We start from the raw sequence: 55,903 nt of genomic DNA, 5'->3' as shown, positions 1-55,903 counted from the left end.
TCTCCCTATATAAATCGGTTAACTTTGCCATTGAGAAAGAAGACAAACCAATAACTCATACCATTATGAAAATACAAATAGTCCTTGCGCTTGCCGCATGGGTAATAAACAGTACAACGATTATGGCACAGGAAACTATCAAACAGACGGCTGGACGCGACCAGCTGGGAGAATTTGCTCCTAAATTCGCGGAATTGAACGACGACGTACTTTTCGGGGAGGTGTGGAGCCGGACCGACAAACTCGGGCTGCGCGACCGCAGCCTGGTAACCATCACCTCACTCATCAGCCAGGGCATCACCGACAGTTCGCTGACTTACCACCTGCAGACGGCGAAGCAGAACGGTATCACCCGTACGGAAATCGCAGAAATCATTACACATATATCCTTCTATGCCGGATGGCCGAAGGCATGGGCCGCTTTCCGTCTGGCCAAGGAAGTGTGGGCGGAAGACACCACTGGAGACGATGCCAAGGCAGCCTTCCAGCGTGAGATGATTTTCCCTATCGGAGAACCCAACACGGCGTATGCGAAGTATTTTATCGGAAACAGTTACCTGGCTCCAGTGTCCAAGGAACAGGTGCCTATGGCCAACGTGACTTTCGAACCGGGATGTCGCAACAACTGGCACATCCACCGGGCTACCAAGGGCGGCGGACAGATGCTGATTGGCGTGGCCGGACGCGGCTCGTATCAGGAAGAGGGCAAGCCGGCCGTACAGATTCTGCCGGGCACGGTGATTCATATTCCGGCAGGAGTCAAGCACTGGCACGGGGCGGCTGCCGACAGTTGGTTCGCACATCTGGCCTTTGAGGTACCGGGCGAAAACACGTCGAACGAATGGCTGGAGCCGGTTTCCGACGAAGAATATGGTAAATTGCAATAATCTATCCAGCATCACCGGTTGCCTGCCGTCGGCGGGAAGCCGGTGGGCTTTCACTCTCCTACCTTTGTTCTTTTTATATACATATAGACTTATGAAAAGAGTGTTGTTATTCCCTTTTTTGTTTTTTGCCTGCATGGTCTTGCCGGCCTGTAATCCTTCAGACGATACACCGTCTGTTCCTGAAGAGAACCTTTCCGGGCAATCGGAAGATTCCTCTGGAGAATCTGAAAATAGTGAAGAGAATGAGAATCTTGGAAACCCTGATAATGACGACGCACTTATGGAAAACAATACATTGACGCTGACGGTCAACGACCGCTCTTTTACCGCTACGCTTGCCGATAATTCGGCTACAGAGGCTCTCAAGGAGAGACTGGTACAAGGGGCCTTGGAGGTTCGCTTGGATGATTACGGAAACATGGAGAAAGTCGGTTCACTGGGCTTCTCACTGCCACGGACAGACCGACAGACCACCACGGTGCCGGGCGATATCATGCTCTACCAAGGAAGTTCCATTGTCATATTTTATGGCTCGAACTCGTGGGCATATACTCCTTTGGCCAAAGTAGACGGAGTCTCTACCCGTGAAGAGATGCTGGACCTGCTGGGCGGAATGGGGAACATCACGCTCACTCTTTCTTTGGCTGAATAACAATCTTATACACTATAGTATTCTGCAGCACCAGCGACTTGTTATGGGCAAAAAAGACAATTCCGTTGGTCGGAGCCTGAATCTCCATCAGGACATGGCCGTAGTAAGGGTCGATGACAGAAGCCATCACTTCTCCTTTCTTCACTACATCGCAAGCGTGTTTCATCTTGTACAGGATACCTGAAACGGGGGTTCTGACCGGTACCAGTTCTTCTTCATTCAGTTGGCGTGAATTGTAGTCCGGGCTGCTGTGGTCGGTATAATTTATCAGTCCCGTGCGATGCATAAAGCGGAAAATCGTATGCACACAGTCGGCCACGTCTTTTCCTTCCACGGTATCGTTTCCTCCACTGTAAAGGGAGAATGCTTTGGTGTTCCAGATTTGCCAATTATAGTTGAGCAAGGTGGTGTCGAAAGGCAGCGGTTTGTAGAGGCAGACAAACGGGAGGCCGAAGAGGGCCGCCGTGGCCGTGTCCTCATAACCAGTCCGGGTAATCCGCACATGCGGTACAAAATCGCCCGGAACGTAAAAACTGGCCAACTGGATGCCGTAGGTATATCCTTGGATGGACTCGAAAAGAGCGGCTGCGATACGCTGGGTAGTTTCTCCATGGTCATAGCCCGGGAACATCCGGTTGATATCGGTGTTGTCCATGGCCCAGAAGCGCTTCTCGATGTTCATGGAGAAAGGATTGGCCGAAGGAACGACCAAAATTTCATGCCCGGGCACCAGCCGGCCTTCTTTCTCCAGTGTGGCCAACCGGTTTATGACCTGTGAGCAGATGTATTGTTGCTGTATCTCGTTGCCACGCATGGCGCCTACCAGCGCAAGGCTCTTCTCTCCTTCTCCGAAACGAAATCCTTGGATGCGGAAGGTGTCGCGGAAAGGAGACTCCATGCGGAAGATTATTTCATTTTTCATATCGGTTGCTTAAAATTGATGAATACGTGCCAGGAGGGAGCCCTGATAGACGATGGGGTACGCGCGGAGGGTAAAAAGCAGTCCCCGAGTAGGCGCTTCCACAGTCTGGAAAACCTCTCCAGTGAGCGGGCTGACAATCTCGCCTATCTTCTCTCCTTCTTCTACAATCATGTTGTTCTTGATTTCGGTAAGGAAAACACCGGAAGCATCCGCATTGAGGAAGCTCACCCGGTTGCCTGTGGAGACGACCGGAGTGGGTACGGATATGGTTTCGGGAGCTTCAGCCCAGACGCCCAAGGTATGCATCAGGTTCAGGATGCCGTTTACCAGCCGGTTGCCATACCCGTGGTTGATGCGCATGCCCACTCCCATTTCTACGACCAAGGTGGGAGTATCCAGGCTGTTCAGCGAATGGGCCAAGGTGGCCTCCAGCACCGTGGCGGCTTCATGCACCCAGATGAAATCCACGTCGAGCAGCTTGGCATAAGGCACCAGTCTTTCCGCCGTGTGTTCATTGATGCGTACCTGCGGGATTTCCCGCAAGAAGATGTTGCTGGAATGGATGTCGATCACCATATCCGCTCCCTGCAAGTCGCGCAGGAGGGTATAGGCCACCTGTTCGGTCATGGTTCCGTCCGGATTGCCGGGGAAGATGCGGTTCATGTCCAGGTCGAAGCCCGGGATGCCCCGGGTGATGGAGTCGATGCCCAACGGATTCAGTGCCGGATAAATCTCCACGGTGCCGTTCAGTTTCTCCAGATTTTGTTGTACGATTTGATTGAGCCGGAAACAGACATACTGGCCTTCCAGTTCGTCGCCGTGCGTACCCGTTACGATGCAGATACGTTTGCTTGAGTTTCCATGGCGGATGACATTTTTCTTTATCAATAGCCGCTCGTCCACAGGAAGGGCGGTAGATACCACTGTTTTTATCATAATTCTTCTACAATTACTCGGATTTCGGTCTGTTCCGTAGGGTGACCGGTGTACACGCCACGGTTGACCCGGCAGTCCAGGGCATCGCGCCCATGCGCCAGTTTAATGTATCCGTATTCTATCAATTGGTTGTTTGTCGGGTCTATTCCTCTCCACTCATTGTTTACGAGCACTTCCACCCAGGCATGGGTCACTCCCGTGCCCTGCATGAAGCCGTTCACATAGCGGGCAGGTATGCCACAGGCGCGGCATAGCGCAATCAGGATATGGGCATAATCCTGACACACGCCTTTCCGTTGCTGGAAGGCCTCCATGGCGGTCGTATTGATTTGCGTAGTGCCCGGAGCATAGCACATGTAGTCGTGAATCTTTTCCGAAAGCCGCAGGGCACAATCCAGCGCATCATCTTTGTTCGGTCCTGCTTCTGCCAGGAAGGCTTTCAGGGAGTCGGATACTCCGGTCAGGGCCGATTCCACCCGGAACACATTCCCCGGCGTGAGTTCTGGAATGCAGTACGGGCTGAGCTTCGCTTCCCCGCTGCTGACAAAGATAAACGCATCGTGCGCCTCAGCCCGGCTACCGTATTGCAGCGGATTTCCCCAGGCATCGGCTCCATAAATCAAGTAGTCAGACGGATGGAGAAACATGTCGCGTTTCACCACCTGCTGACACGCATTGACGCAAGGCATACACCTCAGGCTGAAGAAATGGTTGGTGACCGGCGAGCTGAAGTGGATGATGGTCTGATAATTATATAGATATTTCTTTACAATCATGGTTTCCTTACATTATATTCTTACAACAAGACAAGATGGTTGATATATTTAAGTACGATTGATTTGTATCCCAGGTTGGAACAGTCGTACACATCTTCCCTTAGCAGTTCGTCCAGGTGTTCCAGTATCATCGGGTCGAAGATGCCTTCCTCGGTCTCCGCACAAAGTTTCAAGGACTCGTATGCCTCTTCTATGCGATAGAAAGGATAGTCGAACCGGATGTGCATGTCCATGTTCTCCACGAGCTTGCCAATCCGCAGGAAGTTGCGTACCCGTTCATCGAACACCCGTTCGTCAATCGAGCCCCAGAAGGCAAGCAAGTAGTCGGTAATCGGCTGAAGGTCGGTGATGTTGTCATCCTTTTTTTCGGCCGACTTCCGGATATACGACAACGAAAGTTCAATGTACGAAAGAGTTTCACTCATAATCTCCTCGCGAAGGACAATGGCGTTGTCATTGGCGGCAGTCAGTCCCGAAATCAGGGAACAGGGATTCTTGTCATCGTACATATAGCCTATCCGGAAACTTTCCTTGTCGGGATAAGGGTTGCTGGTATCCAGTTTCTGATAATATTCCTCGTATTCCTTCGGCTTGCCGTCAATCATCTTGTCGTAGTAACGGCGCAGCAGGTGAAGGCTGATGTAGACTCTCTCTGTATATCGTCCAAGCCAGTACAGGCGGTTGGCCTTAATGGCTGAAATTGTATTGCATGTAATCATATTGTAGTTGTATTTGTTTTTTGAATCTGTTTATTCTTCCATTACCCACGTATCCTTGAATCCTCCTCCTTGGGAAGAGTTGACCACAAAGGAGTTCGGGTTGCGTGAAAAACGGGTCAGTCCGCTTTTCCATACCCGGGTCTGTTCGCCGGAAATGACGAAAGCCCGTAAGTCGGCTTTCCGTTCCACCCGCTCGTCGCCTTCCTGAATCTCCAGGTCCTTGAAGTCGATTACTTCCTGTGCAATCCAGCGGCGAGGCTCATCGATAATCAGCTGCTTCAGTTTCGCCAGTTTCTCGGGAGAAAGATCGCGGCCAAATACCACTCCGTATCCCCCGGCTTCGCTCACATCCTTGATGACCAGCTTTGCGATATTGTCCAGAATATACTGATAATCCTCCTTGTAATACGGAAGATAGGTCGGCGCATTCTGCAGAATCGGTTTCTCGTTCAGGTAATACGTAATCATCTTAGGCACGAAATAGTAGATACCTTTATCGTCGGCCACTCCATTGCCCAGGGCATTGACCACCGCCACATTGCCTTTCCGGTAGGCCTGCATGAGATGAGGAATACCTATCAGGGAGTCCGAATTGAAGGTCAGCGGGTCAAGGTATTCGTCGCTGATACGGCGATAGATGCACCCCACCTGCTGTCTTTCTTTGTACAGTCCCATGTAGTAGACAATGTCGTTCTCTACCACCAAATCTCCCGGGAAAGCCAAGGTGGCTCCTGTTTTCTCGGCCAGATACGAATGTTCAAAGAAGGCCGAATTATAGCGTCCGGGAGTCAGGATGACCGAAATGCCCCGTCCGTCGTTCATATAGTCCATCATCTCCTTCAGCAGACTGCTGTAATCGCGGTTGTCGGCCACCGCATTCTCCTGAAAAGTGAGCGGTGATACTTTCCGCGTGATGGTACGGGCTATCATCGGATAAGACGCGCCGGAAGGAATGCGGAGGTTGTCTTCCAACACAAACCAGCGGTTGTCTTTTGCCTGCACCAGGTCGATACCCGATATGTGCGAATAAATGTCGTGGATGGGCGACACACCTTCACACTCCGGAAGGTATCCCTTGGACGAATAAATGAATTCGGCCGGTATAATGCCGTCTTTGATAATTTCTTTTTCGTGATAGATGTCGTATAGGAACAAATTCAACGCATCGACACGCTGTATGAGTCCCCTTTCCAGATAATCCCAGTCTTCCTTGGGAATCACCCTCGGTATGGCGTCAAAAGGGAACAACTGTTCTTTAAAAACCCCGTTTTTGTACACTCCGAAACGCACGCCAAAGCGTTCCATCCATTTGTTGACCGCGTCTCGGTTTTCAATCATTTTATCCATATCCTTACCTTTTTAAATTATACCTTATCTCCATCTTTTTCACTTGCGCTACGTTCGATTTCCCCTTTGCAAACGAGCCATTTCTTTTGTCCATGTTCCTGGGAGAAAGACATCCCAGGTTTATCAATTTAATACTTGTGATATCATTTTATTTGTATATTTTGTATAATTATAGCATTATAAATATTGTTTTCACGAAATTATAAATAAAAAGATATTTAAACAAGCATTTTAACAGCAAAATGAAATTCCCCGCTGCATTTTTACTTTTTATTTGTACTTTTGTAGAGTAACCGATAGAACTATTTGATATGGATAAGAACAAACGGAATGACGATATTTACCTCAGGAACTGTCCGATTCGGAACGTGCTGTCCCGTATTTGCGACAAATGGTCGATTCTGGTTATTTTTACCTTGGAACAGTTTCCGGTGATGCGTTTCAGTGAACTCCGTCGCATGATTCCAGACATTTCCCAGAAGATGCTGACGGTCACTCTCCGCACGCTGGAAGAAGACGGACTGGTCAGCCGGAAAGTATATGCACAGATACCGCCCAAGGTGGAATATTCGTTGACTCCCCGCGGAAAATCCTTGCTTCCCCATCTGAACGGGCTGATACAATGGGCCAAGGAGCAGATGGACGACATCCTGCAGGATCGCCTGAATGAATCGGGCGGTCCAAGTATATGATACTGTCGGCCGTTACTTGCGGTGAAGCAGGTGGACAAAAAAATCTCCGTCGTGAATTACAGGACTTCTTTCTTCTCAAAGAATGAAGGCCTTTGTTTCGCGACGGAGACACAAATCTGAAAAACGGATTAGAATTTTTCAGCCAATGCGGCAGCTTGCCGACAGCCGTCGGTTTTCTCAATTTCCCCTTCGTTCAATACACCGGGCACCAGCACCTCTCCTACCATGTCCCACTTCAGCAGTGCAGCCGAACGCTCCAAGGGAATACGTACACCGTCCATGACGTGAGGATCTTCCTCCTCACAACAGGTAATCAAGGCACATTTCTTTCCGGCAATGTCTTTTCCGCCCACTACGAGCGAGAACAGGCGGTCGATGACACCTTTAATTTGTGCCGGGATGGAATACCAGTAGACCGGCATGGAAAATACTACGGCATCCGACTCCAGGATGGCCGGGGCTATGAGGTTGAAATCGTCGTCGAAAGAACAGGCTTTTCCTGTCTTGTAACACGTCATGCAGGCATGGCATCCGCCAATCTTCAGAAAAGCGGCATCAAAACGTTGGATGGTATGACCGCGCTGTTCGGCGGCTTTCACAAACGCCTCGGTCATGGCAAAACTGTTGCCCTTCTTGCGAGGGCTTCCGGTAATTACAGTAATTTTCAGGGCCGCTTCTTCCACGGCTTCATACTCTTCAATACTTGCTCTCATATTCCATAATTTAAGGAGGTTATACTGCTGCAAATGTAGGCGATGGGAACGGTTCATACAAGTACCGAAAAATTATTCACCTACCGAAAAATTATTCGGTATGCAGGGGATTCGGGAGTTATCCTTATCTTTGCGATTGTGTAATTGTTTACTCTTTAGAAACCATGTACGAAAGAAAGATACCTGTGGACCTGGACTGCCCGCTCCGGCTGACCATGAGCCTGATAGACTCCAAATGGAAATCGTGTATGCTGGATGAACTCCGGCATCGGGCGTTGCGTCCCAGTGAACTGCACAAACTCTTCCCGGAAGCGACGCCCCGGGTGCTCGACATTCAGTTGAAGGAACTGGCAGAAGACGGACTCGTTTCCAAAACCACCTACCATGAAGTACCTTTGCGGACGGAATATGCCTTGACCGAGTTGGGGTGCAGTCTGCTGCCGATTATCGATGCCATGATTGAATGGGGCAACCGGAATACGGAGGTGTTTGAACGCAAATACGGCGCTGCAAAGGAATGAGATTCCTTGCAACGCCGTATTTAATCATCTTATCGGTTCAGTCTGATTTTTTCGTGATAGAAATAGTTGACAAGCACGGGTTTCCCTTTTTCGGAACGTCCGTAGGGCAAATCGTTTACCCGATAGGGAAAGCTTTGTTGTGCGGCATAGGATGAAATCTCCTCTTCCAAGGCTTTCCAGTAATCCAGTCTTTTCTGGTTGTATATTTCCTCGTACAGCGGAAAGAGTGCGGGATGCTTCTCACGGATATACGCCATGATTTCTCCTTTGAACTGCCCACGCAGATTCAGGTTTTCCAGCCAAATTAAATCGGCATATCCTTTTACTTCTTCGATAATCGCCTTCACATTGGTGATGCCTGGAAAGATAGGCGACACGAAACATACGGTACGGATGCCTGCCTCATAGACCTGCTGCATCGCACGCAAGCGGCGTTCGATGCTGACTGCCCGGTCCATGTCCGCACGAAACTCCTCATCCAGTGTGTTGACCCACCAGGAAACCGTGACCTTGGGGAATTGCTTCAACAGGTCCAGGTCGCGCAGCACAAGGTCGGACTTCGTGCAAATCATCAGTTCGGCCTGTGTACCGCGAAGTTCTTCTAGCAGACGGCGAGTATTTTGGAATTCGGCTTCGTAGGGGTTGTATCCATCCGTCACGGAACCTATCACAATACGTTCACCATCGTATTTATGCGGGTTCGCTATCGGTTTCCAGTGCTTCACATCCAGAAACGTGCCCCACGGTTCAGTATGTCCGGTGAAGCGTTTCATGAACGAAGCGTAACAATATTTGCAGGCGTGCGGGCAACCCACGTACGGGTTCACCGAATAACCTCCAACGGGCAGAGAGGATTTGGTCATGACGCTCTGCACTTCAATCTCTTGAATGATTTCTGTATCCATCGCTTATAATACTATATTTATTTTTCAGCCAACACCGGATTGACCAATATACACTTGCCTGCGTAATGAATCTTCAATGTCGCATTGCGCCCCAATTGAATAACTGCTGTCTTGTTTTTATCCATAGCCTTCTGTTTTTTTGTTCATCGCAAAAGTCGGTATATTTTGTTTCACTCCTCATACCCAAAAAGAAGGGAAACAGGCCATTTTGATAATTACATTCTTTATCTTTGCGTGTGAAACAATTTGGAAAAGTCATGAAAAAGAAAAATCTCAATCCGGAAAGACTTGTCAACGTCCCGTTCAACAAGACCCAATGCGGCGTGGATTTCTATATCAATACCGGACATAGTAGTGAGATTTGTGGAGTACTGACTGAGAATCCGACCTTCAAGACGGATTTCTTCGAATTTTTCTTTTTCCGGAAAGCCAACGGTTTTCTGGTGCTGAACAATAAACGAATAGCACTGCATGATGACATGGCGCTACTTCTCTCTCCGCACCAGCAACAGGAATGGCACGTAGAGGAAGAAGCTTTGGACTATACCTTTCTTATCTTCCGAGAGGATTTCATGCGTACTTTCATTGCCGACAAGTTCTTTGCCTACCGTCTGCTGTATTGTTACCAGACGGATACCCCTCCTTACCTGTCACCCGTTTCCCAATCGTTGTTTAGGGAATGTATGCAGTTGCTGGAGAAAATCAAGCAGGAACTGCAATATCCCACTGCCGACAGCTACAACCTGATTGTAGCTGTATTGTATTACCTGTTACTGGTAATCAACCGTGAATATGCTTCCACTTACCATCTTCCCATGGATGTTCCTAAAAACAACTACGCCTATCAGTTCAAGGAACTGCTTGAACAGCATATACGGGAGATGCAGCGGGTGACAGAATATGCCGACATGCTCCATATCAGCCGAATTACCCTGAACCATGCCGTAATGGCTCAATTCGGCGTATCTGCCTCCCATCTGCTCAAACAACGCTTGTTGGAGGAACTGAAAAATGAATTGCTATTCTCCAACCGCAGTGTGAGCCAGCTGGCCGATGATTTCCATTTTTCCGACCCCAGCCATCTGATGCGTTTTTTCAAGCAGCAGACTGGCAAGACTTGTTCGCAATACCTGTCTGACTATCAGCACGGCATTTACGAATAATCTTAATATCACTACAGGTAAAGTTCGTTCGCTTTCCGCTGGGAACAGGCTTTCTTGAGCATCGCATTGACCAGAAACAACATCAGACCATTGATTTTGCGGGCAGAATGAGGACAGACCGCTACACAACGCATACAAGAGATGCAGGCTTTCTTGTCCACTTTCTGGGAGTCCATTAGATTGATGGCTCCTACGGGACATTTCCGGGCACACACTCCGCAATTTATACAGGCTTTTGTGGGTTTCGGTACAATTCCCGTCGCTCCTGCTTTCCGGTACGGACGGTGACCGGGAATCTTCGGTTCGCAAGTATCCCCGGAAGCGATTTTCTGCGCTATCTGACGGGCAAATTCCGCAAGCTGTGTCCGGTCTTCTTCGTCCGGCCGTCCGGCGGCATAACGGCGGGCAATGGAGTGTTCGGCTACGGCCGCTACGGCTGCCACCACTTTAAATCCGGCCTGATGTGCGATGTCCTGTAACTCGACTAAGGTATCCTCGTAGGCACGGTTTCCATACACGCAAATGAGAATAACGCTGGCATCGTGGCCTTGCAAACGGACAATACGTGCGGCGGCAGTTTCGGGTACCCGCCCGCTATAAGAGGGTACGGCAATCACAGCTACGTCTTCTTTCGTCAATGAAATGCCGTCAAAGTTTCCCTTGGCATCGGTCAAATCTATCTTGACAGCACTTTGGGTCAAGCCCTTTGTGACAGCATCTGCCACTTTCTGTGTACCTCCCGTGGGACTGAAACAAATCTCGTAATATTTCATTTTTCTTCTATTTTAAATGGAATAATTTCCGGTTACACTACAAACGAATCACGACCTTTCCGTTGGGATGCCCCTGCGACTGAAAACGTATGGCTTCACCTGTCTGCTCAAGATGGAACACCTGCGGAGCGATTCTGGGACGGATATGCCTTTCTTCTACGATGCGGGTCACTTTTTCCAACTGCTCTCCATCGGCACGCACGAACATGAACCGGTATTCTTTTCCTTGTTTCCGGGCTTTGCGGTCGTAAGGAGCGCCTACGGCGGCAAACAGCCATTTCTTAAAGAAAGAAAAACCGTTTCGTTCGGCATATTGCTTGTTGGGAGCAGTCCGCAGGCTCAACAAACGTCCTCCTTTTTTCAGTACCGACAGCTCGTGAGCAAATTCCTTGGCTCCGATGCCATCAATCACATGATCCACTTCCGGCAGCACTTCCCAATAATTCTCCTTCCGGTAGTCGATGTAACGGTCGGCTCCTATACTCAGTAAATGTGCTTTTGCCCGTTCGTTGCCCGTCACAATCACCCGCAATCCCAAGGCTTTGGCAATGGGTACGGCCATCTCGCCAAAACTTCCGGAACCTCCTGTAATCAAAACCGTTTGTCCGGGTTGCGCCTCCAGTTCTTCCGTAAAAGCCTGATAAGCCGTCAGCCCTGTCAGCGGAATGGCGGAAGCCGTCAGAAAGTCACAATCTTCCGGCATAAAAGCCAAGGCGTGCTGGTCTATGGCCACATATTCGGCAAAAGCCCCGATTTTGGCCAAGGGCAAACAGGCATACACTTTGTCGCCGGCTTTAAAGCGGGTCACAGCGGCACCTGTCTGTTCCACGATGCCAGCACATTCGTTGCCTAAAATCAACGGCATGGGATAGTCTTGAATCACCCGGATACCTCCGGTCAGAATAAGCTGGTCCAATGGATTGACTGCGGCTGCCTGAACCTTTACCAATACGTCCGACAGACCGATTTCCGGTATCGGAAGTGAGTTGAGGTGGATTTGAACTTCTTTCGAATATCTTTTAATTTGAGCTGCTTTCATTAAAGGGGTCATATTCCTTTGTTTTATACAAATATCAAGAAAATTCTTCATTTTAGATGCAAAAGTATGGAGAATAAGAAAATAGAAAGAGGTTAAAAAGTCTCAGAAAATGGTTGTTTTTTCGTGATTCCCCCCCATGGAAGCAATTCCATCGGCCTGAAAAAGCATCTCTATCCGGGATGAAGAAAAGATTATCTGTCATGCAGGTAAGGCAAAACGGAAGAATATTTACTACTTTTGTCACATTTAGTCATGTAGTGCGTCATAAGAAACACAAACAAAAATGAATCAATGAAAAAAGTATATCTTTCTATTATAGGTATTAGCTTGGCCTGTCAAGCGGGGATGGCCCAAACCTCATCACGCGATACACTTTCACTTACAAACCAGATTCACCAGATAGACGAGGTTGTGGTGACCGGTGCCCGCCAAGAGACGGATGTGCGCCATCTGTCGCAGACCGTATCGGTGATGGGGCGTGCCCAGATTGAACACTCCCTGCAATCGTCCTTATTGCCGGTGCTGACCGAGCAGGTTCCCGGACTCTTCGTCACCTCGCGCGGGGTGATGGGTTATGGCGTGTCCAACGGGGCGGCGGGAAGCATCTCCCTGCGTGGACTGAGCGGAGGAACGGCCCGGCTGATGGTCTTGATTGACGGCCATCCGCAATATGCCGGCATTTTCGGTCATCCGATAGCCGATGCCTACCAGTCGTTCCTAGCCGAACGGGTGGAAGTGTTACGAGGTCCAGCCTCGGTGTTGTACGGTTCGAACGCCATGGGCGGCGTGATTAACATCGTGACGCGGAGGATGCAGGAAGACGGGGTGAACACCCATCTGCATGTGGGCTACGGTTCGTATAATACCTTGGAAACGGAACTGACCAACCGTGTCCGCAAGGGACGGTTTTCCCAGACCGACCCCGTAGTGACAGAAGATTTCGTGCTGTGGAACGTACGGGCTTCCTTCCGGGCTATCCGCTGGCTGGACATCTGGGCACGTGGCGAGAACCTGCTGGCCCAGCGATACGAAATCAATGCCGGATATCCCATGCCGCGCACCACAGTGATGGCTGGAGTAAACCTCAATTTTTAGGAAATCAGGCTCCTGTTACGTGAAGAAACCAGAAGAATAAATTGGGGAATTCGCAAGTTCTCCCTATTTTTGCTCTCATTATGAAAAAGACTGTAACCTCTCTGTTACTGGCATGGACCATCGGTTCATGCGGTACCTCTCTCCTGCAGGCACAAACTGCTGTGGAAAAAGGCCTGCAAAGTATTAACCGACCTTCGGCCGAAGCCATCGTAGGCTTTCTGGCAGACGATGCCCTGCAAGGACGTGAAGCCGGTATGAACGGTTCGCGCGTGGCTGCCCGCTATCTGGTTTCCTGCCTTCAGGAAGCCGGGATTTCTCCTCTTTACGGAGATTCCTATTATCAACCCTTCGAGGCTTGTGCCAAGGAAAGACAGCAAAAAGGCCGCTGGCAGGTACATCCTGATTCCATCGCCCAATTGAAGCAGCTGACACACCGTTCCCTCCGGATGGCCAACGTGCTGGGAATGATTCCCGGAGAACGGACGGACGAGTATGTAGTGGTCGGTGCCCATTTCGATCATCTAGGCATTGACGAGACACTGGCGGATGACAAGATTTACAACGGAGCCGACGACAACGCATCGGGAGTGTCGGCGGTGCTACAGATTGCCCGTGCCTTTCAGGCCAGTGGCAAGAAACCGCTGCGCAACGTGATCATCGCCTTCTGGGACGGAGAAGAAAAAGGTTTGCTCGGCTCCCAGTATTTCATGCAGCATTGTGATTTCGTGAAGGAGATTAAAGGTTATCTGAATTTTGACATGATCGGGCGGAACCATTTCCCGGAACAGCCCGAACATGTGGTGTATTTCTATACGGAGGCGCATCCGGCCTTGGGACAGTGGCTGAAGGACGACATCGTCCGTTACAAGCTGAAACTGAAGCCCGACTACCGTCCTTGGGACCGTCCGGTGGGAGGAAGCGACAATGCCTCGTTTGCCGTGCACGACATTCCCATCATCTGGTATCACACGGATGGGCATCCGGACTACCACCAGCCTTCCGACCATGCAGACAAGCTGAACTGGGAGAAGGTGGTGGAAATCACGAAAGCTTCTTTTCTCAATGCCTGGAATCTGGCCAACGAGAAATCCTATTAAGCCGTCATCAGATGCCGAACAGTTGCATGTCCGCTTCGGGGGTAGTAATACCTCCGATGCCGAACTGTTCGACCAGTACCTTGGCTACGTTCGGTGAGAGGAAGGCCGGCAATGTGGGTCCCAGGTGAATGTGTTTCACGCCCAGGCTCAGCAGGGCCAGCAGGACGATGACCGCCTTCTGTTCGTACCAGGCAATGTTGTACACGATGGGCAGTTCGTTGATGTCGTTCAACTGGAAGACTTCCTTCAGTTTCAGGGCAATCACGGCCAGTGAGTAGCTGTCGTTGCATTGTCCGGCATCGAGTACCCGAGGGATTCCCTGAATGTCGCCCAACGGCAGTTTGTTGTAACGGTACTTGGCACAACCTGCTGTGAGGATGACCGTATCTTTCGGAAGGGCCTGTGCAAAATCGGCATAGTAATCGCGGCTCTTCATGCGTCCGTCACATCCCGCCATGACCACAAACTTGCGGATGGCTCCGCTCTTCACCGCTTCTACCACCTTGTCGGCCAACTGCATCACCTGATTATGAGCAAATCCACCGACAATCTCTCCCTGTTCCAGTTCCACAGGTGGCTGGCATTGTTTGGCCAGTGCGATGACCTCCGAGAAATCCTTGTGTCCCTCGGCATCCGTAGCGATGTGCTTGCAGCCGGGATAACCTGTCGAGTTGGCCGTAAACATCCGCTCCTTGTACGTTGCATTCTCCAGTGGCGGCACGATACAGTTGGTGGTGAACACAATCGGACCGTTGAAGGCCGTAAACTCCTCGCGCTGCTTCCACCAGGCGTTTCCGTAGTTGCCCACAAAATGCTTGTATTGCTTGAACGCCGGATAATAGTGTCCCGGAAGCATCTCGCTATGCGTGTACACATCCACTCCCGTACCTTCGGTCTGGCGCAGCAGCTCTTCCAAATCGTGCAAGTCGTGTCCGCTGATTAGGATACCCGGATTCTTGCCTACTCCGATGTTCACCTTTGTCAGTTCCGGATGACCATAGCGGGTGGTGTTCGCCTGATCCAGTAACGCCATCACCTGCACCCCGTGCTGTCCGGATTCGAGAACCAGCGCCACCAGTTCATCGGCTTCCATTGCCTGTACGGTGATGCGGGCCAGCGCCGATTGCATGAACGCATGGATAGCTTCATCGGCAAAGCCTAGTCGCATGGCATGTTCGTGGTAAGCAGCCATACCTTTCAGCCCGTACATCAGCAGCTCCTTCAACGAGCGAAGGTCTTCGTTCGGTTCTCTCAGTACCCCTACGGAAGCCGATTTGGCCAGATAGTCCGCTTCCCCACCGTTCCAGGTCAGTTCGTCCACCTCCGGCAAGGCGATGCCGGCATCGGCAGCACGTGCCTTCAAGCGGTCGCGCAGCTCCAAGCCTTTGCGCACACGGGCCAGAATACTTTCGTCATCAAAATTGGCATTGGTAATCGTAGAAAAAAGCGCGTCGGTGACAAAACCATTCGTGTCGGCTTCCCCCTCAAGGCCTTTCGTACGCAAGGCATCGGCGGCTACGGATACTCCACGCACCACAAACAGCAGTAAATCCATGTAACGTGCGGTGGTATCTTTCTTTCCGCACACACCTTTCAACACACATCCTGTGCCCTTGGCAGCTTCCTGGCACTGGTAGCAAAACATGTTTCCTTCCATATTCTTTCTTGGGTTATTGTTGATTTTTCATTAAGTTTGCGCAAAGATGAGGAATCCCCCGCGGGATTTCTGTCACCTATGTGACACGGAACCCAAAGAAAAGTTAAAAGAAAGATGCATACCGAAGTTTTGACACGAATGAGCCTCTTTGAAGGATGCGAGGCAGAAGCCCTTCACCAACTACTGCGTGAGGCGCCGAACAGTTTGCGCACATATAAAGAAGGAGAATATATTGCCCGTCAGGGAGACGCATGCCGTTCCTTGTTTATTCTGATGAAAGGGAACGTGAAGACGCAAATGGAAAATGCAGAAGGCAAACAGCTCACTATCGACTGGATCAAGGCGCCCGACATTCTGGCTCCGGCCTTCATCTATGCCTCGGAGAACCGTTTTCCAGTGAATGTGGAAGCCACAGAACTCTGTGAAGTACTCGTCATGGACCGTACCCGTTTCGAGGCTTTCATGCATGCCCAGCCGGCTGTGATGCGGAATTTTATCGCCATCATTTCCGACCGGAGCCTGTTTCTGAGCCGCAAGCTGAATGAATTCGCCTTGCAGAGCCTGAAATCACGCCTGCTGAACTACCTGCAAATGCACGGCGGTATCCACAACCAGCAGGAAGTGGCCTTTATTTTGGGAGTAGCCCGTCCGTCACTGGCCCGTGCCCTTTCGGAACTGATTGCCGAAGGAAAAATCACCATGACGGGTAAGCAGGTAGTACTGAATACCCCTGAATGAGACTTATCCGAGTGAATCCTCGTCACCCTCTGCCGGAAGGAGGTCGCGCTGGATATTGTTCATGCTCCCCCACAGGCTGTAACGTGCTTCCGGATTCATGGCTTCCAACCGGGCCAGCACCTCTTTCATGTCCGAACGATGGGAGTCTTTTTCATACGGGCAATTCTTCACCTGCTTGCGGAAACCACGGAGAGCGGCCATCTCTTTCAGGTCGGCTTCGTGTACCAGACACATGGGACGGATAATCGTCATGTCGAACTTGCGCATTACGAGCCGCGGCGGCATGGTGCTGAAAGCCCCCTGGAAGGTCATGTTCATGAGCAAAGTCTCCAGAATGTCGTCCATGTGGTGTCCCAACGCGATTTTGTTGCATCCGTACTCCTTGGCCACGGTAAAGAGCGCCTTCCGCCGGTTCCACGAACACAGGAAACACGGAGATTTCCGGTTGTCGGTCGACGGGTCGAACTCGGTTTCATAGCACACATACGGTACCCCCAGGTTCTCGGCATATTCGCGCAGATAAGTCTGGTCGGACTCGTAGGCGATGTTCTTCATCACCACGTGAGCCGCTACCACCGAAAATTTGGGTTTGTAGATGCGTGAACGCAAAGCCAGCAACTCCAGCAAGGCCAGTGAGTCTTTTCCCCCCGAAAGGCCCACCAGGATTCGGTCGCCTTCCTCTATCAGGTTGTATTTCATAATCCCTTTCATGAACCGCTGGTTGATGCGGCGCATCAGGCGGTCTTCTTCCGTCATTTTTCCCATACGTATGCTACTAAAAACGGCGGCGAAATTACGAAAAACGTCCGAATAACGGGAAGTGGTTACGCTTTTTTATGAACTGCATCGTGACGGGAATACACATTATTTGTTATATTCGCAAAAGCGAAACGCGCAAAGTTTCACGTAAAGAGAAAAATTGGGAACAGAAAATGGTATAATTCCCAGAATATTCCTACATTTGAGAAACTTTTAGACACAGAAACGATGAAAAAAAGATACATACTCCCTTTATTGGCTCTTTGCTGTGCCGGAGGGGTTTCCGCACAGACCTTAAGCCAAGCACAGAAATGGTTCAACGACAAGCAGTTTGACAAGGCGAAACCCGTCTTCCAACGCTTGGTGAAACAATCTCCTTCGAACGCCAACTACAACTTCTGGTACGGTGCGTGCTGCTACGAGACCGGCGAATTGCAGGAATCTGTACCCTATCTGGAGAAAAGTGCCGAACGCAAGGTAATCAATGGCTTTCTCTACCTGAGCAAAGCCTATTTCGACTTGTACCGTTTTGACGAAGCCATCGAAAATCTGGAAGACCACATTTATTGGATGGAACGTAAGAACCGCGACACTTCCGACTTGGAAGCATTGATGAACCGTTACCGCATGGGAGCCCGCATGATGCGGGGCGTGGAGAACGTGGCCGTCATCGACAGCTTTGTGGTCGACAAGAACAACTTCCTTCAGGCATATAAAATCAACGAAGAATCCGGAAAGGTGGGGCTTACTGGCGAAAGCGACTGTACGGAATTCACTAACGGAATGAAGGATAAGAAAATCCTCTCCCATCGTGTGCCAGAAACAGGTCAGAAAGCCCTCTACACCAGTGTCACACTGGGAGGTGACTGGGGAGTACCCGAAAAAGTCAATGGTTTGGACGAAGCAGGTACCGACTTGAACTATCCGTTTATCAATTCCGACGGTATTACTCTTTATTTTGCGGCCAAGGGAGAAGAAAGCCTGGGTGGTTATGACATTTTCATTACCCGTTATGACTCGGAAGACGGAAGCTATTTGAAGCCGGACAATATGGGGTTCCCGTTCAATTCTCCTTTTAACGACTATATGTATGCCATCGACGACTTTAACGACCTGGGATGGTTCGCTTCCGACCGTTATCAGCCGGAAGGCAAAGTCTGTGTGTATGTCTTTGCCCCTAACAGTTCAAAGCGGGTGTATGATTATGATACGACTGATTCCGAATTGCTGACCAATGTAGCGATGCTGAACGGCATCCGGAACACTTGGAGTGATGCCGATAAGGTCCGGATAGCCAAGCAACAACTGGCGCAAGTGATGTATGGTGAAAACGAGACCCAAAAGAAAGGTGATTTCCGCTTCGTGGTAGATGACAATGCCATTTATCACACCCTCGCTGATTTCCATTCTGCAGATGCACGGAAAAAATACCAGCTGCTCCAGCAGAAAGAAAAAGACCTGGAGGCCATGAATGAGGCCCTCGTACAGATTCGGACCAATTATGCATCGGGCAATACGGAGCTGAAGAACAAGCTGACACCGGGTATCCTCGACCGCGAAAAACGGGTGAAAGAGCTGCGCGAAGAAATTGAGGCGCTTACTCTTGACATCCGGAACACGGAAATCAAGAAACTGAAGAACCTCTAACAAAAATATACACATACCATGGAAACACTGATTATCATCGCACTCATCATCGGAGGCCTGATACTCTTTGCCATCGAAGTCTTCCTGATTCCCGGCATCAGCGTGGCGGGAGTCGGAGCTGCGGTGTGCATCCTTTATGCCATCTATTCTGCCTTTACCTCGCTCGGTTCACAGGCCGGATTCCTCACCATCGGCGTCTCTCTGCTGGGAATCATCGGCGTGACGTGGTGGTTCATGCGTTCCAAGACCGTCGACCGCCTGTCGCTGAAGAAAACCCTCGACTACCGTCCCTCTCCCTTTGAGGGAATGGACCTGAAACCCGGTGACAAAGGTATAAGCGTCACCCGCCTGACTCTGATTGGCAACGCTGACTTCAACGGACACATCATCGAGGTGCAGTCGGCCGACGGATTCATCGACGAGAAGACGCCGGTAGAGATTGTCCGCATCAACGAGACCACGGTGTACGTGAAACATGCGTAAACTTCACGTTCACCCTTCTTCCTGTATTCACTTTTAAATCTAACGTATATGATTAATCCCGCTTATCTCCCCTTTATTCTGGCCGGAGGTGTCATCATCTTCCTGGTCATTTTCTTCCACTACGTGCCTTTCTTCCTCTGGCTCTCGGCCAAGGTGTCGGGCGTCAAGATTTCGCTCATCCAGCTGTTCCTGATGCGCATCCGTAACGTGCCGCCCTACGTCATCGTACCCGCCATGATTGAAGCCCACAAGGCCGGACTGAGCAACATTACCCGTGATGATCTGGAAGCTCACTATATGGCTGGGGGACACGTGGAAAAGGTGGTACACGCTTTGGTATCAGCTTCAAAAGCCAACATCGAACTTTCTTTCAAGATGGCTACCAGCATCGACCTGGCCGGACGCGACGTGTTCGAAGCCGTACAGATGTCGGTCAACCCGAAAGTGATTGATACCCCTCCCGTTACTGCCGTGGCCAAGGACGGTATCCAGCTCATTGCCAAAGCCCGCGTGACCGTACGCGCCAACATCCGCCAGCTGGTGGGTGGGGCCGGTGAAGATACCGTATTGGCCCGTGTAGGCGAAGGCATCGTCTCTTCCATCGGTTCTTCCGAAAACCATAAGTCGGTACTCGAAAACCCCGACTCCATCTCCAAGCTCGTGCTGCGCAAGGGACTGGACGCCGGTACCGCTTTCGAAATCCTTTCCATTGATATTGCCGATATCGATATCGGCCGTAATATCGGAGCTTCCCTGCAGATTGACCAGGCCAATGCCGACAAGAACATCGCCCAGGCCAAGGCCGAGGAACGCCGCGCCATGGCCGTAGCCTTGGAACAGGAGATGAAAGCCAAAGCCGAAGAAGCCCGTGCCAACGTGATTCAGGCAGAAGCCGAAGTGCCCAAAGCCATGGCCGAAGCTTTCCGAAGCGGTAATTTAGGTATCATGGATTACTACCGGATGAAGAACATCCAAGCCGATACCGACATGCGGAGCAGCATTGCCCGACCGGATTCCCATCCTGCCGGACACGAACCCATCGGCAAATAAGAAGACATAAACTTTACTTGACTAAAAACGTAACACACATGAAAAAGTATTTTCCCCCTTCAGAACTGATCATCAACGAAGACGGTTCTGTATTCCATCTCCACGTGAAACCGGAGCACCTGGCCGACAAAATTATCCTGGTGGGTGACCCCGGACGTGTGGCCCTCGTAGCTTCCCACTTCGACACCCGCGAATGTGAAGTGGAAAGCCGTGAGTTTCATACCATCACCGGTACCTACAAAGGCAAACGCATCATGGTGACCTCCACCGGTATCGGGTGCGACAACATCGACATCGTGATGAATGAAATCGATGCGCTGGCCAACATCAACTTCCAGACCCGCGAAGAAAACGATATCTTCCGACAGCTGGAAATCGTGCGCATCGGTACCTGCGGCGGCCTGCAGTCCTACACGCCCGTAGGCACCTTCATCTGTTCCGAAGTCTCCGTGGGATTCGACGGCCTCCTGAACTTTTACGAAGGACGCAACGCCGTGTGCGACCTGCCCATGGAACGCGCCCTGCTCAACCACCTGGGCTGGACAGGTAACCTCTGCGCCCCGGCTCCCTACGTGATTCATGCCGACAAGGAACTGGTGGAACGCATTGCCGGCACCGACATGGTACGCGGCGTGACCGTGGCCTGTGGCGGTTTCTTCGGTCCGCAAGGACGTCAGCTCCGCATCCCCTTGGCCGACCCGCACCAGAACGAGAAAATCGAAAGCTTCGAATACCAGGGACACCGCATCACCAACTTCGAAATGGAAAGCTCTGCCCTGGCCGGACTGGCCCGTCTGCAAGGCCATAAAGCCACCACCGTGTGCATGGTTATAGCCAACCGCGTGGCCAAGGAAGCCAACACCGGATACAAGAGCAAAATCGACGACCTGATTAAAGTCGTCCTTGAAAGAATCTAGTAAATTAATTATCAATCAACAGGTTCCCTTCTCCGGAAGAGAGCCTGTTTTTCTGTCTGAAAAATTATCTACATGGAAGCAAGTTTCAAATCCACCCTTACCGACAAGCGTCAGCGTTACGCGCAATTCCTTGAACAATTCGCCCCCCTGATTGAAGGCGAGAAAAACGAAATCAGTGTATTGGCTAACACCAGTGCCGCCCTGAAAGAAGCCTTCGGATTCTTCTGGGTGGGCTTCTACCTGGTACACGAAGGCGAGCTTCACCTCGGCCCGTTCCAAGGCAGCGTGGCCTGCTACCGCATCAAGAAAGGCCGTGGTGTATGCGGTACCGCATGGGCCGAAGCCCGTACCCAAGTCGTGCCCGACGTAGACCAGTTCCCCGGCCATATCGCCTGCAGTTCCCTCTCCCGCTCCGAAATCGTCGTGCCGATGACGGTCAACGGAGAAGTCCGGGGCGTGCTCGACATCGACAGCGACCAGTTGGCTACCTTCGATGAAACCGACCGCGAATACCTCGAAAAAGTGGTCGACCTGCTGGTGAAAACCCTCTACCTGCCCGCATAAATCTGTCGGCTCCCCTTCCGGATGTAACCCGAAAACCGTATCTTTGCAAGGATTTTAAAAGCAATACACACGTGAACATACTACAAACCCAAGATACCATCTGTGCCATCGCTACCGCCCAAGGCGGAGCCATCGGCACCATCCGCGTGTCGGGTCCGGAAGCCATTACCCTCACCGACCGCATTTTCAAGCCCGTTTCCGGTAAACCGCTGGCCGAACGCGAACCCTATACCCTCACCTTCGGCCACATCCTTAGTCCTGAAGGAGAGATTATCGACGAAGTGCTGGTCAGCCTTTTCCGAGGCCCTCATTCCTACACAGGAGAAGACTCCACGGAAATCTCCTGCCACGGTTCGAGCTACATTCTCCAGCAGGTGATGCAGCTCCTTATCTGGCAAGGATGCCGTGCCGCCGGACCGGGGGAATATACCCAGCGTGCCTTCCTGAACGGTAAGATGGATTTGAGCCAGGCCGAAGCAGTGGCCGACCTCATCGCCTCTACCTCCGCCGCCACCCATCGCATGGCCATGAACCAGATGCGCGGCGGATTCAGTCGGGAACTGGCCACCCTGCGCGACAAGTTGCTCCACCTTACCTCCCTCATGGAACTGGAGCTTGATTTCAGCGACCACGAGGAACTGGAATTTGCCGACCGTTCGGAGCTGGAAGACATCGCCCGCCAGATTGAGCACGTCATCCATCACCTGGTGGATACGTTCAGCGTAGGAAATGCCCTCAAAAACGGCGTCCCCGTGGCCATCGTAGGCGAAACCAATGCCGGGAAGTCTACCCTGCTGAATGCCCTCCTGAACGAAGAACGCGCCATCGTGAGCGACATTCACGGTACCACGCGCGACGTCATCGAGGATACGATGAACCTGGGCGGCATCACCTTCCGCTTTATCGATACGGCAGGTATCCGTGAAACGACCGACACCATCGAAAGTCTGGGCATCGAGCGTAGTTTCCAGAAACTGGACCAGGCCGACATCGTGCTTTGGGTGATCGACGCCACTTGCGCCGAGGCACAATACCGCGAACTGGCCGGCAAGATTCTGCCCCGCTGCGAAGGCAAGCACCTGGTGATTGTGCTCAACAAGGCGGATTTGCTTTCATCGGCTGATGTGGATACTGCGGCTTCGACGGATGCACAGCTTGCTCGCCTGAAAGCGGCGCTCCCCAATTTGCCGGAGGACGTATGTGTGCTTTCTCTTTCGGCCAAGCAGAAAGAGGGACTTTCTCAGCTTCAGAAGCAGCTGGTGGATTTCGCCGCCCTGCCCGACCTCTCACAGAACGATGTGGTGGTGAGCAACATCCGCCACTACGAGGCCTTGAGTCATGCGCTGGAAGCAATCCACCGCGTACAGGACGGACTGGCCATGCATCTCTCCGGTGACTTGGTTTCACAAGACCTCCGTGAGTGTCTCTTTCACCTGGCAGAGATTGTTGGCGGGGAAATCACGACCGATGAGGTGCTGGGGAATATTTTCAAGCATTTTTGCATCGGCAAGTAAATATCTGATTATCAAATAGTTAAAATGATTATAATCGATTAATATGGCGCTCTTTACGGGCGCCTTTTTTGTTGCTCTACTGTCAATATTAGTCATTTATAAGCTTTGCACATCATCTTTTTGTACCGTTTTTGTACCACGAAGCAAAATTCCGGCATTTTACGCTGGACAGGTTGTGGAGAAAGTTGACTATGGTTTACTAAGATTTACGATAGTTGACACATAACGGGAGAAATAAAGCGAAATAAAAATTTAAAATTTGAGTAATATGCCAGCAAGTAACACTAAAATTAAAAAGATTTGCGAATGGTGTGGAACACGATTCGAAGCACAAAAAATAAGTACAAAGTACTGCTCTCACAGGTGTGCAAATTTAGCTTACAAAAAAAGAGAAAGAGAGAAAAACATTAAGGCTACTGAAGAGAATACTCAAAATAGGATTGAAGAACTACCTATAATCACAATTAAGGATAAAGAGTTTCTATCTTTCTCAGAGGTTGGAATTCTTTTAGGTATTACTAGACAAGCAGTCTATAAGATGGTCTATAAAGGATACCTTCAAGCTTCAAAGATTAGCAGCAGATTATCTTTCGTCAAACGCTCTGATATAGATGAGATGTTAAAACGGCATCCTTATGAATTTAGAATGCCCAAGGACACTCTACCTATCAAAGAATTTTATACTACAGCCGAAATAATGAAAAAATTCAATGTAAGTGAATCATGGATTTTTGTTATGTCTAAGAAGAATAAAATTCCAAAGACATTCAACCGTGGTAAGACTTACTGGAGTAAAAAGCATGTTGATGCTTATTTTTCCTCGAAGGCTCCAGATGCAGACATTACAGAATGGTATAGTGTGCAAGAAGTACAGGACAAATTTCAAATGAGCCTTAACGCTATATACTCTTTTGTTTATAAAAATGCCATTCCGAAAAAGAAGGTTGGTATTACAGTATATTATTCAAAAAAGCACTTCGATATAGCAAAAGGAATACGTCAGGCTGAAGAGCCCAAATACTACACAGTTCAAGAAGCGATGGAAAAATTCAAAATAACAAGAGACCAGCTATACCATTATACCAAGTATCATCAAATTCCCAAGATTAAGAAGGGAAAGTATACTCTTATATCCAAAGCTGAGCTCGATAATTTGTTCGAAGATCCTATCATTGAATAATCTCGGTATAAGTTATTTCCTGGTGTGAGTATTCACCAAGAAAACACCAGTTTAATTTGTACCGATAATAATAATTTATCAACCAAAAACATTAATCTTATGGCACTTACATGTACTAACGTAACATTGAGACAAAGAGTTATCAGTAACGGCAGAATTTCTCTCTACCTGGACTATTATCCGGCAATTCGCAATCCGTACACAATGAAAATGAGCCGCAGGGAATATCTTGGCATTTATATCTATGCCCGTCCTAAAAATGAGATTGAACGTGATTTCAACAATGAAATGCTGAGTAAGGCTGAAGCCATTCGTTGTATCAGAGTACAGGCAATCGTCAATGAAGAATTTGGATTTCTTGACAAGCACAAAATGAAAGCTGACTTCCTTGCCTATTTTCGTGAGAAAGCAAAACTGAAGTATCACAAATGGGACTGTGTTTACCAGCATTTTGAAAAGTTTGTAAACGGCTATTGCACTTTCGGTGATGTAACGGTAGAGCTTTGTCAGAAGTTCAGGCAGTATCTACTGAACTGTAAACAGATCCGTCATCCTAATATCAGTGTTTCGAGAAATTCGGCAGCTGGATATTTTTCAACTTTCCGTGCATTACTGAAAATAGCTTATCAAGAGAAGATGCTACGTGAAAATCTGAATGACTTCATAGACAAGATTGAATGGAAAGAAGTCAAAAAGCAGTATCTCACATTAGCAGAAGTTAAGAAACTGGCCGCTACACCATGCAAGATTCCTGTACTGAAACAAGCTTCATTATTCTCCTGTATGACCGGTCTTCGTATCAGCGATATTTTACAGCTTACATGGGATAATATTGAAGTCGGTCCTGACAATGGTTATTACATCAGAATTTGTACGGAAAAGACAGAAACTGAAGCCACTCTCCCCATTAGTAACGAAGCATTGGAACTATGTGGTATCCCTGGTTCAGGCCGTGTATTCAAAGGACTGACCAGAGCTATGACGAATCAGCCTCTCAAGCAATGGATTTCGGAAGCCGGAATCAAAAAACACATAACCTTCCACTGCTTTAGGCATTACATTTTATTTTATCCACTGAAAATAAACAATTTATAAGAATAGATTCTTTTATAGGTAACGATTTAGAAACGAGGAAGATTCTGTATAATACCTTATTTTACATAAAATAAAAAGAACTCTTATTGTATAGCAAAGGTACAAATATATTTTTATAATACCTCCTATTATGAAGGCGTTTTGCAAGAGCCATATCATTTTTTTCCTTAAAACAAACATTCTGATAATTAAATGTAGTTTTCCTGAATTCTGACCAAATTCACTAAATATCCCTGATTATTAGAGTATTATATTTTATACGACTGTCAAAAATTTAGAAGTATTAGATTTTATTAATGAAACGAAGCCATAAAGTATTATTTTTCACTATACATACAAATTTTCCAAATGCTTATTTTCAGCTAAACGCTATTTATTTGTAATTTTGCATAAACTTAGAATTTAGGTTATATGGTAGAATACACAGCTCTAAAAGATGGAATTTTCTCTCCCAACTCAGTGGATTATAATAGCCTTATGCGACGACGCATTAAAAAGGCTAATAATCCTCTTCAACCTATATTTGAAGCATTCAGCAATTCCCTAGAAGCAACTAGTGGGAAGCATAATAGCATCCATATAGAATTACATCATATTAAAGATAAAAACTTATTTGGAGATAAATACTCTTTCGCAGCTTTTAGCATTGTTGATGACGGTGAGGGATTTACACCAGCAAGCTTTTTACGTTTTGAAAAATTATATGACGAATCAAAAAATAAAAATAATTTAGGTTCTGGACGTGTTCAATATCTTCATTTTTTTAAAAATACGATAATAGAAAGCACTTATTCTATAGAAGGAGAAACACGGAACCGAAAAATAGAACTATCAAAGAATTTTTACAACGAATTTGGTTCTGTTATACGCTCAATTGATGAGAATATAACAAGCAATATTCCAGTTACTAATTCTACTCGAGTTTCATTCTTTTATGCTCTATCTGATGAAGACAAAGCGAAATATGAACAACTAACGTGTAAAGAGCTGAAAGATGCAATTCTTAAGCGATATGTAAATGTGTTTTGTTTAAATAGAGATAATCTTCAGAATATTTATATTGACCACTATGTTAATGGCATCTTTGATGAGGAAAACTCATCAAAGATAACAACAGATGACATACCTACTGTAGATTATGAAGAGACAGTACCTATTCATTATTCGATTTTATCAAATAAGGGAACATCTGTAATAAAATGTTCTCAGAGTGAAGATTTTGTGATTCGCTCTTACCGTTTACCCTCTAATATTCTTCCAAGAAATGAAGTTCGTCTTACTAGTAAAGGGGAAGCTTTTTGTCATCAAGGATTTAATTTCTCTTTAATTACGGAGGCACCAAGAATTGAAACAGGAATCAGTTTTCTATTTCTAATATCAAGTGACTACCTTACTTCTAGAGATTCCGACATACGAGGAAATTTAAACATTATTTCAAAATCAGATTTTATATCAAAACGGAATTTGTTTACGGGAAAACAAGAAATACTAATTGATGACATAGAAGATTGTACCATTTCTTCTATATCGACCCATTATCCAGCATTAAAAAAAGCTAAAGATGATGCTAGTGAAAATATTAGGAAAGTGGCTGAAATGTTTTCTATAGACTCTTCTCTTTTAGAAAAGGCTGGAGTAAAATATTCCGATTCTGACATCAACGTTTTAAGAAAAGTATATACTTTTACTGCTGATATAAAAGCTGAGTCTGATGCAAAAATTAAAAGCATAGTGGATAATCTCCACGAACTTGATCCCAATGACAAAGGATTTAAGAGAAAATTTGATCAGAAAGTTAAAGAATTAAACAAGGCTTTGCCTTTATCCGTTCGTAATGAACTTTCGCAATACCTCTCACGTAGAACGCTTGTCCTTCAACTTATGGAGCAGGCTATAAAGGGGCAATTAGATATACAAAAAATTGAATCCAAAACCAAGAAAAAAACAAAGAACAAAAAACAGCCAGAAGGTATTTTTCATAACCTATTATTTCCTAAAGGTAGTTCCGAATCTATAGAAAGTAATCTATGGATTCTTAATGAAGAATACATACATTATCATGGTCTTTCAGAAAGTGAATTGGACGATATCAAAATAGATGGACAACCGCTATTTAAACAAAATCTAACTTCTGAAGAATTAGAATATAAAAAACGTGCATCAGGTGATGTTGGGATTAGGCGTCCTGACGTATTGCTATTCCCATCAGAAGGTAAATGTATCATTATAGAGTTTAAAGCACCAGGAGTAGATGTATCCAAACATCTTCATCAAATTCATCAATACGCATCAATTATACACCATTTGTCTGATGAAAGATATAAATTCAATTCCTTCTATGGCTATTTAATAGGCGAAAATGCTGATATATATTCGATTTTAGATTCTGATGGTGATTTTCAACAGTCACAGTCTTTAGGGTATATTGTGCGTCCATATAAAGCATTACCAAGGCTATTTGGTAGAGAGCAAGGAGTGTTGTATACTGAAGTTATTAAATTTTCAGATCTATTGAAACGCGCAAAATTACGTAGTAAGGTGTTTACAGAAAAGATTTTATCAGAGTCTATTATCTCCAAAGATAAGATATGATAGATTAACTATCATGCAATTCGATAATATTTTAATCAATATATCTATACTAATTTTTGTAAATAACCAATTTAGATATCTCCTCATCGTCAGGAATGTTCTGACGATGAGTGTTTATTCGCTTCAGAACAGATTTCAGTACTCATTTGTACATGATTTTCACGTAATTCAATTGGTAAAAATCGGTCTATTTCTTCTGAAGACCAAGTAAACGATTCACCCTGTCCGCCTAATCCCAAACTTTGCTGAGTATTTACATAATCTTGTTCATTAGTAGGCAAAGAATATTTCCCTAAGATGCTATAGTCATGTAGACATTTATGTAAGCGAGATTCAACGACTGAAATTTCAGCTTTTGATTTGACTTGACGAATAATATCCATAAAAGAATCACGCAATTGTTTATAATCCTCTGCAGTCTGTTTATGATAACACATGACTTCAGTTATATCTTCTTTGTTATATAGTTCAAATATTAGGGATACTGCAGTTAGAAGAATTCCCAAAAGTGACAAAATTCGAAGAAAAACTTGACAGCTCGTTTCCCAGCATAAAACGGTAAGGCATAAACTAATTATAGATAACGAAGAAATAGTTAGTGCTATATTATGTCTTTTATTTCTTTCTTTTTCATACCTATCATAAGCTGCATAATGACAACTAGTATTAAAAACACATTGTGCAAAATAAAATCTTGCTTCGCCTAATAAAAAATTCATAATCCTATAAATTTTGAAATAAATGATTTTTCTTTTAATCGTCTTACTAATTTTGACTTAGCTATGCCATGACCAAATTTCTTTTTGTAAAGTTTTCGTAGTTCTTCAAATTTCATTTTGTCTTGCAATGTATCATCTATATTTTCACACAACAATTCAATCATTGCATCATCTCCATGCAATTCAGCTGGCCAAGGAGATTTATTATAACGTTCGTAGTATGCAACCCAATAAAGATGTTCAGAAAGATGTTTAAAAAAGAACTGTAAATTAAAGCCTTCAGGATAATATTCATAAAAACGAGCAGGTAATCCCAAACACAGACTATTATCACTATAAACATGAAGATCTTGAATTTTCATATTTTTTCTTTTCGCAATTTTCTGTATCCTACCGTCTGTATTATACACTTTAGGATACTCTTCACGATTCCGCATTGCATAAAGTCTCACTTCTATATTGAAACAATCCTTTATGTTGATACCATTATATTTATGATTTATAGAGAAAAGACCTGCAATAACAGATCTTTCCTCATCATATATCATTTGCGGATAATTATTTCGTAACCATTCTATTTCATTTTTATTGAGCTTAACCACGGGCGTATCGGATTTGAGGATATTGATTCACTTTTATTCTCTCTTTTCGGATTTTCTGTAACTTTAGGAAAATCACATCCAAAAATCTTTCTCCATTCTTCTGATGCCTCCTTGAATTTATCATTATCTTCGTACTCCAAAGCTTTTCTAGCACGCTCCAATGCTGTATCAATATATGATTTTAATTCCTTGCTACAGCGGTAACTCATATAATCATAAAATTCAAATACTATTTTAGAGTATGATATTCCATTTCTTCCAAAAGGATAATACTCTGAAAGAAATGAAATTATATCATCCATTCTTTCATAAGATTTGTAAGCCATAGAAGTATTATTATGTGCCCATGCCTTTATCATCTTAACAAGATCTCTTGTTAAACCACATGTGTTTTTGTTAGAAACCTCAAATTTTTCAAGTTCCTTACGAGGATCAAAAATTTCCCAACTTCCACCATTTTCGCTATTAGGAATTTTAAAAGTTTTATTATCCAATTCTAATGCAGGAAGTAACTCTACATTATGATGTCCTTCTGAAAAATTTATGAGTACAACTTTACCCCATGCTTTTATTTTATCAGTCATTACATATTTTTCTTTCAAAATATTTCGTACCTCTTGTAAAAGCGCTTCCTGACCGTTGCTTTCATATGCATCATATTTATCAAAAACCTCTTGTGGAATCTTAAATAAGACATCAACATCTTGATCTGATGTTAAGGGACGTACATTCGTTTTTGTTTTATAGGAACCAAAAAGAAATTTCTTACTATCATCATAACAGCCTGAATAATATGCATTAAACAGTTTTTCGCACACTCCTGTGTACTTTGTTTTTGCATCATCACTTTGTTCCTGAGTCAACGTAATGTTTTCAAGAAATGTTGTAAAATTTTTATCCATGTACGAAACGGCCTCCTACCGTGATTTGATGTTATTACATATATATAATACACAACTCATGCCAAACCCTTTTCACAAAATCATACTGCTAAAATGTCAGACAAGCTCAGACATTATGTCATAATCCATAAACATATAATACTAGAAATAAATTACATGAAAGATTATTAGAAAGAGAACTAATAAAGCTCCACAGACAAGTTTTTCCGTAAAAGCGAATTTATTCGTAGGAACATCATCATCAATAAATTGACGACCATGTTCCTACTATTGCATAAGCATAGAAAAGGGCTTTGCGTCACGCCTGAACCATGTTCAGACTGATGATGCAAGGCCCCTTTCTTTTTTTTGCTTATGCCACAAGCGGTGCTTTTACGGCTGTTACCTGTTGATTTTCTTTTTTTGTCGGTTCCTCTAATCGAAAACGGAAGTCATGGGTAACCACACCTTCCATAAATGAAAAGTGCCATTACCCATGACGGCAAACCGGAAAGAAAATTGCAACCGCATAACTAAACAGGTTTAGCCACACGGTTTCAACATACTTTCTTGGAGTGTTTGCCGGTTTCACGTTTTCTCCGTATCCCTTCTTTTTGAGATTCCCTTTCTTTCTTTTCCCGGAACATTTCATATCCAATATGCCTCCACATCCGTTTACCTCCATTTTGATGGTCTTTCAGACAGTCGCATCAGGTGGATCGTTCCCGTTCTGGGTGCAAAGGTAAATCCGGGATTGGGATGCTCAATGGTTTTTAGAAAAAATCTCCAGCCCTGCGGGTAGTATTTTTTCTTTGAAAACCCTTGCTCTACCCACTCCCTACCTTTTTGAAGCACCCGAAACGAAAACGACCGAAGCGACAGAAAGACGCATAAAAAAAACGTCGGATAAACGGGAGGCATATAAGGTTGGAAACTCAACTCCCTCAGCTCTCGAATCCGCATTAAAAATAAAAACAAATGGATATGGAAGCAGCAGTAGCAACAAAATTCGTGAAGTGGGAAGTTCCGACATTGGAAAGCCTACATGAGTGCAAGGTTTACAGACTTCGTATGAAAGTGAACAATGGCGAGGTGCTGAACAGAGAGGAAAAGAATTGGATAACCGAAAAGGTAAACGGCAATACCTATTTCAGAAGTGCGATACCATTGCAAGGATGGCGGTTTGACTTCTCCGACATACTGAGGACATTCCTTGTAAGCCAGTACGGACAATGGAGAGAATACAAGGCTATGGACAAGACGGCACTCCGCAAGATATTGTACGGAAGAATTGACAGAATTGTAGAACTTGACAAACGACACCCAAAATGACAGCAGCAATGAGCATAAGACAGACAGCGCAATCCATTGGACTTGCAGTATTCGCATTTCTGTTGCGCTGTTTCCTTTGGATAGTCAATATCCTTTGGTACATCATCAGAGAAATAGTCTGTGGAGTATTCCGAATGGTTATCAATGTAATGGTATTCATCATATTCCTCATTGCCATTTTCGACTTTTTCCTATGGCTACTGACACTTTGAATTAACTCCCAAAAGCATAACATTATGAAACGATACAGCAAAACAGCAGCGCAGCAATGCAGATTTTACGAGGTGGACAACATCTTTGAGTATATGGTGGAAACCTACATCAACGGCAACCATTCAACCCTAAGAAGGCTATACCACGAACTCAACAAGGAAGCGAGAAAGGACTTTATCGGTTTTCTTTTGGTGGAATGTCCTCTACAATACCACACGGAGATTTTACAAGAGATTGTCTGATCACATAAAGGAACGGATATGAACAGGACAACGGAAAAGATACCCACATGGAGTTTAGCCTACATCATCAATGGTGATGCAACCGCACTCACAGACGATGAAGTTCAGACAATAGACAGATGGATGAAGCAATGGCAAGTACAAGATGTTTCACCCCTCACAGATGAAGAAGGGAACGCACAGCCTTATTTCACCCATTACCCCCTTTTCGGACTTCCCACAGAAGTGGAAGATTGCGAGATACTTTATTTGAGCGACAACCCGACTAAAATTTGAGATTATGAAAGGAACAGACCATTTCAAACGAACCATACAGATGTTTTTGGAGCAGAGAGCTGCGGAAGATGAACTATTCGCCAAAAGCTACCGCAACCCAGCCAAGAACATAGACGATTGTGTCACATACATTCTGAACTATGTGCAGAAAAGCGGTTGCAACGGCTTTTCAGACGGAGAGATTTACGGACAAGCCATTCACTATTACGATGAAAACGAGATTGAAGTAGGCAAGCCTATACAATGTCAAGTAGTTGTAAACCATGTGGTGGAACTGACAGAAGAGGAAAAGCAGGAAGCAAGGAGAAAGGCGGTTGCCCAATATCAGCAGATGGAACTCCAAAAGCTACAGAACCGCAACAAGCCGACAGCGAAAAAAGAAATACAAGTCCAACCCTCATTATTTGATTTTTGATATGAAACCGAGAACACGCATACAGAAAGAAGTAGTCCGTTTGTCAAGCGGACTGCCCGAACTGACAGACAAGCAGAAAGCATACGCTTTTGAACATTGTTTCAAGCATCATGCCTACCGCACAAAAGGCGGAACTATCACTTGTTCGGAATGTGGACACCGCTGGAAAGGCGGACACACTCTTGCGGAAACTATATGTGGCTGTAGCTGTCCCCATTGCGGAAAGGAACTTGAAATACTTGATACCCGAAAGAGAGTTTTCAGAGGCAGTGCATATTATGAAATCATTACGACCCGAAAAGGCTATCAAGTGTTGCGCTACTTTATGGTAGGAGCAACATACAAGGTGGGACAGAAGGCAGAGTATTCCATAAGGGAGGTGGTGCAATGGTGGATTGCCCCAAACGGAAAGACCGAAGTTATTGCCCGACTGAGAGCCATGCACACGATGTACTATGACCTTTGGACTGAATGGAGCGATATGGATTTACGCAGCAACAAGATGCTGAAAGCATACAACATAGACGCATACAAGACTTATCCGGCAATGCGCATCATTCCCGAATTAAGGCGGAACGGCTTCAAGGGAGCATTCCACGAACTGACCCCATACGAATTTTTTACCGCCATTCTGACCGACAGCAAAAAGGAAACATTGCTTAAAGCGGGACAGACAGAAATGTTCAGATATGCCGTCATATCAAATATCAATTTACATGAATATTGGAACTCCATAAAAATCTGTATCCGAAACGGCTATCATATTGCGGATGCCTCCATGTGGTGTGACCTTGTAAGACTGCTCCGACATTTCGGGAAAGACACCCACTGTCCAAAATATGTTTGTCCGACAGACTTGAAAAAGGCACATGACCGACTTGTCAGAAAACGTGAAGAACAGATAGAAAGGGAAAGAGCGGAGCAACGCAGGGAGCAGTTGGTCAAGGACGAAAAGAATTATCTGAAGTCCAAAGGCAAGTTCTTCGGACTTGTGTTTACCGACAACCTTATTCTTGTAAAGGTCATTGAGAGTGTGGCGGAAATGCAACTTGAAGGAAAACTGATGCACCATTGTGTGGGAAGCTATCACAAGAGGACAGACTCCCTTATCCTATCCGCAACCATTGACGGCAAACGAATTGAAACGGTAGAGGTTTCACTGACAACATTCAAAGTGGTACAGAGCAGAGGTGTATGTAATTCCAATACCGAATACCACGACCGCATCATCAGCCTTGTAGAGAGCAATGCCGAACTTATCCGCAAGCGGATGAGTGCTTGATTTATAGACTTCAAAATATACATGATATGGAAATAAAGATAGAAAACATACTGATATTATGGGACGAGAAAGTAACCGACATCTTTGTCAGTCTGATAAACACCTTGTCCTTGAGTTTTAGCGAAACGGAAATCCGCAATTCAATGGCGAAACTTTCAGAAAACGAGAACTTCGGAAGGCTGTTCGCCTACGGCTTCGGAGCACATCACCTTTGGGTAGCCCAAAGGATGATAACCGACCCCGAAAAGGTAATGGAGAACCGACTGCTGATTGTTGAATTTTAATAAATGACTACCATGACAACAAGAATGACCATCAACGGAGTGAGTACCTGCCAGACGGCAGGTACTGAGAAGTACGAAAAGTACCAAACGACTATCAGACGGAAAAGAACAACCCTTTTCCAGTATGACTACCGACACACGGACGGAGAACTTTTCTCTTGTGTGAGACCGACATTGGAGGAGTGCAGACACCTGCGTGACGAATGGATAAAAGGAAAGGAGGACAGATTATGACAGCATACTATGATACTTTGATTGTGACATTCAGCGACCCTATCAGAATTTTGGATATGATGTGTACCGATACTTGTGATGTGGCAACACTAAAGGAGTGGATAGAGAGCTACGAAAGTACAAGAATGACCCCGATAAACGAACATACAGCAGTCATCACTTCCGAATACAACATGGTGCATGTGGTGGAATGGCTCAGAAAATATACCCCCATTGCCGAAGTGAAAGAATACTAAAGGTGTGGCGGTACACAATACCGCCCGCACCCGAAACAGATAACCCATAAAACAGAAAGAGCATGAAATACTATTTTATATTGACAGACAGCAGGGACGCATGGATGCAGTTTGTTTACCTCCCTACGGGAGATTATGTGTCCGGCTATATCCGTGACTTGCAGAGTGTGGGAATATCCGTACATGACTATGACCTTTGGACGGAGGAAACACGACCCATTGCCGAGCGCACATTGGAACATATAAGGCAGAGCATGAACATATAAAAAACGGGTGGCAAAAGCCACCCATTGACAATAACTTAAATTCATATACAGATGATAGCAAATACAATCTTACAGCAGTTGGGCGGTCATGGGTTTACCGTCATGACGGGAAGCCGTAACTATATCAATTTGGGCAACGGACTACAAATGAGCCTTGCAAGGAACAAGACGTCAGCCAACAGACTGAAAATCATATTGGATGAAGGCACAGATACATACACCATGTATTTTTATCGTCAGACACTGACGAAGTATGCGGACATCAAGGTCAAGGAGATAGCCAAATACGAGGGAATGTACTTTGATATGCTCCAGCAGATTTTCACGGATGTAACGGGACTTTACACCCGACTTTAGGCAAAGGCGGCGAAAGCCGCCCTACTTTCTTTCGGTGAGCAGAATGCGGACAAAGAAAGTAGCAAAGAAACCCAAGTTCCCATCTACGATAAAATTGTCTATTTAGATGCTATCTTCATTAAATAATCTTTTATATATGCAATTTCTCGGAATTGATGTTTTGTAGGGTCAAAGTCTTGTGGCTGTATTGCTTTATAACGAGGTAACTCCTTGATAAATGAGAGTTTTAATTTACAAAACATGGATATATCATAAGCACCAACAATAACACCTTTAGAAGATTTTAATTCCGGTAAAGCTCCGACACGGGAAGATGGTTTACTATTTTTACTTTGAATAGCTAACTGCTTTAATGCATGTTCTGTTATAGAGTCAGGTTCGTAATATAAAATATTTTCTGCATTTAATGCTGTTAGTTTATTCAATTCATAAATGTCACTATCTTGTATTATTTCCACATATGTTTTCTTCTGATATCCAAGCTTATAACATTTTGGATCATAATACATAACACCAATCTTGGGTGTTAATGGAAGATATATTTGTAATCCTTGCGAACCTAGAGCATACGTCAGATTCCCCATACGCTCCATAAATTGATCATAAAGAGCAACAGGATTATTACTTGTAATAAAAGGTATATCTGTATTGTTGATTAGAATTTTACATTTCAAATCAATACATGTATTCACCAATTGAGCTTGAGTACCTAAAGCAAATAGTCCAGGTTGCTTGAAATTAAATAATATTTTATCAAGCACTTCATCTGTAATATCCTTCAAATCGTTCTCTATATTATTCTCACGCAATAATTGACAATATTTCTTTAGAAAGGTACGTAATATAACATTAGCATGTTCCTGAATAAAATTAGCTTGAGCAAGTGTTCGCCCTTTTTGTATTATCGTAAATACGTATAATGTATATTGATCATTTGGGGTTAATCGTACTTTGGGGTTTAAAATAATCTTATCTATGACATTTTTTGATAATTCTTCCATTTTACCAAGCGCATTTTCTATTTTCATATTTTCAGAATAAAAATAGTCACTACTTGATTGATTTTTTATAGGAGCTGAAGGTATATTTTTTTCACGCTCAATTATATAAGTACCAATATTTTTTTTATCTTTCGAAAAATACCTTTGATAAAATTGGGGAACGTAATGTTGATTTTTTGTCTCTCCTTTTTTTTCTGATTTAGCCATAACAATAAAATTTTCATTAAAAGGACAAAAGGCATACCAACTTGAATACAGCATGCCTTTTATGTCATTTTGTCATTTATTTCAGAACATACAGCAGCAGAAATTCCATCTTCCGTCGCCGCTCTATCGAGCGGATTTTCCGCCCCTTGTAGTGGCAGTAGGATATATACTCCTTATAGATGTCCCTGTCACCGGCTTCCAGCTTTCGGATCAGCTTGCTTTTGGGTATCTTTCCGCTGCCCAAGAGCCGGAACGGTCCCACATTATAAGCTAATGTACCCAGGAGCAGCGAATCCTTTCCCAGATGCCGGAACATGGCGCAAAACTTCCGAAGGTCTTTCCGCAGCAGCTCGTCAGCCTGCTGTCTTGTCATGGTGCGTGCCGAGTGTTTCTCGCCCGGCTGGAGGCAATGCCCCCAGCCGACATAAGGATGGTTCTTTTCCGAGTGCCAACCCTCAAAATAGCGCACACACAAAAATGCCCTCTCAAATTCCGGCAACCTGAAAATCCTTGCTTCCTTGGCTGTTTCCCTTTCAGGTTCCTGTGCCGACAAAGTGCAGCCTAACGAAAGGAAACAGAGCAGTAACAACATCCTGTACCTCATTCACGGATTTGTTTGGAAGTGGACGGACTGACGGCTGGCACACTGTCGCTTTCCGTTTCTGAAGTGTTGGAGTTGTTGAAATCAAACTCCATTTCATGGGAGTTGCCGAAGTTATCCTCCACGACCACTATGAAATTCTGTGTTTCATCGCATTGCGAGGTGTAGTACAGACGGAACTTCTCGTTCTCCAGCAGGTAACGGTCGTTCGGCAGGAATACCGTACCGTTGTCCATCTTCAGTGTCCCTTTACCTTCATACTGGAAGTAACGTATCGTATAGAGTGTATTGGCAAAATTGCCCTCCTTCTTCATCTCACAGCGGATTTCCACGGTCTGCCCCTTTGCCACATCGTGAGGGACAGGCATGGTTTCCACCGTAAACGGGTAGCTCTGCTGTATGTCCATATCGTCATCGCAGGACGCAAAAAGTCCCGCAGCCAGGACAGCCATGCAGACTGCCACTGCCTTGAAAATTGATTTGCCTCTGTTGCTGTTATTGTTCATAATCTTCATCATCTTATCTGATTTTAAGTTTGTTGTTATTCTGTTTGTTTATCCGTTGTTGCAAATACTCGTTCAGGTCCTTGCAGCCTTTGTATAACCCACGGCAGTCCGACACTTTCTCACCGTACCGCATCCGCAGTTTTTCCACCGCCAGGTGTCCGGCTTCATCGTTGTCGAGGTAGCACCGTATCCTTTCGTAACCGTCCAGATAACGGAAACTCCTGTCCACATTGGCGACCGAGTTCAGGACAAGGCTGTCGCCGTCCTCCGCCATGCCGAGCGTCACGGCGGACAGGAAGTCCATGAAGCCCTCATAAAGGCTGCAACTTTCAGCCTGCCCGTCCTTCCGCTTTATCAGGGATACGTCTTTGGGCGGTATGCACCCTTTGAAAAGCCGGTTCCGGAGTTCATAACCGCCGGACACATTGGAGAAGCCGACGGCGAAATATTTCTTCTTGTGGACGTAGTAGTTCAACTGGCAGCAGTAAAAGGACGCTGTATCGGGAGATATGCCACGTTCCACCAGATATTTCTTCAAAGCCTGATACCGCAGGGGCAAGACCTCCACGTCCTCAAAGGACGGTTCGGGAGTCTTTTTCCTGAAGGTGGAAGCATCCGGCTGCACCATAGGCACACCGGCACTTTCCGATATGAACCTTACCTGTGCGAGAAAATCACGGCTGTGGATAAACTCTCCGGCAAGATTGAAGATGTCACCGCCTATGCCCAGCCCGAAATCGTACCAGACATTCTTTTCCACATTCACACGGAAGGACGGTGTCCTTTCGCTCCTGTAAGGTGCCGAATACCACAATTCGTTTCCGCTTCTTCTTGTCGGTTCATGTCCCAGCCTTCGGAGAAAGTCCGCAATCGGTATCTGCCTCATTTCAGCTATATCCATACCCGTCCTAATTTATGATGAACTTGATACCTATTCCAAACTGCGTGTGGAGCTTTCTCGTGTCACCTCCCCAAAGACAACGCTCGCGCAGGCTGGCAAGCAGAGCCAGACGGTCAGCCACATACACCTCCATGTCGAGCGTCACCGCACCGCCATAGACAAAGGCGTCACTGTCGTGGAGCCTCGCCCCGTCATACAGCACCTTGTCGCCCCAGTTCACCGTTTCATATCCGGCAAGAGCGGAAACGCCGGCATAGAGAAACACGATTTTGCGGGCATCGGAAAGCACCTTGAAGTGGTAGCCGCCTTCGGCGGTAAACTGTGCCACCGGTATCTTCACATCATTGTACGGACTGTTTTTCAACAGGTATTCACCGCCCAGCGACCATTTGTTGCCGTTTTTCGTATAGGTCGAAAGAAGCGCCCCGAAACTGTGCCCTCCGTCATTGCCGCCCATCCTGAAACCGTCCGTCATTGCCGCCTTCACTTCGATGCCCTGCATTCCCGGCAGGCATCGCTGGGCGTTCGCCCGCCCCGTGAACAGGGCAAGCGACGCTGCCAGTGCTATCATGTACTTTCTCATGTTCATCGTACCTGAAGTTCGTTAATCGTTGTGGCTCGTACCAGATCCTCGTTCTCTACGGTAAAGGACTGGTGACGTCCTCCGTTCTTCTCATGCAGTTCCACCACGAGGCATTTGTCGTCCGGAATGGTGAACTTGGACATCGTGAACACGGTACGTTCCTTTTTCTTTCCCGGCACGCAGGTCACATAGTTCTGCGCACGGAGCGGAAGAATGACCTGTTCCTGCACGGCTGTACGCTTTGCCACCTTCTTGTCCACGATTTTCCATGTGATATAGTCCACGTCAAACGGGACGTTGCTCTGGTTCTTGATTTCCGTATGGAAATACAGAAGTCCGTTATGCGTATAGATGCCTTTGAGGATATACTGGATACCGAAACGCTTGCAGCCGATATGCTTCACCTCACGCTTGTTCTGTCTGTGGATGGACTTCATGATAAGACGCACCAGCATCGGACTTTCATTCCCCAGTTCCTTCAGGTAAATCTCCATCGCGTTGTTCGGACGGTTCACCGCTTCACCGTCGTGGATGAAGTCGCACATCTCCACATTGAGGAGCAGCGGCTCTTCCGCATATTTGACGTTGAAGGTGTAAAAGCCGCCGTCCTCCGTGATGACGCTCATGTTCGTCTCGTTCTGGAAATTTCTTACCGTAGCTTTCACTCTTATCACATTCTCAGCCCCGTCCGCTTTTCCGGCAATAAGGTTCGGTGAACCCAGGTCCACGTAGCGCACCTCTGACGGAAAGATTATATGCACGGTTTTGTTGTAGGTCACTTCCAGTCCGTGCGGCGGTATCATGCGGTCAAAGGTCAGCTTGCGGGTCAGACCGTGATACAGGTCGCCGTCCGCCTCTTTCTGCGGATAGATTTCTTTGCTCAGAGAGAGTTCCTGAACCTCTTCCTGCTTCACTTCCTGAGCCGGTCTGTCACTTCCGTTTTCTTCGGCGGTCTTGTTTTCCTGCGCTTGGGCAGATACGATGCCCATAAACAGGGCGAACATCATAATTACTTTTTTCATTTTACTTTGGATTTAGTGGTAATAATAAATTGATAATTTTTTGTTGTTAATTTCTGTCCTGATACAGCATGACCCTGTATCCGGCTTTCAGATGTACCTTGACGGTACGCATCTTCTTGGCTATATACTGGCTTGTGCCCTGTATCAGCCCCTTGCCCAGATCGGAGGCGAGCTGTGCCTTCGCATCGGTGGAGATGTTGATGCTGCTGCCGAGCGATCCGCCCATGTTGGCGGCTACCTCACGGACTGCGTTCATTTCCATCGAGTTCGGGATGAAGATTCCTTCCTGTCCGTCCGTGTCGTAAACGGAAAGCTCGACCGGAATGATCGTCCCCTCATGTTCCAGCGAAGTGACTGCTATGCCGAGACGTTCACCCTGAATCCTTGCCGCTCCGACAAGGACGGCATTGCGTGGGATGATTTTCTCCGCAACCGCCATCGGCTCCAGAAGCCGCAGCCGGACAGCCTGCCCGTCCGTCACGCTCTGTGCCCCATAGACACATGCCGATATGGTGTTCTTGTCCGATACCGTACGGCTTCCCACTGCCGTGTGGAAACCCATGTTGCGCTCCTGTGCATACATGGCGGCAAATTCCGCATTGCTCATAGGCTGTGCAAGGGAGGAAACCACCTGTCTGGTAACCTGCTTGACCGGCATTGCCGTATGCTCTTCCGCCTTCCGTACCGGCGATGCCTGTGCTGTCTGTTGTCCGTTCTGACCACCCATGTATTTGGATGCCAGTTCATACGACTTTTCCATAAGCACCACCTGCTCGTCCATTGAGGAACCTTTTTCCTTCTCCCTTTCAAGTTCCGTTTCCAGCGAGGATATGCGCTCCATCAGCTCCTCCATTTCAGCACTGTTTCCCGAAGGCTGCTTATAGAAGTTGCCGAGCGTGGCGTTCAGGTCACGGTAGGCGGTGGCCGATGACCTGATTGTCTGCGAAGCCGGCGATGATGCCGTATCCGTATCACTTCCGCCACCGGGACTGGCAAGGTCGAAGTCCGGATTGTCCCCGGTCACGGAAACTTCCCGGTCGAACATGCTGCCGAGTTCCTGCATGGCATGGTTGCGGCTTGCCCTGCGTTCCTCCATTTCTCCCTGCTCGTAGGCTTTGACCTTGTCACCGATAATCTTCCTGTTGTCCTTGTCCGCATCCGGTATCTCCGTGTTGTAGCCCGTCGCACCCGGCTGTTCCTTCTTGTCGGAAGAGGGAGCGAATATCAGCCACATGGCACCGATGAAGACCAGAACCATTGCAGGCAGGACTATCATCTTCTGACGTTTCAGCCTTTGCGCCTCCGTCAGTGGTGTACGTTCCCTGTTCTTCTTTTCGGGGCTGTCCCCGTTCTCTTTTCTTGTTTCCTTATTTTCCATCCTTATACTGTTTTATAAAATTGTGATGAATCTTGCCGCCGCATTCTCCCTTTACGGGGAGCTGTCCGGCGTGTCCGATATTCAGTTTCCGTCCGTCATCACGTCCTATATCGTACAGCGACTTTCCGAACGTGTAAAGGGCAAGCGTGGCAAATACGGCCAGCATAGCCAGTATGATTCTTTTCCTTGTCTTTTGCGGAAGTCCGTCCAGATAGTCCTTCAGTCCGGAAACTATCCGCTCTCTTGTACCGCGGATTTTCTCATATGCCATCCGCAGCGGTTTCATTGCTTTTTCTTTCATTCCATTATCTTTTGACGGTTTGCAGGTCCTTGTTCTCTATGATGGTGAACCCCTCTATCGTGAATCCGTTGGGATTGTCGTCAGACCGCGAGGCGTTCAGCAGGCGGCAGGTCGTCACGAGGCTGCGCTCCGTGACGTTGCTCTGACGGATTATCTGCTGGGTGGCATAGGTGGTCGCACGGTAGGGATAATGCTCGAAATCGCACACCACACTGTCCACTTTCAGCACCTGCGTGATATTGCCGGCAATGATGCGGTTGTAGTAGCCCTTTTCCGCAAAGTCCGAGTAATAGTTATACACGCTGCGGTCTGCCAGCAGCAGGGCACGTCTCACATTGTGCTCGATGGCGCTCTTCTCCGGTGACAGGGTAAAGAACAGTTCGTGAAAGCGACGTACATGCTCGCGGGCTTCCGCAGGACGGTTCTGTGAAAGATCCTGCGAGAGAGCCAGCATCAGGCTCTTGCCGTTGTCCAGCACATAAATCTTTTCCCTCTGCTTTTCCGCAAAGCGGTAGGAACTCCATACGCTCCACACCGTTATCACGGTACACAGTGACAGGAAGACGATACCGAACAGGCGTATCTGCCTGAATGATGTTTCAATATTCTTCAATGACTTGAATTCCATATTACTTTATCTGTTTTTAGTTGTTCTGTTGGTTTATTTCAGCAGCTTGCCCACACGTCCCGTCACGTTTCCGGCGGTGGCACCGGCAACACTGCCTGTGAATCCGGCGGATTTTCCGGCTACCTGATTGACGTTGCGTCCGTAGTTGCCCATGCCTCCGGCCTGAATGATCCAGCCCGATACGGTCGGAATGGTAAAGTATCCGATAATCCCGATTATCATGAATACGATATACACGCCGTCGCTCGAATCAAGAGAGAAGTTCGGGTCCGCCTGCATACGTTCGATGTCGCTTTGCAGCATCAGTACCTGTATCTTTGCCAGCACCGTACTGAACATGTCCGATACGGGAAGCCACAGGTAAACCTGTATATAGCGGCAGATCCACTGCGTCAGCGTGCTCTGGAAACCGTCCCATACCGATATGGCGAAGGCTATCGGACCGAGTATCGCCAGCACCACGAGAAAGAACGTGCGTATGGTGTCTATGACAAGACCGGCAGCCTGGAACATCAGTTCGAGTATCTCGCGGAAGAAGTCACGCACGGACTTTTTCATGTTGTACATGCCACGTTCGATATACATTCCCGTCATGGTCACCACGTCCTCCGGCGACCAGCCCAGTTCGTCCAGCTGCCTGTCAAATTCCTCGTTGCTGACAAGATAGGCGGTTTCCGGATTGCGCATCATCGCCTCATGTTCAAGCTCGTCTTTCTGCTTGCGGTATTCGTTCATGTCCAGCGTTTCCGCCTCCAGTATCTTTGCCGTTCCCTGAACGATGGGCGACATGACCCCGTTGAGCGTTCCCAGAACAAGCGACGGGAAAAGCATGATGCAGAATCCTATCGCAAAGGGGCGCAGCATGGGGAACACCTCTATCGGTTCCGCCCTGGCAAGTGACTGCCACACACGGTAGGCGACATAGAACAGCGCACCCAGACCGGCAATCCCTTTCGCGACACCGGCCATGTCCTCGCACAGGGGCATCATCTCCTCGTAAAGCGAGCGGAGTATCTGATGAAGGTTTTCAAAGTCCATAGGCTACCAGTATCTTTCGTTTGCATTTCCGTAAAGACCCAGCACGCGGTCAAGGTCGTTTTTCTTTTTCGCACGCAGATAGCTTACCGAAATGTTCTTGTTGGTATAATAGCCGACAAGGTTCCGGTATCTTCTCATTTTCGAGTAGCAGCGTTCCACCACGTCCATGCGTTCCTTGTCCGTCATCGAGAGTGTGGTGATGTTCACCACGTTCTTCAGTTCCGTCAGCACGTCATTGCTTTCCTCAAGCAGCTTGGTATATCCGAACGCGATGGCTCCGAGTTCCTCCACGGTGAAGTTCTCGTCACGCATCATCTTCTGGAAACTGTTCACATAGATGTCCGTGATGTCGCCCACCATCAGGATGGTCTGCTGCACCTTTCTGGCGTCTTTTACAAGATTGTTCACCGATTTCAGCGCGTCATAATACTTCTTTCCCTGCTCGTAGATCTTGACGGTCTCCTGAAAGTTCTTGACCATATTCGTTGCGGTGGTTGAGGTATGCGCCACATTCTTCGAGGTGTTTATGATGCTTTGCGCAATGTTGGACGGGTCTATGACCGCCCATTGTGCGCTTGCCCTGCCTGCGTAAAGCAGGCACAGGCAGAAGATTGTCAGAATTTTTATTCTCATTTTCTTTCTTTGGATTTAGTGGTCATTATCGGTTTCATTGTCTGTCTTCCGCGTTGTCTGCTGCGGGAGTGGCCCTTATATAGTCCCCGTTCGGCGAGAAGGTCAGGATGTCCGTTTCCTCATTGTACGCCACATCTATGCGGAATCCGGTATTCATAAACAGGTTTCCGTTGTCTTCCATCTGCAGCAGATAGGTTTCCGGCTTCAGCTTGCGGCTTATGCCGCTGCGTTTGAATACGGTCACCTTGTACGCATTTCCTTCCTTGTAGATGAGCAGGTCGGGTTTGCTTTCCACGCTTTCCCAGTTACCGCAGATGCTTTCGCGCACGTCCTTGTCCTGTTCCATGTCACATGCCTGCATCACCAGTGATGCAAGTCCTATCAGACCGCCGCAAAGCAGTCTGAGCTGGGATTTTGTAATCTGAATGTCCATACTTTTTCTTTTTTTGATGTTACTGTTGTTTTCTTTGTTATTTGCTCCGGTTCAGAAGCCCATTCTCCTGCCTTTCGGCCTGCAAGGGCGGATACCCGGTGCGGGGCGGTCCGGATTTTCCTTCCTTGGCTGTACCGCCTGTTTCTCCTTCGGCTTGCCGAACAGCTCGTCCGCGTCCGACCTTCTGCCCGTCATTCTCGAAAAGCGGCTGTCCAGTTCCCTGTATGCCTGTTCCACCTGCCTGAGAATGGTTTCGCGGGGAGCCTTGCGGTCAATTCCGTATTTGTCAAAGAAGCCGGGGTTGTAATGTACCGGGTCGTCATAATCTTTCCTTACGGTCATGCCTCCGAGCAGCAGAAGTTCCTTGTAAAGTCCTTCGATATACACTCTCGAAGGACTGCCGCAGATGCTTTCGTATGCCTTTTCCACTGCACGGGTAAGTCTTCCGCCGACTTTTCCGGCATCCGGGACTTCCCCTTTCTGTCTTTTCTCGCTGTACTGCCTGCCGTCCATTTCCTCAAGTTCCTTATACAGCCGGTAGTCTTCCGAAAAGCCGTACTGTTTCTGGATGTCTTCCGGTATGTCGGCACCGTATATGAGGAACTCCTTGAGCCGGGTGGCATGTCTTTCCGTTTCCTGCCTTTTCTGTTCGGCTCTCATGTATGCGTTGTCCATATCCATATTGTCAGTTTTTTTATTCATGAATCTTTTTCATTTTTCAGCCTTTCCGTTCTTCTCGCCTTCTTTCCGCAAGCTGCCGGATGGCTCCCTCTATGTCACCGCCCAGTTTTTCCGCCAGGCGGTAAACCTCCGTCTTTTCCGATTCTTCCGTCGTATAAGCCAGATATTCCTCCGGACTCACTTCCGTGGCATAGACTGCCGACTGCGTACCGCCAAGCCCTATCCACACCTCCTTGTAGAGCCGCGACGGGTTGTTCGCCATGTTGATGGAAAGAATCTGCGACTTCTCCTTTTCCGTCAGTCCGAGCAGGGTCTGTATCTGGTCGAACTTGTTCATGTACTTCCTCTGGTCAAGCAGTATCTTGCAGTCGGAATTGTTGATGATGCTCTCCTTGACTACGGGCGATGAGATGATGTCGTCCACTTCCTGCGTGACGACAATCGCCTCGCCGAAATACTTTCTCACCGTCTTGTACATGTAGCGGAGATATTCCGCCATGTTCGCCGACGAGAGTGCTTTCCAGGCTTCTTCCACAATCAGCTGTTTTCTCACTCCCTTCAGGCGGCGCATCTTGTTGATGAACGCCTCCATGATGATGATGGTCACCACCGGAAACAGTTCGCGGTTTTCTTTTATGGAATCAATTTCGAACACGATGAACCGCTTGTTCAGCAGGTCGATGTTTTCTTCCGAGTTCAGCAGGAAGTCATAGCGTCCGCCCCTGTAGTATTGCCTCATGGTGGTCAGCATGTTGTCAATGTTGAAGTCGGACTTCTCTACCTTGATTTCACGTCCGGCCAGTTCACGGCGGTAGTCATCGCGCATGTATTCGTAAAAGGTGTTGAACGAGGGAACGATGCTCCGGTCTGCCTTGATACGCTCTATGTAGGCGTTCACGGCGCTGCCCAGCTCTCCGCTTTCGGTCTTTGATACCTTGTCGTCCTCCGATTTCCAGATGGTCAGCAGCAGGGTCTTGATGCTGTCCTTCTTCTCCACGTCAAACACATAGTCGTCCGTATAGAACGGATTGAACGAAATGGGCTTTTCTTCCGTGTAGGTATAATACACGCCGTCTTCGCCGTGTGTCTTACGCCGGATCATTTCGCACAATCCCTGATACGAGTTTCCGGTATCCACAAGGACAACGTGCGTTCCCTGTTCATAATACTGCCGGACAAGATGGTTCATGAAGAACGACTTGCCGCTGCCGCTCGGTCCCAGCACGAACTTGTTGCGGTTGGTCGTGATGCCGCGTTTCATCGGAAGGTCGGAAATGTCGATGTGCAGCGGCTTTCCCGTCAGACGGTCCACCATCTTTATGCCGAAAGGCGAAAGCGAGCTGCGGTAGTTGGTCTCTTCCGTAAAGAAGCATACCGCCTGTTCGGTGAAGGTGTAGAAGCTCTCTTCGGCAGGGAAATCGGCGGCATTGCCGGGTATGGCCGCCCAGAACAGGGTCGGACAGTCAACGGTGTTGTGCCGGGGCATACACTCCATGCTTGCCAGCTGGCTGCCCACGTCATTTTTGATGTGCCGGAGTTCCTCCGCATCATCGCTCCACGCCATGACATTGAAATGTGCGCGTACCGAGGTCAGCCCGTAGGAATGGGCTTCGTTCAGGTACTGGTCTATCCATTCACGGTTGATGCTGTTGCTCCTTGAATAGCGGGACAGGGATTGCATGTTGCGGGCGGACTTCTCGAACTTACGCAGGTTCTCCTCGCTGTTGTCCAGTATCACATACTGGTTATAGACATGGTTGCAGGGAAGCAGTAGTCCCACGGGACTGGCAAACGAAAGACGGCAGTCCGAGCGGTCGGTGGAAAGACGCTCATAGCGGCTGTCGGTAGCCACCTTGCCGGGCAGGTCCTCCGTGTCGGAAAGCGTGTGCAGGCACAGGTAATTGTCACCGATGCGCATCCCCTTTGCCGAAAGGTCGATGTCCTGCAGGGCGACGTCGTTTTCAGACATCAGCGAAAAATAGCGTTCCAACAGTCCCTTCCTGTCGTCTGTGCCGACTATCTCATCCGTACCGAGCCGGCGCAGTCGGACAAAGCCGCTGTCGTTCATGATACGGGCGAACTGTTCCGTTGCCTCCAGAAACTTTTCCGATGTCTCCCTGTCCAGTTCCTTCGGGATGATGTGTCCCCTGCACAGCGTGCTGAAGTTGCTCTGCATCCGGTTACGTTCCCTGGTCGTTTTCGTCAGGTACAGGTAGCAGGTATGGCGCAGATAGGGTCGCTCGTTGAAATGACGCTCGAAGCTGCGCGAGAGGAAGCTCATGTCCTCCTTTTGCAGTTCCGGTCTGTACGTCTCACGGATGAACCAGTCCTGCTTGTGGACGATGGAGAAGTCCGGCAGCACCTTGATGGCCTTGCACCAGCACCCGTGTATCGCCTCGTACTCCGCACCCGTGACCGTGTAAAGCTCCGGCAGTTCGACTTCGTAGGCGACCGTCAGGTCGGCATCCTTTGATACGATGCAGCCGTGTTCCACTGCAAGCAGGGGGAACTTGTTTTCCAGTGTAGTTATTCTTGATACGTTTCTCATATTTTCTCTTCCTTTCTTTTTCGTTTAAGCAGCCGGGCAATGCACCGACGGTTGGTCAGGTAACGGGGATGGCTTCTTGCGGCACCCAGCTTCATCAGCCCGTGTTCGCCGTACCGGGCATTCAGCGCGAAGGTCTGCCATACAAGGACGGAGGCGCCTGTCACACCGATGCCGATACATATCCATTGGTCGGTTCCGACCATATAGAGGATGACGAACAGGACAAAGAGGGCCAGAAGCCCGCCCACGAAGATGAACAGGTATTGTGCCTTTAGTCCCTTGAACTCAACCGAACGGCCGATACCCTTGTTGATCGGATATTCAGCCATACCGTATATTAAAGGAAGAATGAACGGAGGATTGTCGCCGCCACAATCAGGAAGATACACGCACCGAACCACGAAGCGGCGGTCTTGCTGGTGTCAGGATCACCGGACGAGAATTTGCCATAGACTTTTACGCCACCTATCAGACCGACAACGGCGCCGATGGCGTATATCAGCTTCGTTCCGGGGTCAAAATAGGAAGTGACCATTGAAGTGGCCTCGTTGATGCCTGCCAGTCCGTTGTCCTGTGCGAAAGCGGATGATACGGCAGCGATGAGAAGTGCTGCCGAAAGGATGATTTTCTTGCTGTTCTTGATGTTTCTGTTCATAAATACTTTTTGTTTGTGCCGTCAAAGGGTGGATAGTCCTTCTTCCGGCGGTTCATACTGATTTTGTTTTTGGTTTAGTGGTCTCCCTTTTGGTTCCACGGACTTGGGATTGTCCGTTCCGGCAGGCGGTTACCTTGTATCCGCTTTCCGGGTGTCGGTACTACTGTTCTTTCTTCATTCCTTTTTGGTTGTCGTTGCATATTTGCGGATGTCAAACTCGTCGATGTTGTCGGGTACCAGAAACTCGACTTCCTGCTCTTTCAACCGGATTTCAATCAGCCCCTTGATACGGACGCTCATTTCGGTGGAACCTTCCATAAGCATGTCATACAGCTCCGTACCCTCCATTTCGACAAATACCTTTGCAGCCTGTTCACGTTCCGTCCGTGTCGCATCTGGATTTCGGGCGGTCTTGACGGCCTTTTCAATCTCGTCAAAGCTGCTGCCGGAAGCCTGACGTCTGTCTGGGGTTTCCTCTTCCGGTTCACCTTCGCCGTACTCAACCTCTTCAGGAGGTATGTTGCTGAATACTTCGTCGAACTTCTCTTCCGGTACCCGTGCCGTCTTCCTTTCGGCTTCGTCGGCAAAGGTAACATCATCACTCTGCACTTCCTCGCCTTTATCCGAAGTGGCAGCTTGTGGCTTCGGTACGGTAGTCATTGTCCGGGTTACCGTCATTCTGAAACGGCTCTTGCCGATGATTTCCGGTGCCGTGGCGGTGGCGGACGCATCCGCTTCCGGGCTGCTGTCCTTTTCCTCCGCATGGAGCGACTTCCAGATGCCTGCCAGTTTCCCGAAGAAGCGGAACAGCCTCGTTTCCATGATCCGGTCATACATGAGCAGGAACACGAACCATACGTTGCAGGCGACCGATACGGTCAATAGGATTGTGGTCAGGCTCATGGGCGTTTTCCGTCGTTTATGTTGGACTTATGTTTCTCACTCGCGTATTTTCTGTTTTCCTGTCTTCTTTTCATCGTTTCATTCTTATGGTTGATATTCCTTTTCATAATTCTTCTCGTACAGGCTTTTTATTGCCTCGTCGGACTGCCCGAAATGCAGGGTAAGCACATGGTCGATGTAGGCCGACATCGAGAGCCGGTCATGTCCGATGACCCGTATGATACGCCTGATACGGTTATGGTAATCACGGCGTATATATGTCATTTTCCCGTCGCGTGCCCGCATCCCGGACTCCCGGATGAACAGCCGTTCATACTCCTTTTCGCTGTATTTGCCCCTTGCCGGTGAGGACGACACGATTTCCACGTTCGTCTGTATCCCGACGGTAATCATTTCCTTGCCGCTGTCATGCGGTCTTGCTTTTCTTTTTTTATGTTCCATTGTCGTTGATTTTTAGATTAAATCATCTCTTTGTTTCTTGTACAGTTCGTTGATCTGTTCCTTGTGCTGTTCCAGATGTTGCCGCAGTACGGTGTCCACGTAGCCGCCGACAGTTATCTCACGTCCGGCAATGTCATTCACGATTTTCAGAATCTTGCTGTGTACGTCGCGGCTGATATAGACACACTGGCGGGTTTTCAGCTCATTGCGGCGCAGAAACATCATATAGTCTTCCTCCTGCCGTTTCCGTCGGCTGCTTTCTCTTGACGTTTTCTCCTTTGCCGCCGGCGGTTCCGTTCCGCCTGTACTTTCTTCGGCCGGAGCGGCAGGGGGTTCCTGTGCAGGCCGTGTGTTGCCGTCCTGCGTGCGTCTGCCGATAGAGGCGATCAACAGTTCCTCGTCAATGTCCTCCGTATTCACTTTCCTGCTGCCCATGCTCAACGCCCGGTAATGATTTTACATATCTCTTCCGAAAACTCGCGGATGCCGCTCCCTTTCAGGAGTGACGCCTCAGTGGGGAATATGGTCGATCGGAACACGCTTTTGCGTTCTTCCGAAAGGTCGCGTCGGAATTTCTTGCTGTCCGGCAGGCGGGTCGAGAGTATCGAAAGTCCCATGTCCGCTATGACGTCCTCATAAACATCATACAGCCCGTTTTTCTCCCTGCCGTCCACCATCGTCCAGAACAGGTACAGTCCTTTGGTTTTCGACCGCCCCGTCGTCATGAGGTTGTTACGGAACATAGCGGCGAATTGCAGCGTGCTTTCCACGACAAAGCGGTCGGCGCTCATGGGGGCGAAGATATAGTCCATTTGCGACAGGGTTTTCACCACGCCGTTGCTTTTGAGCGTTCCCGGCATGTCAAAAAACACGATGTCCGGCTTGACCGCTTCCCCGCTTATCAGCTTTTCCGCGTCATCAAGGGCGTTCACCGCATCGCTGGCAATGACCGGATAGGCATTCCTTTTCAGCTTGCGGAAATGCTCGCAGGCGAGTGCCTTGAAGTACCGGCTCTCGTCAATCAGTTTTGTTTCGCGCTCACGGAGTCCGTAGATGCTGTGCTGCGGGGCATCGCAGTCTATCACGGCTACATTGTAACCTTTCACGTTGTGGAGATAGTTGGCGGCAAGCGCCGTAATGGTGGATTTTCCGATACCGCCTTTCTGTGTTGCGAATGCAACGAAGATTTCATTACTCATTGTCATAGATATTTAAGTTATTGATAAAATGATTTGTTGTTTCCATACAGAACCGGTGATTTCCGTTTCCGCTTCAATGAATCTGCAAACAGGCGGTTCATCACGTATCCGGTTCATTGGTGAAACAATGTTTCGGATAATTGGTGACTGACGACAGTACGTCATGAAATCATTGAATCTGTAAGTCACCGGGTCATTGAATATGCAGTTATCCGCTGAACCGGATAACCGTTTCGGCAAATGTTTGCCGGTTTGAATTTTCGGGTATTGGATGATGTCATTTCTCATATCTTCAAATCACTGTTTTTTTGAATCACGATGCAAATAAACATGGAAATAATGGAAGTTGTATCACTTCCCGGACAACTGGCAGCATGTTGCGCCGATAGGCAGCGATTGGCTTACTTAATACACTATTCCACAACCGTTTATCACCGTAACTTTGCCCCCGAACGGCAGGGTTTCCCGCTACGGGCAAAGCCGTGGGTCTGAAGGTTTCCTTTCCAATCCGTCCCCGACGGATTTTTGTTGGCTCCAGCCAACAGCAAGATGTCTTTTCAGCGGCTCAAAATGATTTGAGCATCCCTGAAAAGCACTTGCCTTTGCAGGGGGCGGGCTTCCTCTCCGAAGTCGGGAAGCCTGAAAAACCTGCGGTGGAATGTCCCCAAGGCGGGGCTTGTGCCGTGTAACCGCTAAATCCTAAGTAATATGATTGAGAAAAAGAAGAACAGTCCGCCGAAAAAGGGCGGAAAGACCGGGAGAAATCCCAAAATCGACCCGGCGGTGTACCGCTACACCGTCCGTTTCAACGAGGTGGAGCACAACCGTTTCCTCGCCATGTTCGAGAAATCGGGTGCCTATGCCAGATCCGTATTCCTCAAGGAACACTTCTTCGGAAGACCGTTCAAGGTGCTGAAAGTGGACAAGACACTGGTGGAATATTGCACCAGACTGTCCGATTTTCATGCCCAGTTCCGGGCAGTGGGAACCAATTACAATCAGGTGGTCAAGGAACTGAGGATGCACTTTTCCGAGAAGAAGGCGATGGCTCTGCTCTTCCGGCTGGAGCAGGATACCATCGAACTTGTGAAGCTGAGCCGTCAGATTGTAGGGCTTTCTGAGGAACTGAAAGAATGGGCGGCGAAGAATGCCGTCATGGAAACGGGATTGGAGAATGACAAAAATCAGGGGTGATGGTAGCAAAAATCAGCATGGGAAGCTCGTTGTACGGCGCACTTGCCTACAACGGGGAGAAAATCAACGAGGCAAGGGGAAAGCTCCTTGCCACCAACAAGATCTATAACGACGGTACGGGCACGGTGGACATCGGACGTGCGTTGAACGACTTTCTGCTTTACATGCCCTCACAGACAAGGGTGGAGAAACCGGTGGTGCATATATCGCTCAATCCGCACCCGGAGGACAGGCTCACGGATACGGACCTGCAGAACATCGCAAGGGAATATCTGGAGAGGCTCGGTTTCGGGGAGCAGCCTTATATGATATATAAGCACGAGGATATAGACCGACACCATGTGCATATCGTGACGGTCAATGTGGATGAGAACGGCAGGCGGCTCAACTGCGATTTCCTTTTTCGCCGCAGTGACCGCATACGCCGGGAGCTGGAGGAAAAATACGGGCTTCGTCCGGCAGAACGCCGGAGCGAGCGTCTTGAAAATCCGCTGCACGGAGTGGATGTTTCTGCCGGTGATGTCAAGAGGCAGGTCGGCAACACCGTGAAGGCGGTATGCAGGCAATACCGTTTCCAGACGATGGGCGAATACCGCGCCCTTCTTTCCCTTTATAATGTGACCGTCGAGGAAACTCAGGGAAACGTGCGCGGACGTGAGTACCGCGGACTGGTCTATTCCGCCACGGACGGTGCCGGGAACAAGGCCGGCAATCCGTTCAAGTCCTCGCTCTTCGGAAAGACGGTCGGCTATGATGCCGTGCAGAAGAAGTTCGCCCGTTCCGGACAGGACATCAGGGACAGGAAGCTGGCGGACGTGACAAAACGCACCGTACTTGCCGTACTAGGAGAAACGTATGACAAGGAGAAGTTCATTTCCCGGCTCAAAGAGAAGGGCATCGACACCGTGCTGCGCCACACGGAGGAAGGACGTATCTACGGAGCTACCTTCATCGACCACCGCACCGGCTGTGTGCTCAACGGCTCACGCATGGGCAAGGAACTTTCCGCAAATGCCTTGCAGGAACATTTCACCCTGCCGTATGCAGGACTCCCGCCGATCCGGCTCTCCGTTCCGGCGGAAGAATGCGAGTCGGCTTATACGCGCGATGCTTCCGATAGTGTAGATTATCCGGGCGGCATGGGGCTGTTCACTCCCGAAGGTCCGGCGGTCAATGCCGAAGAGGAAGCCTTTATCCGAGCCATGCAGCGTAAGAAGAAAAAGAAGAAACGCAGGGGCTTGGGATTATAAAAAAACTGCATCGTAATTAAAACTTTACGATGCAGCTATTTGATAAAATGCAACTATGGCATTAGGCCCAATGCTCTCATGCGATTTATCAGTCGCAAGGAGTACTCAAGATTGAACCTTCTTTTATAAAATTCTTCCATTTTATATGGTTCTTATATACAATAAATATATGTCAAATTCAAAAAATATCAATATTTATGTCACAACAGGAAGATGATTTGAGGGCACTTGCGAAAATCATGGATTTTCTCCGTGCCGTGAGTATTATTTTAGTGGTCATGAACGTCTATTGGTTCTGCTATGAGGCCATACGCCTCTGGGGTATCGAAATCGGCGTGGCGGACAGGATACTGGTGAATTTCAACCGTACCGCCGGACTGTTCCGTTCCGTCCTCTACACGAAACTGTTCGCAGTTCTTCTGCTGGCACTCTCGTGTCTGGGAACCAAAGGCGTGAAAGGTGAGAAAATCACCTGGCGCAGGATATGGACGGCTCTTGCCGCAGGCTTTGTGCTGTTTTTCCTGAACTGGTGGATACTGGAGCTTCCGTTTCATGTCGCGACGGTCGCCCTTCTGTATATCCTTACCCTTTCGGCAGGATATATCTGTCTGCTGATGGGGGGACTGTGGATGTCACGCCTGCTGAAGCACAATCTCATGGACGATGTGTTCAACAACGAGAACGAGAGTTTCATGCAGGAAACCCGTCTGCTGGAGAACGACTATTCCGTGAATCTGCCCACCCGTTTTTATTACAGGAAGAAGTGGCATCAGGGATGGATCAATGTGGTCAATCCCTTCCGTGCAACCATCGTGCTGGGTACTCCGGGTTCCGGAAAATCCTATGCCGTGGTAAACAGCTTCATCAAGCAGCAGATTGAGAAGGGGTATAGTCAATATATCTATGATTTCAAATACCCTGACCTTTCAACGATTGCCTATAACCACCTGCTCAACCACCTTGACGCATACAGGGTAAAGCCGAAGTTCTATGTGATAAACTTTGACGACCCGCGAAGGAGCCACCGCTGCAATCCCATTCACCCGGATTTCATGACGGACATTTCGGATGCTTATGAATCGGCATATACCATCATGCTCAACCTCAATAAAACGTGGGTGCAGAAGCAGGGGGACTTCTTTGTGGAGTCACCGATTATCCTTTTTGCAGCGATTATATGGTACCTCAAAATCTATCAGAACGGTAGATACTGTACCTTTCCCCATGCCATCGAGTTCCTGAACCGCAGGTACGAGGATATTTTCCCCATCCTTACCTCATATCCGGAGCTGGAGAACTACCTCAGTCCCTTTATGGATGCATGGCTGGGAGGGGCTGCCGAGCAGCTGATGGGTCAGATTGCATCGGCGAAAATCCCACTTTCACGCATGATTTCACCGCAACTGTACTGGGTGATGAGCGACAGCGAGTTTACGCTCGACATCAACAACCCTGAAGAACCGAAAGTCCTGTGCGTCGGAAACAATCCCGACCGCCAGAACATCTACGGTGCCGCACTGGGTTTGTATAACTCACGTATCGTCAAGTTGATAAACAAGAAGGGAATGCTCAAATCTTCGGTGATTATTGACGAGTTGCCTACCATCTATTTTAAGGGGCTGGACAACCTGATTGCCACGGCACGAAGCAACAAGGTCGCCGTGTGTCTGGGATTTCAGGATTTCTCACAACTTGTACGTGACTATGGGGACAAGGAGGCGAAAGTCGTGATGAACACTGTCGGAAACATCTTCTCCGGTCAGGTGGTGGGCGAGACCGCCAAGACGCTTTCGGAAAGGTTCGGAAAGGTCTTGCAGAAACGTCAGTCCATATCCATCAACCGGCAGGATGTCTCCACCTCGATTAACACACAGATGGACAGTCTTATCCCGCCGAGCAAGATTTCCGGCCTGACGCAGGGTATGTTTGTCGGTTCGGTGTCCGACAATTTCAACGAACGTATCGAACAGAAGATTTTCCATGCGGAGATTGTCGTGGACAATGCGAAGGTGGCGGCAGAAACGAAGG

At 47.9% G+C, this 55,903-nt stretch carries 63 protein-coding genes and 2 pseudogenes (1 of these 65 running past the window's edge); 31 read left to right on the top strand and 34 right to left on the bottom strand.

Annotated elements, in window-relative coordinates; genetic code table 11:
* The first annotated feature begins 65 nt into the window (after positions 1–65).
* On the top strand, positions 66–887 hold the full coding sequence (locus tag OIM59_RS07285; protein WP_299169156.1) for a carboxymuconolactone decarboxylase family protein: 822 nt from the start codon (positions 66–68) through the stop codon (positions 885–887).
* A gap of 91 nt (positions 888–978) precedes the next feature.
* A complete protein-coding gene (locus OIM59_RS07280; RefSeq protein WP_299169153.1) occupies positions 979–1,539 on the top strand; it encodes a cyclophilin-like fold protein in 561 nt (186 codons plus the stop codon).
* Here the strand turns inward: OIM59_RS07280 and OIM59_RS07275 are convergent.
* The 5 genes from OIM59_RS07275 to OIM59_RS07255 are packed head-to-tail and all read right to left on the bottom strand — an operon-like array spanning position 1,517 to position 6,239.
* Positions 1,517–2,461, bottom strand: a complete 945-nt coding sequence (locus tag OIM59_RS07275) for a M14 family metallopeptidase (protein WP_303895971.1) — start codon at positions 2,459–2,461, stop codon at positions 1,517–1,519. The genes OIM59_RS07280 and OIM59_RS07275 overlap by 23 nt on opposite strands.
* Before the next feature lie 9 nt (positions 2,462–2,470).
* Positions 2,471–3,397 (bottom strand): M14 family metallopeptidase, encoded by a 927-nt coding sequence (locus OIM59_RS07270; protein ID WP_303895970.1) that lies wholly within the window; start codon positions 3,395–3,397, stop codon positions 2,471–2,473.
* Positions 3,394–4,173: a transglutaminase family protein gene (locus OIM59_RS07265; RefSeq protein ID WP_299169144.1), complete on the bottom strand. Its 780-nt coding sequence runs from the start codon at positions 4,171–4,173 to the stop codon at positions 3,394–3,396. The genes OIM59_RS07270 and OIM59_RS07265 overlap by 4 nt, the downstream gene beginning before the upstream one ends.
* Positions 4,174–4,193: 20 nt before the next feature.
* Positions 4,194–4,892, bottom strand: coding sequence for an alpha-E domain-containing protein (locus OIM59_RS07260; RefSeq protein ID WP_299169141.1), 699 nt, complete (start codon positions 4,890–4,892; stop codon positions 4,194–4,196).
* A gap of 30 nt (positions 4,893–4,922) precedes the next feature.
* Positions 4,923–6,239, bottom strand: a complete 1,317-nt coding sequence (locus OIM59_RS07255) for a circularly permuted type 2 ATP-grasp protein (RefSeq protein ID WP_303895967.1) — start codon at positions 6,237–6,239, stop codon at positions 4,923–4,925.
* A gap of 311 nt (positions 6,240–6,550) precedes the next feature.
* On the opposite strand from OIM59_RS07255, the gene OIM59_RS07250 reads away from it, so the two are divergent.
* A complete protein-coding gene (locus tag OIM59_RS07250) occupies positions 6,551–6,931 on the top strand; it encodes a helix-turn-helix domain-containing protein (protein ID WP_303895965.1) in 381 nt (126 codons plus the stop codon).
* A gap of 128 nt (positions 6,932–7,059) precedes the next feature.
* Here the strand turns inward: OIM59_RS07250 and OIM59_RS07245 are convergent, their stop codons facing one another.
* Positions 7,060–7,644, bottom strand: a complete 585-nt coding sequence (locus OIM59_RS07245) for a flavodoxin family protein (protein ID WP_299169135.1) — start codon at positions 7,642–7,644, stop codon at positions 7,060–7,062.
* 164 nt (positions 7,645–7,808) lie between these two features.
* On the opposite strand from OIM59_RS07245, the gene OIM59_RS07240 reads away from it, so the two are divergent.
* Entirely contained in the window at positions 7,809–8,165 is a 357-nt protein-coding gene (locus OIM59_RS07240; protein WP_022354549.1) for a helix-turn-helix domain-containing protein, read from the top strand.
* A 29-nt stretch (positions 8,166–8,194) separates the two neighbouring features.
* Here OIM59_RS07240 and OIM59_RS07235 read toward each other — a convergent pair whose 3' ends face one another.
* Positions 8,195–9,070 (bottom strand): radical SAM mobile pair protein B, encoded by an 876-nt coding sequence (locus tag OIM59_RS07235; RefSeq protein WP_303895963.1) that lies wholly within the window; start codon positions 9,068–9,070, stop codon positions 8,195–8,197.
* 257 nt (positions 9,071–9,327) lie between these two features.
* Between OIM59_RS07235 and OIM59_RS07230 the strand changes: the two genes are divergently transcribed.
* On the top strand, positions 9,328–10,233 hold the full coding sequence (locus OIM59_RS07230; protein WP_299169129.1) for an AraC family transcriptional regulator: 906 nt from the start codon (positions 9,328–9,330) through the stop codon (positions 10,231–10,233).
* 11 nt (positions 10,234–10,244) lie between these two features.
* Here the strand turns inward: OIM59_RS07230 and OIM59_RS07225 are convergent, their stop codons facing one another.
* Positions 10,245–11,006: an EFR1 family ferrodoxin gene (locus OIM59_RS07225; RefSeq protein ID WP_299169127.1), complete on the bottom strand. Its 762-nt coding sequence runs from the start codon at positions 11,004–11,006 to the stop codon at positions 10,245–10,247.
* 37 nt (positions 11,007–11,043) lie between these two features.
* Positions 11,044–12,057, bottom strand: coding sequence for an NADP-dependent oxidoreductase (locus tag OIM59_RS07220; RefSeq protein WP_299169123.1), 1,014 nt, complete (start codon positions 12,055–12,057; stop codon positions 11,044–11,046).
* 279 nt (positions 12,058–12,336) lie between these two features.
* Here OIM59_RS07220 and OIM59_RS07215 point away from each other — a divergent pair.
* A pseudogene (locus tag OIM59_RS07215) lies at positions 12,337–12,957 on the top strand (TonB-dependent receptor); the annotation flags it as partial.
* A 263-nt stretch (positions 12,958–13,220) separates the two neighbouring features.
* Positions 13,221–14,237 (top strand): M28 family metallopeptidase, encoded by a 1,017-nt coding sequence (locus OIM59_RS07210; RefSeq protein WP_299169122.1) that lies wholly within the window; start codon positions 13,221–13,223, stop codon positions 14,235–14,237.
* 7 nt (positions 14,238–14,244) lie between these two features.
* Here OIM59_RS07210 and hcp read toward each other — a convergent pair whose 3' ends face one another.
* On the bottom strand, positions 14,245–15,894 hold the full coding sequence (gene hcp, locus OIM59_RS07205) for a hydroxylamine reductase (protein ID WP_299169117.1): 1,650 nt from the start codon (positions 15,892–15,894) through the stop codon (positions 14,245–14,247).
* A gap of 114 nt (positions 15,895–16,008) precedes the next feature.
* Here hcp and OIM59_RS07200 point away from each other — a divergent pair, with 114 nt between their 5' ends.
* On the top strand, positions 16,009–16,632 hold the full coding sequence (locus OIM59_RS07200) for a Crp/Fnr family transcriptional regulator (protein ID WP_299169114.1): 624 nt from the start codon (positions 16,009–16,011) through the stop codon (positions 16,630–16,632).
* Positions 16,633–16,635: 3 nt separating this feature from the next.
* Here the strand turns inward: OIM59_RS07200 and OIM59_RS07195 are convergent, their stop codons facing one another.
* Positions 16,636–17,397, bottom strand: coding sequence for an ATP-binding protein (locus OIM59_RS07195; RefSeq protein WP_299169112.1), 762 nt, complete (start codon positions 17,395–17,397; stop codon positions 16,636–16,638).
* Positions 17,398–17,619: 222 nt separating this feature from the next.
* On the opposite strand from OIM59_RS07195, the gene OIM59_RS07190 reads away from it, so the two are divergent.
* The 9 genes from OIM59_RS07190 (at position 17,620) to OIM59_RS07150 (ending at position 28,433) form a co-directional block, all read left to right on the top strand.
* Positions 17,620–19,038 carry a CDC27 family protein gene (locus tag OIM59_RS07190; RefSeq protein ID WP_299169110.1) on the top strand — a complete coding sequence of 473 codons (1,419 nt, stop codon included), beginning with the start codon at positions 17,620–17,622 and terminating at the stop codon, positions 19,036–19,038.
* An 18-nt stretch (positions 19,039–19,056) separates the two neighbouring features.
* Positions 19,057–19,521: an NfeD family protein gene (locus tag OIM59_RS07185; RefSeq protein ID WP_299169108.1), complete on the top strand. Its 465-nt coding sequence runs from the start codon at positions 19,057–19,059 to the stop codon at positions 19,519–19,521.
* Between the two features lie 48 nt (positions 19,522–19,569).
* Positions 19,570–20,571, top strand: coding sequence for a flotillin-like protein FloA (floA, locus tag OIM59_RS07180; protein WP_072542551.1), 1,002 nt, complete (start codon positions 19,570–19,572; stop codon positions 20,569–20,571).
* Between the two features lie 38 nt (positions 20,572–20,609).
* Positions 20,610–21,488 carry a nucleoside phosphorylase gene (locus tag OIM59_RS07175; protein ID WP_303895956.1) on the top strand — a complete coding sequence of 293 codons (879 nt, stop codon included), beginning with the start codon at positions 20,610–20,612 and terminating at the stop codon, positions 21,486–21,488.
* A gap of 72 nt (positions 21,489–21,560) precedes the next feature.
* Entirely contained in the window at positions 21,561–22,052 is a 492-nt protein-coding gene (locus OIM59_RS07170) for a GAF domain-containing protein (RefSeq protein WP_072542549.1), read from the top strand.
* 71 nt (positions 22,053–22,123) lie between these two features.
* Complete coding sequence (gene mnmE / locus OIM59_RS07165; RefSeq protein WP_303895952.1) at positions 22,124–23,566, top strand: tRNA uridine-5-carboxymethylaminomethyl(34) synthesis GTPase MnmE; 1,443 nt, start codon at positions 22,124–22,126, stop codon at positions 23,564–23,566.
* A gap of 268 nt (positions 23,567–23,834) precedes the next feature.
* Positions 23,835–24,746: a helix-turn-helix domain-containing protein gene (locus OIM59_RS07160; RefSeq protein WP_117887530.1), complete on the top strand. Its 912-nt coding sequence runs from the start codon at positions 23,835–23,837 to the stop codon at positions 24,744–24,746.
* 99 nt (positions 24,747–24,845) lie between these two features.
* Positions 24,846–25,841 (top strand): site-specific integrase, encoded by a 996-nt coding sequence (locus tag OIM59_RS07155; protein ID WP_369695919.1) that lies wholly within the window; start codon positions 24,846–24,848, stop codon positions 25,839–25,841.
* Between the two features lie 411 nt (positions 25,842–26,252).
* Positions 26,253–28,433 (top strand): hypothetical protein, encoded by a 2,181-nt coding sequence (locus OIM59_RS07150; RefSeq protein WP_303895950.1) that lies wholly within the window; start codon positions 26,253–26,255, stop codon positions 28,431–28,433.
* Between the two features lie 89 nt (positions 28,434–28,522).
* Here the strand turns inward: OIM59_RS07150 and OIM59_RS07145 are convergent, their stop codons facing one another.
* From OIM59_RS07145 to OIM59_RS07135, 3 genes are read right to left on the bottom strand one after another with little or no spacing between them, the layout of a single operon-like run.
* Positions 28,523–29,152, bottom strand: coding sequence for a hypothetical protein (locus OIM59_RS07145; protein WP_303895948.1), 630 nt, complete (start codon positions 29,150–29,152; stop codon positions 28,523–28,525).
* A complete protein-coding gene (locus OIM59_RS07140) occupies positions 29,149–29,754 on the bottom strand; it encodes a hypothetical protein (protein ID WP_303895946.1) in 606 nt (201 codons plus the stop codon). Before OIM59_RS07140 ends, OIM59_RS07145 begins: the two co-directional genes overlap by 4 nt.
* Positions 29,727–30,656, bottom strand: coding sequence for a nucleotidyltransferase (locus OIM59_RS07135; RefSeq protein ID WP_303895945.1), 930 nt, complete (start codon positions 30,654–30,656; stop codon positions 29,727–29,729). Before OIM59_RS07135 ends, OIM59_RS07140 begins: the two co-directional genes overlap by 28 nt.
* Positions 30,657–31,619: 963 nt before the next feature.
* Here OIM59_RS07135 and OIM59_RS07130 point away from each other — a divergent pair.
* The 11 genes from OIM59_RS07130 (at position 31,620) to OIM59_RS07080 (ending at position 35,772) form a co-directional block, all read left to right on the top strand.
* Entirely contained in the window at positions 31,620–31,967 is a 348-nt protein-coding gene (locus OIM59_RS07130) for a molybdenum ABC transporter ATP-binding protein (protein ID WP_303895943.1), read from the top strand.
* A complete protein-coding gene (locus OIM59_RS07125; RefSeq protein WP_303895941.1) occupies positions 31,964–32,179 on the top strand; it encodes a hypothetical protein in 216 nt (71 codons plus the stop codon). The genes OIM59_RS07130 and OIM59_RS07125 overlap by 4 nt, the downstream gene beginning before the upstream one ends.
* Before the next feature lie 24 nt (positions 32,180–32,203).
* Positions 32,204–32,422 carry a hypothetical protein gene (locus OIM59_RS07120; protein ID WP_303895939.1) on the top strand — a complete coding sequence of 73 codons (219 nt, stop codon included), beginning with the start codon at positions 32,204–32,206 and terminating at the stop codon, positions 32,420–32,422.
* Between the two features lie 18 nt (positions 32,423–32,440).
* Complete coding sequence (locus OIM59_RS07115; protein ID WP_195289146.1) at positions 32,441–32,698, top strand: hypothetical protein; 258 nt, start codon at positions 32,441–32,443, stop codon at positions 32,696–32,698.
* Positions 32,699–32,702: 4 nt separating this feature from the next.
* Entirely contained in the window at positions 32,703–33,113 is a 411-nt protein-coding gene (locus OIM59_RS07110; protein ID WP_303895937.1) for a PcfK-like family protein, read from the top strand.
* A 1-nt stretch (position 33,114) separates the two neighbouring features.
* On the top strand, positions 33,115–34,395 hold the full coding sequence (locus OIM59_RS07105) for a PcfJ domain-containing protein (RefSeq protein ID WP_289540539.1): 1,281 nt from the start codon (positions 33,115–33,117) through the stop codon (positions 34,393–34,395).
* Between the two features lie 26 nt (positions 34,396–34,421).
* On the top strand, positions 34,422–34,679 hold the full coding sequence (locus tag OIM59_RS07100; RefSeq protein ID WP_005650240.1) for a hypothetical protein: 258 nt from the start codon (positions 34,422–34,424) through the stop codon (positions 34,677–34,679).
* A 12-nt stretch (positions 34,680–34,691) separates the two neighbouring features.
* The gene (locus tag OIM59_RS07095) at positions 34,692–34,913 is read left to right on the top strand and encodes a DUF3873 domain-containing protein (RefSeq protein ID WP_072543831.1); all 222 of its coding nucleotides are present in this window, start codon (positions 34,692–34,694) and stop codon (positions 34,911–34,913) included.
* Complete coding sequence (locus OIM59_RS07090) at positions 34,910–35,149, top strand: hypothetical protein (protein WP_278614291.1); 240 nt, start codon at positions 34,910–34,912, stop codon at positions 35,147–35,149. The genes OIM59_RS07095 and OIM59_RS07090 overlap by 4 nt, the downstream gene beginning before the upstream one ends.
* Before the next feature lie 62 nt (positions 35,150–35,211).
* On the top strand, positions 35,212–35,415 hold the full coding sequence (locus tag OIM59_RS07085) for a hypothetical protein (RefSeq protein ID WP_303895930.1): 204 nt from the start codon (positions 35,212–35,214) through the stop codon (positions 35,413–35,415).
* Positions 35,416–35,466: 51 nt separating this feature from the next.
* Positions 35,467–35,772 carry a hypothetical protein gene (locus OIM59_RS07080; RefSeq protein ID WP_303895928.1) on the top strand — a complete coding sequence of 102 codons (306 nt, stop codon included), beginning with the start codon at positions 35,467–35,469 and terminating at the stop codon, positions 35,770–35,772.
* A gap of 98 nt (positions 35,773–35,870) precedes the next feature.
* Here OIM59_RS07080 and OIM59_RS07075 read toward each other — a convergent pair whose 3' ends face one another.
* The 20 genes and pseudogenes from OIM59_RS07075 to OIM59_RS06980 all read right to left on the bottom strand — a co-directional run bounded on the left by OIM59_RS07075 (position 35,871) and on the right by OIM59_RS06980 (position 51,719).
* Positions 35,871–36,980: a DUF4238 domain-containing protein gene (locus OIM59_RS07075; protein ID WP_303895926.1), complete on the bottom strand. Its 1,110-nt coding sequence runs from the start codon at positions 36,978–36,980 to the stop codon at positions 35,871–35,873.
* Positions 36,981–37,056: 76 nt separating this feature from the next.
* A complete protein-coding gene (locus tag OIM59_RS07070) occupies positions 37,057–37,584 on the bottom strand; it encodes a lysozyme (RefSeq protein ID WP_303895924.1) in 528 nt (175 codons plus the stop codon).
* Positions 37,581–38,096, bottom strand: coding sequence for a DUF3872 domain-containing protein (locus tag OIM59_RS07065; RefSeq protein WP_204482231.1), 516 nt, complete (start codon positions 38,094–38,096; stop codon positions 37,581–37,583). The genes OIM59_RS07070 and OIM59_RS07065 overlap by 4 nt, the downstream gene beginning before the upstream one ends.
* Before the next feature lie 4 nt (positions 38,097–38,100).
* Positions 38,101–38,988: a toprim domain-containing protein gene (locus tag OIM59_RS07060; RefSeq protein ID WP_303895922.1), complete on the bottom strand. Its 888-nt coding sequence runs from the start codon at positions 38,986–38,988 to the stop codon at positions 38,101–38,103.
* Positions 38,989–38,995: 7 nt separating this feature from the next.
* Positions 38,996–39,571, bottom strand: coding sequence for a conjugal transfer protein TraO (locus tag OIM59_RS07055; protein WP_204482233.1), 576 nt, complete (start codon positions 39,569–39,571; stop codon positions 38,996–38,998).
* A 2-nt stretch (positions 39,572–39,573) separates the two neighbouring features.
* Positions 39,574–40,593 carry a conjugative transposon protein TraN gene (gene traN, locus OIM59_RS07050; protein ID WP_204482181.1) on the bottom strand — a complete coding sequence of 340 codons (1,020 nt, stop codon included), beginning with the start codon at positions 40,591–40,593 and terminating at the stop codon, positions 39,574–39,576.
* Between the two features lie 46 nt (positions 40,594–40,639).
* The gene (gene traM, locus OIM59_RS07045) at positions 40,640–41,971 is read right to left on the bottom strand and encodes a conjugative transposon protein TraM (RefSeq protein WP_303895920.1); all 1,332 of its coding nucleotides are present in this window, start codon (positions 41,969–41,971) and stop codon (positions 40,640–40,642) included.
* Positions 41,961–42,257, bottom strand: a complete 297-nt coding sequence (locus tag OIM59_RS07040; protein WP_235326005.1) for a TraL conjugative transposon family protein — start codon at positions 42,255–42,257, stop codon at positions 41,961–41,963. The genes traM and OIM59_RS07040 overlap by 11 nt, the downstream gene beginning before the upstream one ends.
* A gap of 19 nt (positions 42,258–42,276) precedes the next feature.
* Complete coding sequence (gene traK, locus OIM59_RS07035; RefSeq protein ID WP_204482185.1) at positions 42,277–42,900, bottom strand: conjugative transposon protein TraK; 624 nt, start codon at positions 42,898–42,900, stop codon at positions 42,277–42,279.
* A 33-nt stretch (positions 42,901–42,933) separates the two neighbouring features.
* A complete protein-coding gene (gene traJ / locus OIM59_RS07030) occupies positions 42,934–43,938 on the bottom strand; it encodes a conjugative transposon protein TraJ (protein ID WP_204482186.1) in 1,005 nt (334 codons plus the stop codon).
* A gap of 3 nt (positions 43,939–43,941) precedes the next feature.
* Complete coding sequence (locus tag OIM59_RS07025; protein ID WP_204482188.1) at positions 43,942–44,571, bottom strand: DUF4141 domain-containing protein; 630 nt, start codon at positions 44,569–44,571, stop codon at positions 43,942–43,944.
* Between the two features lie 34 nt (positions 44,572–44,605).
* A complete protein-coding gene (locus OIM59_RS07020) occupies positions 44,606–45,004 on the bottom strand; it encodes a DUF3876 domain-containing protein (protein ID WP_204482190.1) in 399 nt (132 codons plus the stop codon).
* A 51-nt stretch (positions 45,005–45,055) separates the two neighbouring features.
* Positions 45,056–45,706 (bottom strand): hypothetical protein, encoded by a 651-nt coding sequence (locus OIM59_RS07015; RefSeq protein WP_205096152.1) that lies wholly within the window; start codon positions 45,704–45,706, stop codon positions 45,056–45,058.
* Positions 45,707–45,722: 16 nt separating this feature from the next.
* Positions 45,723–48,233: a TraG family conjugative transposon ATPase gene (locus tag OIM59_RS07010; protein WP_217770915.1), complete on the bottom strand. Its 2,511-nt coding sequence runs from the start codon at positions 48,231–48,233 to the stop codon at positions 45,723–45,725.
* Positions 48,230–48,562, bottom strand: a complete 333-nt coding sequence (locus tag OIM59_RS07005) for a DUF4133 domain-containing protein (RefSeq protein WP_303895915.1) — start codon at positions 48,560–48,562, stop codon at positions 48,230–48,232. The genes OIM59_RS07010 and OIM59_RS07005 overlap by 4 nt, the downstream gene beginning before the upstream one ends.
* Positions 48,563–48,570: 8 nt before the next feature.
* Positions 48,571–48,888: a DUF4134 domain-containing protein gene (locus OIM59_RS07000; protein WP_204482197.1), complete on the bottom strand. Its 318-nt coding sequence runs from the start codon at positions 48,886–48,888 to the stop codon at positions 48,571–48,573.
* A gap of 174 nt (positions 48,889–49,062) precedes the next feature.
* Entirely contained in the window at positions 49,063–49,791 is a 729-nt protein-coding gene (locus OIM59_RS06995; RefSeq protein WP_217770914.1) for a conjugal transfer protein TraD, read from the bottom strand.
* Between the two features lie 84 nt (positions 49,792–49,875).
* On the bottom strand, positions 49,876–50,232 hold the full coding sequence (locus OIM59_RS06990; RefSeq protein WP_205096148.1) for a DUF3408 domain-containing protein: 357 nt from the start codon (positions 50,230–50,232) through the stop codon (positions 49,876–49,878).
* A 12-nt stretch (positions 50,233–50,244) separates the two neighbouring features.
* A complete protein-coding gene (locus tag OIM59_RS06985) occupies positions 50,245–50,667 on the bottom strand; it encodes a DUF3408 domain-containing protein (protein WP_217770912.1) in 423 nt (140 codons plus the stop codon).
* Positions 50,668–50,669: 2 nt separating this feature from the next.
* Positions 50,670–51,719: pseudogene (locus tag OIM59_RS06980) on the bottom strand (ParA family protein).
* Positions 51,720–52,139: 420 nt separating this feature from the next.
* Between OIM59_RS06980 and mobA the strand changes: the two are divergent.
* The 3 genes from mobA to mobC all read left to right on the top strand — a co-directional run.
* Positions 52,140–52,625, top strand: a complete 486-nt coding sequence (gene mobA, locus OIM59_RS06975; RefSeq protein WP_303895909.1) for a conjugal transfer protein MobA — start codon at positions 52,140–52,142, stop codon at positions 52,623–52,625.
* Complete coding sequence (gene mobB, locus OIM59_RS06970; RefSeq protein ID WP_303895907.1) at positions 52,625–53,875, top strand: conjugal transfer protein MobB; 1,251 nt, start codon at positions 52,625–52,627, stop codon at positions 53,873–53,875. The genes mobA and mobB overlap by 1 nt, the downstream gene beginning before the upstream one ends.
* Positions 53,876–54,072: 197 nt before the next feature.
* Positions 54,073–55,903, top strand: partial view of a conjugal transfer protein MobC gene (mobC, locus tag OIM59_RS06965; RefSeq protein ID WP_303895905.1) — the 5' portion only. The gene runs 176 nt beyond the window's last position; the window shows 1,831 of its 2,007 coding nt (coding positions 1–1,831); its start codon is at positions 54,073–54,075; the stop codon falls past the right edge of the window.

Origin of the sequence: Bacteroides mediterraneensis, assembly GCF_025993685.1 — a bacterium.
Lineage (GTDB): Bacteria > Bacteroidota > Bacteroidia > Bacteroidales > Bacteroidaceae > Phocaeicola > Phocaeicola mediterraneensis_A.
Note: the sequence above shows the minus strand (reverse complement) of the source record. Positions and strands in the feature narration are given on the sequence as shown.

Excerpts from the sequence above, each read along its gene's own strand:
- OIM59_RS07285 (WP_299169156.1), top strand. The coding sequence starts at position 66 with ATGAAAATACAAATAGTCCTTGCGCTTGCCGCATGGGTAATAAACAGT.
- OIM59_RS07280 (WP_299169153.1), top strand. The coding sequence starts at position 979 with ATGAAAAGAGTGTTGTTATTCCCTTTTTTGTTTTTTGCCTGCATGGTC.
- OIM59_RS07275 (WP_303895971.1), bottom strand. The coding sequence starts at position 2,461 with ATGAAAAATGAAATAATCTTCCGCATGGAGTCTCCTTTCCGCGACACC.
- OIM59_RS07270 (WP_303895970.1), bottom strand. The coding sequence starts at position 3,397 with ATGATAAAAACAGTGGTATCTACCGCCCTTCCTGTGGACGAGCGGCTA.
- OIM59_RS07265 (WP_299169144.1), bottom strand. The coding sequence starts at position 4,173 with ATGATTGTAAAGAAATATCTATATAATTATCAGACCATCATCCACTTC.
- OIM59_RS07260 (WP_299169141.1), bottom strand. The coding sequence starts at position 4,892 with ATGATTACATGCAATACAATTTCAGCCATTAAGGCCAACCGCCTGTAC.
- OIM59_RS07255 (WP_303895967.1), bottom strand. The coding sequence starts at position 6,239 with ATGGATAAAATGATTGAAAACCGAGACGCGGTCAACAAATGGATGGAA.
- OIM59_RS07250 (WP_303895965.1), top strand. The coding sequence starts at position 6,551 with ATGGATAAGAACAAACGGAATGACGATATTTACCTCAGGAACTGTCCG.
- OIM59_RS07245 (WP_299169135.1), bottom strand. The coding sequence starts at position 7,644 with ATGAGAGCAAGTATTGAAGAGTATGAAGCCGTGGAAGAAGCGGCCCTG.
- OIM59_RS07240 (WP_022354549.1), top strand. The coding sequence starts at position 7,809 with ATGTACGAAAGAAAGATACCTGTGGACCTGGACTGCCCGCTCCGGCTG.
- OIM59_RS07235 (WP_303895963.1), bottom strand. The coding sequence starts at position 9,070 with ATGGATACAGAAATCATTCAAGAGATTGAAGTGCAGAGCGTCATGACC.
- OIM59_RS07230 (WP_299169129.1), top strand. The coding sequence starts at position 9,328 with ATGAAAAAGAAAAATCTCAATCCGGAAAGACTTGTCAACGTCCCGTTC.
- OIM59_RS07225 (WP_299169127.1), bottom strand. The coding sequence starts at position 11,006 with ATGAAATATTACGAGATTTGTTTCAGTCCCACGGGAGGTACACAGAAA.
- OIM59_RS07220 (WP_299169123.1), bottom strand. The coding sequence starts at position 12,057 with ATGACCCCTTTAATGAAAGCAGCTCAAATTAAAAGATATTCGAAAGAA.
- OIM59_RS07210 (WP_299169122.1), top strand. The coding sequence starts at position 13,221 with ATGAAAAAGACTGTAACCTCTCTGTTACTGGCATGGACCATCGGTTCA.
- hcp (WP_299169117.1), bottom strand. The coding sequence starts at position 15,894 with ATGGAAGGAAACATGTTTTGCTACCAGTGCCAGGAAGCTGCCAAGGGC.
- OIM59_RS07200 (WP_299169114.1), top strand. The coding sequence starts at position 16,009 with ATGCATACCGAAGTTTTGACACGAATGAGCCTCTTTGAAGGATGCGAG.
- OIM59_RS07195 (WP_299169112.1), bottom strand. The coding sequence starts at position 17,397 with ATGGGAAAAATGACGGAAGAAGACCGCCTGATGCGCCGCATCAACCAG.
- OIM59_RS07190 (WP_299169110.1), top strand. The coding sequence starts at position 17,620 with ATGAAAAAAAGATACATACTCCCTTTATTGGCTCTTTGCTGTGCCGGA.
- OIM59_RS07185 (WP_299169108.1), top strand. The coding sequence starts at position 19,057 with ATGGAAACACTGATTATCATCGCACTCATCATCGGAGGCCTGATACTC.
- floA (WP_072542551.1), top strand. The coding sequence starts at position 19,570 with ATGATTAATCCCGCTTATCTCCCCTTTATTCTGGCCGGAGGTGTCATC.
- OIM59_RS07175 (WP_303895956.1), top strand. The coding sequence starts at position 20,610 with ATGAAAAAGTATTTTCCCCCTTCAGAACTGATCATCAACGAAGACGGT.
- OIM59_RS07170 (WP_072542549.1), top strand. The coding sequence starts at position 21,561 with ATGGAAGCAAGTTTCAAATCCACCCTTACCGACAAGCGTCAGCGTTAC.
- OIM59_RS07160 (WP_117887530.1), top strand. The coding sequence starts at position 23,835 with ATGCCAGCAAGTAACACTAAAATTAAAAAGATTTGCGAATGGTGTGGA.
- OIM59_RS07155 (WP_369695919.1), top strand. The coding sequence starts at position 24,846 with ATGGCACTTACATGTACTAACGTAACATTGAGACAAAGAGTTATCAGT.
- OIM59_RS07150 (WP_303895950.1), top strand. The coding sequence starts at position 26,253 with ATGGTAGAATACACAGCTCTAAAAGATGGAATTTTCTCTCCCAACTCA.
- OIM59_RS07145 (WP_303895948.1), bottom strand. The coding sequence starts at position 29,152 with ATGAATTTTTTATTAGGCGAAGCAAGATTTTATTTTGCACAATGTGTT.
- OIM59_RS07135 (WP_303895945.1), bottom strand. The coding sequence starts at position 30,656 with ATGGATAAAAATTTTACAACATTTCTTGAAAACATTACGTTGACTCAG.
- OIM59_RS07130 (WP_303895943.1), top strand. The coding sequence starts at position 31,620 with ATGGAAGCAGCAGTAGCAACAAAATTCGTGAAGTGGGAAGTTCCGACA.
- OIM59_RS07125 (WP_303895941.1), top strand. The coding sequence starts at position 31,964 with ATGACAGCAGCAATGAGCATAAGACAGACAGCGCAATCCATTGGACTT.
- OIM59_RS07120 (WP_303895939.1), top strand. The coding sequence starts at position 32,204 with ATGAAACGATACAGCAAAACAGCAGCGCAGCAATGCAGATTTTACGAG.
- OIM59_RS07115 (WP_195289146.1), top strand. The coding sequence starts at position 32,441 with ATGAACAGGACAACGGAAAAGATACCCACATGGAGTTTAGCCTACATC.
- OIM59_RS07110 (WP_303895937.1), top strand. The coding sequence starts at position 32,703 with ATGAAAGGAACAGACCATTTCAAACGAACCATACAGATGTTTTTGGAG.
- OIM59_RS07105 (WP_289540539.1), top strand. The coding sequence starts at position 33,115 with ATGAAACCGAGAACACGCATACAGAAAGAAGTAGTCCGTTTGTCAAGC.
- OIM59_RS07100 (WP_005650240.1), top strand. The coding sequence starts at position 34,422 with ATGGAAATAAAGATAGAAAACATACTGATATTATGGGACGAGAAAGTA.
- OIM59_RS07095 (WP_072543831.1), top strand. The coding sequence starts at position 34,692 with ATGACAACAAGAATGACCATCAACGGAGTGAGTACCTGCCAGACGGCA.
- OIM59_RS07090 (WP_278614291.1), top strand. The coding sequence starts at position 34,910 with ATGACAGCATACTATGATACTTTGATTGTGACATTCAGCGACCCTATC.
- OIM59_RS07085 (WP_303895930.1), top strand. The coding sequence starts at position 35,212 with ATGAAATACTATTTTATATTGACAGACAGCAGGGACGCATGGATGCAG.
- OIM59_RS07080 (WP_303895928.1), top strand. The coding sequence starts at position 35,467 with ATGATAGCAAATACAATCTTACAGCAGTTGGGCGGTCATGGGTTTACC.
- OIM59_RS07075 (WP_303895926.1), bottom strand. The coding sequence starts at position 36,980 with ATGGCTAAATCAGAAAAAAAAGGAGAGACAAAAAATCAACATTACGTT.
- OIM59_RS07070 (WP_303895924.1), bottom strand. The coding sequence starts at position 37,584 with ATGAGGTACAGGATGTTGTTACTGCTCTGTTTCCTTTCGTTAGGCTGC.
- OIM59_RS07065 (WP_204482231.1), bottom strand. The coding sequence starts at position 38,096 with ATGAAGATTATGAACAATAACAGCAACAGAGGCAAATCAATTTTCAAG.
- OIM59_RS07060 (WP_303895922.1), bottom strand. The coding sequence starts at position 38,988 with ATGGATATAGCTGAAATGAGGCAGATACCGATTGCGGACTTTCTCCGA.
- OIM59_RS07055 (WP_204482233.1), bottom strand. The coding sequence starts at position 39,571 with ATGAGAAAGTACATGATAGCACTGGCAGCGTCGCTTGCCCTGTTCACG.
- traN (WP_204482181.1), bottom strand. The coding sequence starts at position 40,593 with ATGAAAAAAGTAATTATGATGTTCGCCCTGTTTATGGGCATCGTATCT.
- traM (WP_303895920.1), bottom strand. The coding sequence starts at position 41,971 with ATGGAAAATAAGGAAACAAGAAAAGAGAACGGGGACAGCCCCGAAAAG.
- OIM59_RS07040 (WP_235326005.1), bottom strand. The coding sequence starts at position 42,257 with ATGAAACCGCTGCGGATGGCATATGAGAAAATCCGCGGTACAAGAGAG.
- traK (WP_204482185.1), bottom strand. The coding sequence starts at position 42,900 with ATGGAATTCAAGTCATTGAAGAATATTGAAACATCATTCAGGCAGATA.
- traJ (WP_204482186.1), bottom strand. The coding sequence starts at position 43,938 with ATGGACTTTGAAAACCTTCATCAGATACTCCGCTCGCTTTACGAGGAG.
- OIM59_RS07025 (WP_204482188.1), bottom strand. The coding sequence starts at position 44,571 with ATGAGAATAAAAATTCTGACAATCTTCTGCCTGTGCCTGCTTTACGCA.
- OIM59_RS07020 (WP_204482190.1), bottom strand. The coding sequence starts at position 45,004 with ATGGACATTCAGATTACAAAATCCCAGCTCAGACTGCTTTGCGGCGGT.
- OIM59_RS07015 (WP_205096152.1), bottom strand. The coding sequence starts at position 45,706 with ATGAATAAAAAAACTGACAATATGGATATGGACAACGCATACATGAGA.
- OIM59_RS07010 (WP_217770915.1), bottom strand. The coding sequence starts at position 48,233 with ATGAGAAACGTATCAAGAATAACTACACTGGAAAACAAGTTCCCCCTG.
- OIM59_RS07005 (WP_303895915.1), bottom strand. The coding sequence starts at position 48,562 with ATGGCTGAATATCCGATCAACAAGGGTATCGGCCGTTCGGTTGAGTTC.
- OIM59_RS07000 (WP_204482197.1), bottom strand. The coding sequence starts at position 48,888 with ATGAACAGAAACATCAAGAACAGCAAGAAAATCATCCTTTCGGCAGCA.
- OIM59_RS06995 (WP_217770914.1), bottom strand. The coding sequence starts at position 49,791 with ATGAGCCTGACCACAATCCTATTGACCGTATCGGTCGCCTGCAACGTA.
- OIM59_RS06990 (WP_205096148.1), bottom strand. The coding sequence starts at position 50,232 with ATGGAACATAAAAAAAGAAAAGCAAGACCGCATGACAGCGGCAAGGAA.
- OIM59_RS06985 (WP_217770912.1), bottom strand. The coding sequence starts at position 50,667 with ATGGGCAGCAGGAAAGTGAATACGGAGGACATTGACGAGGAACTGTTG.
- mobA (WP_303895909.1), top strand. The coding sequence starts at position 52,140 with ATGATTGAGAAAAAGAAGAACAGTCCGCCGAAAAAGGGCGGAAAGACC.
- mobB (WP_303895907.1), top strand. The coding sequence starts at position 52,625 with ATGGTAGCAAAAATCAGCATGGGAAGCTCGTTGTACGGCGCACTTGCC.